This is a genomic window from Ensifer meliloti (assembly GCF_030064585.1).
In the GTDB taxonomy this organism is placed as follows: Bacteria; Pseudomonadota; Alphaproteobacteria; order Rhizobiales; family Rhizobiaceae; genus Sinorhizobium; species Sinorhizobium meliloti.
In genome coordinates this window covers 346029-403699 of record NZ_CP120364.1, presented here as the reverse complement: position 1 = coordinate 403699, position 57671 = coordinate 346029, and the positions used below count along the sequence as shown (strand labels likewise).

The following is a 57671-nucleotide window of genomic DNA, read 5'->3' as shown; positions in this document are numbered from 1 at the left end:
CAGTCTCGGCGGGCGGCTACCTCACAGCGTTTGAGAAACGACTTTTACAACGGAGGAGAACAATATGAAAAAATTGATGATTGCACTGGCGGTTGCGGTTCTGGCCTCGGGCGGGGCCTTGGCCGCCGATCTCGGCGGGAAGCTGCTGAAGGTCGGCTCGGACACGACCTCGCCGCCGATGGAGAGCGTCGATCCTGCGACCGGCCAGATCGTCGGTTTCGATATCGATGTGGTGAATGCGATCTGCGCCAAGATCAATTGTCAGGCGGAATTCGTGACCACCGGTTGGGACGGCATCTTCGCAGCGCTCGACCAGGGCAACTTCGATCTCGTTGCCTCGGGCGTGTCGATTACCGAGGAACGCAAGAAGGCCATGGACTTCTCGGATCCCTACATCGTCAACAGCCAGGCGGTACTGATGCGGGTCGAGGACCATGGCGTGTCGCTGGAGGACTTCAAGTCGAAGGGCAAGAAGCTCTCCGCCCAGGCCAACACCACGGATGCGCAGGTCGCCGAGGGGGTGGTCGGCAAAGAAAACGTCGTCGCCTATGACAGCTTCAGCGCCGCGATCATCGCGCTCAAGAACAAAGATGTCGATGGCGTCGTCATCAACGGGGCCAATGCTGCCGCTTACGAACGCGAGTTCGTCGGCGAACTCGTGGTGGCGATCCGGGATCTCGAATCCGATCCGCTCGGCCTCGTCTTCCGCAAGGGCGATGCCAATGTCGCCGCCTTCAACGAAGGTCTGAAGATGATCCGCGACGACGGCACGCTGGATCAGCTCGTCAACAAATACTGGGGCGTGAAGTAACCTCATCCGAGCACCCCCGGAGCGGTCTGCGCTCCGGGGCCGAATTTCTGCGCAGGATCCCCGGGAGGGATGAATGTCGTTCCTGAGAAGCGTGCGGCCCAGCAATCTGATCATTCTGACAGCGCTGCCGTTCATCATCTATCTTTTCGCCTCCTCCGGAGACTACCAACGTTCGCTGAGAGCCATTCTCGGAGTCGAGAACGGCTCGTCCGCCTTCGTACCGGGTTTCCTTGCTCTGCTCGTCGCCTTTGGCTCGGGTGTCGCCGTTCTCGTCTTTTCCCGAGCCAAGGCGCCGCGGCCGCGGCTGGCGCTCGCTGCCGCCGTACTCAATCTCGCTGCGGCGGCCACCGTGCTTCTGAGCGACGCCGTTCACCCCTACCTTGCGTCGGTCGTCGCCAATGCCGTCGATTCCTTCACGTCCGATCTCGTTGTGAAGGGGCTTAGCCCTCGGCAACTCACGGACGCCGCGGACATGACCCTGCGCGGCATCGAGGCCGTGCTTTTTCCGGCCTATTTCGCGCTGACACTGCTCGGCTTCATGCTTTTCTTCGGTGCCGGCAAGGCATCCACGCCGGAAAGCATCATGCGCCGCGTGGGAGCGTTAAGCATCGGCCTCGTCAACGGTGCGGGGCTCCTGTTCATCCTCTTCATTGCGCATATCGCCTTTGCCGCCGGCGTGGCGACGACGGTTCGCGCCGCCATTGCCGCCTATCTTCTCGCCGCGATCATCGGCCTCATCTGGGTCGGATTGCTTCAGTTGCATTATACGGCGCGCACCAGCATCATCTTCGCGCTCGCGACCCTCGGCCTGACGCTCGTCGCCGCCTGGTTCCTGTTGCAGCCTCGCACGGCCTATGTGCTTGCGGGGCGGCTCGACGGCACGGTCGCGATCGTCAGCAACACGCCGTCCGGCCTCAAAGGCGCGGTGCGCTTCGGCCAATATCCGGGCGCGCCCGGTGAAGAGGCGGCGGTGCGAACCTTCCTTGGCCCGGCGGAGGCAGTCGCGGCGATGGAAAAGAACGAGGTGACGGCGGCGCTTCTGCCGTCGGCAGCCGTACCCGGGGGCTTGCCGCTCCTTTGGGAAACGGCGGCTTTGAACGATCGCGACCGGGCCGCAGGCATCACTTTCGCCGTCCTGGCAATTATCCTCGGTCTGCTCACCTTCGGCGGCTATCTGCACCGCCGTCATCCCCTGGCGATCGGCTCGGAGTTCGTCGTCGACACGATTCGCGGCATTCCGATGCTGGTGATCGTGCTCTATGTCGGCCTGCCCTTAAGCGGAGCGCTGAAGGATGCGACACAAGGCGTGCTCGATCCGCCGAACCTGATGCGCGGCATCGTCGCCATGGCGCTCGCCTATTCCGCCTATCTGGCGGAAATCTTCCGCTCCGGCATCAATGCGATCCCGATCGGCCAGATCGAAGCGGCGCGCAGCATCGGGCTCAACCGGTGGCAGACGGCGCGGCTGGTGGTCCTGCCGCAGGCGTTCCGGATCATCATTCCACCGCTCGGCAACGAGCTGATCGCGATCCTCAAGGACACGTCGCTCCTGTCGATTCTGTCGATCCGCGACATCACCCAGCGCATGCGCGAGTTCCAGTCGGCGAGTTTCCTGCCCTTTGCGCCCTATAACTCGGCAGCCATCTTCTACATCTTCCTGACGCTCGCGGCGGCGAGCCTCATCAACATGATCGAGCGGAAATATGACATCAAGCATCGATAGGAGAGGGGAAGAGGGTGCGCGCACGGTGCTGATCACCGGCGCATCGCGGGGCCTTGGTCAGGAACTTGGACGGCAATATGCAGCCGCCGGCTGGCGGGTGATCGCCTGCGGCCGCCAACCTTCGGCGGGGAATGGGGAAACCGGCATCGAACGTCGGATACTCGACGTCACGGACGCCAGCTCGATGGCGGCGCTTGCCGAAAGCCTCGGCGAGCGGCCGATCGATGTCCTCATCAACAATGCCGCAATCCGCGGCGACACAGGCGGACTGTCGACCGTGGAGCCCGAGGATTTCCTGGAGGTGATGCGCGTCAATGCCCTGGCGCCGATCCTGATCGTGCGGGCGCTGCTCCGCAATCTCCTGGCTGGCGGCGATCGCATCGTCGCCAATATCAGCAGCCGCGCAGGATCGCTTGCCGAGGGCACGCTCGACGACGACGAAGGAGACTATGCCTATCGTTGTTCGAAAGCGGCGCTGAACATGGCAACGGTCAAGCTCGCCCAGGATCTGCGCCCGCACGGTGTCACCGTGCTGTCGCTCCACCCCGGCTGGGTCAGAACCGATATGGGCGGCCCTCAGGCGAGTGTGCCGGTTGCGGAGAGTGCCGCGGGCCTGAAGGCGATCGTAGACAGGACCGGGCTCGCCGAGAGCGGCAGCTTCCGGGCCTTCGACGGCAGAACGGTATCGTGGTGAAGCGAGTGGAACGATGACGACGAGCGAGATCAAGAACGTGCAGGGAATAGCAGCGATCGAGGCCCTGCTTGCCGCCGAACACGGCATCGCGGGAAAAATCCTGGCGCTGCCCGGCGAGCACGATCTCAATTTCCGCATTCAGGCGAGCGACGGTCGCGCGTTCCTGCTGAAGCTTCATGCCCTCGGCGCGCCCGAGGAGCTCGACATGCAGATCGCGGTTCTCGACCATCTCGCGCGCGAGGCGACGGAGCTGCCTGTCGCGAAGGCCCTGCCGAGCCGCTCCGGCGCCTCGTTCACCCGCGTCGAATTCAATGGAGCGCGCGTCGCACGTCTTCTGACGTGGCTGCCCGGGGAAACCTGGGCACGAGCCGCCGACCGCTCGAGCAACAGCGTCGAGACCCTTGGGGCGCTGCTCGGCAAGCTCGACCGCAGCCTCGCCGGTTTCTCTCATCCCGGGGCCAGGAGAGAGTACGCCTGGGATATAGCCCGGGCGGAGATGCACCTCGCCAATGTCGATCTGATCGAGGGTATGGAGAAGCGGCGAGCGGTTCGCGCGATCCTCGAGCACTTCGTCTCCACGGTGCTGCCGCGCCTTAAGGCTTGTCCCCGGCAGGTCATCCATAATGATGCCAATGACTATAACGTCCTCGTCGACGCCGACGGCTGCGTCAGCGGACTGCTCGACTTCGGCGATATGGTCGAGAGCAATCGCGTGGTGGAAGTGGCCGTCGCTTCCGCCTATGCGCTGATCGGTTCGCCGGATCCGATCGGCGCCATCTCGCGGCTGGCTGGCGGCTATCACGGCGTCAATCCGCTCGGCGAAACGGAGGCCGAGCTAATCTTCGATCTCGTGCGCACCCGCTATGCCGTCAGCATGTGCATGGCGGCGAGGCAGATCCGCGACAACCCCGAAAACACCTATCTGCTCGTCAGCCAGGAGGACGTCTGGCGGGAACTGAGACGCCTCGAGCAAGAGAACCGGCCCTTTGCCATCGCCCGCCTTCGCGACGCCTGCGGTTTTGCACCGATTCCGAAGGCAGCGCGGGTGGTGCGGTGGCTGGAGAGCAATGCTCATGATTTTTTGGGCGTCATCAAGCCGGGCATCGCAAGACCGAAACCAGCCGTCTTCGATTTTTCCGCGAACAGCTCCGAGACCTGGGCAGGTCTCGACAAGGACGTGGCGCAAGCGCGCATCGAAGCACATATTCATGCGGAGGGGGCGGATTTCGGCCTTGGCCTCTACGGAGAGGACAGAGCGGTCTACAAGGGTGACGCTTACCAGGCGACTGCAAGCCTGCGCCGCACGATTCACCTTGGTATCGATCTCTTCGCTCCCGCCAACGAGCCGGTGCATGCACCCTTCGCCGGCAAGGTCGCATTTTACCATGACGACGCGGTCCCTTACGGTTTCGGACCGACCATTCTGCTCGAACATAGGACGGGCGAGGGCGACACGTTCTGGACGCTCTACGGACATCTCTCCCGTGAAAGCGCCTCACGGCTGTCGATCGGCCAGCCGGTCGCCAGGGGCGAAGCTTTCGGGGCCATGGGGAATCGCGCCGAAAACGGCGGGTGGGTTCCGCATCTGCATTTCCAGATCGTCACCGATCATCTCGGCCTCGAGGGCCGCATGCACGGCGTCGGCGTCAAAGAGCAGTGGCAGGTCTGGCGAGAGATCAGCCCCGATCCGAGCGTCGTGCTCGGCCTTTCCGTTCCGGCGTCCGTGATCGTCGAGCGCGACAAGGCGTTCCTGGTGCGCGAACGCCAGCACCGCATCGGTCGCTCCCTAAGCATCGCCTACGGCTCGGCGCCTCTCAAGATCGTTGCCGGCGAGGGCGCCTACCTGATCGATGACGAGGGCACGCGCTGGCTCGACATGGTCAACAATGTCTGCCACGTCGGCCATTGCCATCCGCGCGTCGTCAAGGCGGCGCAGATGCAGATAGCGCGGCTCAATACCAATTCGCGCTATCTGCATGACAGTCTGGTGGAATATTCGCGCCGGCTTGCGGCGCTCTTCCCTGATCCGCTGAACGTCTGCTTCTTCGTCAATTCCGGCAGCGAGGCCAACGATCTCGCGATCCGGCTGGCGCGCGCCTATACCGGCAACCGCGACGTCATTACCGTCGATCACGCCTATCACGGCCATCTGACAAGCCTGATCGATGTCAGTCCCTATAAATTCGCGGGCAAGGGCGGGGAAGGGCGGCCGGCCCATGTGCGGGTCGCCGAAATGCCGGACCTCTATCGTGGACGCTATCGCTATGGCGATACAGACGCGGGGCGCAAATATGCCGAGGACGTGAAGCGTCAGATCGATGCTCTGGCGGCGGAAGGGCGCAAACCCGCGCTCTTCTTCAGCGAGGGCATCCTCGGCACGGGCGGTCAACTGGTGCTCCCGGAAGGTTATCTCAGAGGGGCCTATGCGCATGTACGTGCGGCCGGTGGGTTGTGCCTCGCTGACGAGGTCCAGGTGGGGTTCGGCCGTGTCGGCAGTCATATGTGGGCGCATGAAACGCAAGGAGTCGTGCCCGACATAGTCACCATGGGCAAGCCGATCGGCAACGGCCACCCGATGGCGGCGGTGGTGACCACCGAGGCGATTGCCGCGGCCTTTGCAAATGGAATGGAATATTTCAACACGTTCGGCGGAAACCCGGTATCGGCCGGGATCGGCCTCGCTGTGCTCGACATCATCCGCGATGAGCGCCTCATGCACCATTGTGCGGTCGTCGGAAACCGTCTGATGGATGGAGCGCGCGAACTCGCCAGCCGCCATACCATCATCGGCGACGTGCGCGGTTACGGTCTCTTCAACGGAATCGAGCTCGTGCGTGATCGCGACACCCTTGAGCCGGCCGCAGCGGAGCTCGACTTCGTCATTGCCGAAATGAAGGAGAGGCACCGCATCCTGCTGTCGAGCGAGGGACCGCAGCACAACGTGCTGAAAATCAAGCCGCCTGCGCCCTTCAGCGCAGACGATTGCGACCGTTTCCTCGAGGCCCTCGACGCGGTGCTGGCGCAGGTAAAGGCCGCCTGATGGAAATTTTCCTCTTTACAACGAAGTTAAACGTTTTTATTGGTGATATAAACGTTTAACAAGCTGATGAGCAAGCGGTTGATCAGCCGCCTGCCGGGAGGGGAGCTTGGCCACAATCCGCATCGACAATCTTCGCAAGTCCTTCGGCACCAATGAAATTTTGAAGGGCATCGATCTCGAGATCGCCGACGGCGAGTTCGTCTGCTTTCTGGGGCCGTCCGGCTGCGGCAAGAGCACGCTCCTGCGCTCGATCGCCGGACTTGAAAATCTCGACGGGGGATCGATCCGACTCGGCGACCGCGACATCACCGATCTGCCGTCCGCCAGGCGCGACATCGCCATGGTCTTCCAGAACTACGCGCTCTATCCGCATATGAACGTGCGCAAGAACCTTTCCTTCGGCCTTGCGCTGAACGGCATGAAGCGAAACGAGATCGACCGGCGTGTCAACAATGCGGCCGAAATTCTGAGGATCACGGAGCTCCTGGACCGCAAGCCCCGCCAGCTTTCCGGCGGCCAGCGTCAGCGTGTGGCGATCGGCAGGGCGATCGTGCGCGAGCCGAAGCTCTTCCTGCTAGACGAGCCGCTCTCCAATCTCGATGCCGGTTTAAGAGTGACGATGCGCGTCGAACTGGCGGCGCTGCACGAACGCCTCGGCGTGACGATGATCTATGTGACGCATGATCAGGTGGAGGCCATGACCCTCTCCGATCGGGTCGTGGTGCTCGACAAGGGACGCGTCAGCCAGTTCGGCACGCCGCTCGAACTGTTCTATCGTCCGGCAAATCTCTTCGTCGCCGGCTTCATCGGTTCACCGCGGATGAACTTCCTGCCGGCGGGTGTCGCGGAGCAGGTTGCGACCCGCGTGACGCTTGCCGGAGGCGGCTTATCGCGGCCGGTGACGCTCGATACCTGTTCGTCCGAGCCGCTCAACCGGGATCGTCCGGTCACCCTCGGAATTCGCCCCGACAAGCTCGAATTGACTCCGCCGGAGGAGGCGCATCTCGCCGGCACGGTGAGGCTCGTCGAGCGGCTCGGCGCGGAAAGTCACGTTCATATCCGTGTCGAGGGCGGTGGTGATCTGACCGCCGTGGTGCGCGGCACCCATCCGGTCGCGAGCCGAGATCAAGTTCATCTCCGCCTGCCCCCCGAGCACTGCCATCTGTTCGATGCCGAAGGCACGGCGATCGCGAGGCGGCTCGATCCGGAGACGAAGGCACTTATCGATAACGAGAAGGCAAGGGGCGCGCGTGCGCCGGTTTTGGAGGAGAGACATGCCTGATATGAAAACGACGATCATCGGAGCGCTTTTGGCCCTGTCGGTTGCCGGCGCGGCGACTGCGCGCGCAGAGGAGGTCTTGCGTTTCGCGACCTGGGACACGGGCGAGAGCCTTGCCATCCAGCAGGCGATCGCCAAAAAATTCGAAGAGAAGCACCCCGGCGTGAAGGTTCAGGTCGAACCCTATGCCGAGGGTTACGACCAGAAGCTCGTCGCCGCCTTCGGAGCGGGCAATCCGCCCGATGTCATGTATATGTGGAGCTTCCCGCAATACTACACGTCGCTGATGCCGCTCGATGAGCTGATCGCGCGCGATTCGGCCGAGATCAAGCCGGACGATTTTCCGGAAGGCCTGATGAACACGACGCGTATCGAGGGCAAGACCTACGGCATGCCCTCGGGATTCACCACCCAGGTGGTCTTCTACAACAAAGAAATGTTCGCAAAGGCGGGTGTCGAAGAGCCGAAGGAGGGCTGGACCTGGGACGATCTGCGCGCAAAGGCAGCCAAGTTCCGCGACGAGGCCGGCAAGGTCTACGGGTTCGCCGTCGACGCCAAGCCGGACCCCTATGATTTCGAGCAGTTCCTGTGGTCGAACGGCACGAAATACATCTCCGACGACGGCAAGGAGATCGATGGCTACATGAATAGCGACGCGGCCGCCGCCGTGCTCGGCATGTTCGCCGACATGGCCAGGAAAGAGGAAGCCGTGACGCTGCACCTCGGGGACGAAACGGGGGGTGACACGCTGTTCCAGGGCGGCAAGATCGCCATGTTCCAGAGCGCCATGTGGGACAAGGCAGATATCGATGCCGCCGGCTTCAGCTATGGCGTCGCGCCGCTGCCGACATTCGGCGACCGTCCCGCCCATTCGGCACTCGGCGTTTCGGCGATCTCCATCGCCAAGGACGCCGCCCATCCCGACCTCGCCTGGGAATTCGTGAAGTTCTTCTCCTCGCCCGACTCGGTCGCGATGCGCGTCAACGACCTGCCGGTGCGCAAGAGCGTGGCCGAGGCGAAAGGGATGACGAAGGACCCTGTGTACAAGCCCTTCTTCGATATTCTCGCCACCTCCAACACCGAAAGGCACGCCTATCTGAAGAACGCCAACTGGGGCAAGATTCAGGACAATCTGGCACGCGCCATCGAGGCGACGATGATCGACCAGGGCAATGCCAAGGCCCATCTCGACGATGCGGTCAAGCGCTCCAAGCGCCTGCTGAAGTAAGGAGTGCGGGGGATGGACATGGCTGCCCATACGGGACCGAAGGCGGAGTTCGTTCGGCGCAGACGAGCAAATGCCGGGCGGCATCTTGCGCCCTTCCTGTTCATCTCCCCATGGATACTGGGGTTCCTCTTCTTCACCCTCGGCCCACTCTGCTTCTCGCTGACGATGAGCTTTTTCGACTGGCCCGTCGTCGGCGAGCGCACCTTCGTCGGACTCGACAACTACCGCTCGATGTTCATGGAGGACCCGCAATTCCGGGAAAGCCTCTGGATCACGGTGAAGTTCGCGGCGATCTACGTGCCGTTCAACATCGTCATGTCGTTCCTGCTGGCGCTGTTGCTGCACCATGCGACTTTCGCCAGCGGCTTCTTTCGCACGGTGTTCTATTTGCCGAGCGTGATCTCGGGCGTTGCGCTTGTGACGATCTGGAGCTGGATCTACAGCAGGGAATACGGACTGTTGAACTTCATGCTCTCGCTCGTCGGCATCGATGGACCGAACTGGCTCGGCGATCCCAGCCTGGCGCTGGTCGCCATCATCGTCGCAAGCCTCTGGGGCCTCGGCGGTACGATGCTGATCCTTCTCACCGGTCTCAAGGCCATTCCGAAAGAGCTCTACGAGGCCGCGACCGTCTCGGGGGTTCCGGGTTGGGCGCAGATGGTGTTCATCACGCTGCCGATGCTCGGGCCGATGCTGATCTTCACCTTCATCACCTCGATCATCTCCGCATTCCAGCAGCTGACGATAGCGCTTCTGCTGACGAAGGGCGGCCCTCTCGGCTCCACCTATTTCTTTGCCATGTACATCTACGACAACGCCTTCAAATATTTCGACATGGGGTACGCCGCCGCCGGCTCCTGGGTGATGTTCGTCATCGTGTTGACGCTCAGCCTCGTCGTCATGCGCTGGTCCGCCGCGTGGGTCTATTACGAGGGCGAGGTCCGGCCGGCCGATGGAGACCGCGATGCGTAAGACCGTCCTCTATGCGACGCTGATCCTGCTGTCGGCCCTGTTCATCGCGCCGTTCTACTGGACTTTCATGACGGCGGTCAAAAGCACGGCGGAGCTATATCGGTTCCCACCGGTCCTTTGGCCGTCCGAGTGGCACTGGGAGAATTTTGCAGCCGCCTGGAACAAGCAGCCCTTCGGCACCTATCTCTCGAACTCGCTGATCGTCGTCGTCCTTTCGACGGTCGGCCAGCTTCTTTCGAGTTCGCTCGTCGCCTTCGGCTTCGCCCGCTTCCGGTTTCCCGGACGCGACGCCCTGTTCGTGCTGCTGCTCGCGACCATGATGATACCCTGGGACGTGAAGATGATTCCGCTCTACATGGAGTTCAACATGCTGGGCTGGATCAACACGCTCAAACCCCTGATCGTGCCCGCCTACTTCGCCGACGCCTTCTTCGTTTTCCTGCTTCGCCAATACATCATGACGATACCGATGGAGATCGACGAAGCAGCCCGCATGGACGGAGCGAACAGCTTCGACATCTACTGGCGCATCCATCTGCCTCTGATGCTGCCGGCCCTGGTGCTGGTCGGCACCTTCCATTTCATGAATGCGTGGAACGACTATCTGGGGCCGTTGATCTTCCTCAACGATCAGTCGAAGTACACGCTCACCCTCGGGCTTTCGATGTTCAAGGGCCTGCATGAGATCGACGTCACCTCGATCGCAGCGATCACCGTCATCCTCTGCCTGCCGCCGCTCGCCCTCTTCTTCCTGGCGCAGCGCTATATCATGGATGGAGCCGTCGGCTCTTCGGTGAAGGGATAGGCAATGCTGTTCGATATCGACCATGTTCCCTTCAGCCGAAAGGGGCGCTTCCTGACGCTGTCGACGATGCGTGTTCCCGGTCTTGACGGCGAGCGTGCGCTTTACCTCAGACGCGTCAGCGGCGGCGACGAGCGTCCTTCGCTCGGAAGGCTGTGTCGTGTCGAGTTCCTGGACGGGGAAGGCCGGCCGGCGGCGACGCGCTTCCAACTGTCGCCGGATCAGCTTGTGGCGCGGACCGGCGAAGGCATCGTCCGCTTCGTCATCGGAGACGGCGAGCGGTTGCACATTCGCGGAGAAAATGCCGGCGTGCGTTTCCATGTCGAAGGATCGCGCTACGACTATGTCTACCGCACGCCCGGCGGCGAATGGTGCCTCGTTGCAGCGGGTGAGAACGTGAAATTCATTCCGCGGGGCCGTCTTGGTGAACTCGCCGTTTCCGGCAAGTGGGACAGGGACCGGTCCACCGATGTTTCCTTTACGCTCTCGGGCGAGGGGACATTCGAGGGCAATGTCGATTTCTTTCGCGCCCTCCCGCCGCCAGAAGGACCCGGCAGCTTCGAGGAGGCACATGCAGCCGTTACAGCCGAGTTCGGCGCGTGGTGTCGATCGATCCCGGCGGGTGTCCCCGGACAGGAGGAAGCGCAACGGCTCGCGGCGTATCTCCTTTGGGCGAACACCGTGCCGGCCGAAGGCGTGCTGACGCGGCCGGCGATCTACATGTCGAAAAACGGCATGATCAACATCTGGAGCTGGGACAATGCCTTCTCGGCCCTCGGCGTTGCCGCCTTCGACGAAGAGCTCGCCTTCGGCCAGTTCGCAGCGATCTTCGACCATCAGGACGCTTCCGGCCTGCTGCCGGACTACGTCAACGACCGCGAAGCGCTCTTCGCCTTCACCAAGCCCCCCGTTCACGGCTGGGCCGTCTCCTGCATGGCGCGCGATAATCCCGCCTTCCTGACGCCGGAACGCCGAGCCTATCTGCGCGATGCGATCGGCAGGCAGGTCTCCTACTGGCTGACCCACGGCCGCGCCGGCAACAATGTGTTGCCGAGCTACTTCCACGGCAATGACAGCGGCTGGGATAATGCGAGCTTCTTTGCCGAAGGCGGCCCGGTTCTGTCACCCGACCTTCCGGTCTTCCTCATCCTGGCCTGCGAGGCGCTTGCCAACCTGCTGGAGGATGATCCGGGAAAAGCAGCCCGATGGTTGCGTATCGCCGACGAACTTCAAGCGCTCCTCGTCGGCACGCTCTGGACCGGCGAAACTTTTGCCGCGCGTCTTGCCGCCGATCCCGAACGAATTCTTCCGGGCGAGAGCCTGATCCAGTTCATGCCGCTGCTGCTGGGCTCCCGCTTGCCGGCAGCAATGTGCCGCCAGCTCGTCGCCCGGCTGGTCGAAGGCGCGTTCATCACCGATTGGGGCCCGGCGACGGAGAGCCCCCGGAGTCCCTTTTACGAGGACGATGGTTACTGGCGCGGACCCATCTGGGCGCCGACGACCTATCTCCTGTGGGATGGAGTGCGCCGCCAGGGCGGGGGTGCATTGGCGCGGGAAATCGCGCAGAAGTTCTGTGCACTTGCCAACGCACACGGTATGGCCGAAAACTTCGACGCGCGCTCGGGCAGGGGCCTTCGGGACCGGGCATTCGCCTGGACGTCCGCAGTCTATCTGCTGCTGGCGCAATCCCTCCGCGACGAAAAACCGGTGAAGAGTTGAAGCCGTCATGCAGCGACCGACCATAAAGACGATAGCGCGGGAAACGGGACTGTCGATTGCGACGGTCTCCAAGGCCCTGAAGCATTCTCCGCAGGTTCGCCCGGAGACCAGGGCCGTCGTGCTCGATGCGGCCGAACGCGTGGGCTACGAGCTCAATCTTCACGGCGTGCAGCTGCGCACCGGCAAGACCTATCAGGTTGCCGCCATCATGACGGCGCCGGGCCCGAAGGAAAACGAATGGGAGGGCGTGGAATATGCGCAACTCCTCAGCGGTATTTCCTGGGCGCTGGAAGAAAGCCCCTATCGCGTCTCGCTCTATGCCGTGCGCGACTTCCAGGAAAGTCAGGAAACGATCAGGCAGATCGTTTCGATGAAGAAGGCGGACGGTATCATCATCTCGGGCACGCGCGCCGACGATCCGCGGATCCGCTTGATGCAGGAAGCGGAGTTCCCCTTCGTGACCTACGGGATGAGCATCCACAATGCGCCGCATGCCTATGTCGATGCCGACAACGAGCAGATGATCCGCCTGTCCATGGCGCGGTTGATCGAGCGCGGCCACAGGCGGATCGCGCTGCTCAATCCGAAAGAGCAGTTCGCCTATGGCGTCGTCCGTCTGGAAAGCTACCGCAAAGCGCTCGAAAAGGCGGGCCTGCCCTACGATCCCGCCCTCGTCGCTCATGGTCGGCTGACGCCGGCATTCGGCCGGGAGAATGTGGTGACCATGTCTGCGCTTGCCGATCCGCCCACCGCCTATATCTGTGCCAACGAAGCCACCGCGCTCGGGGCCTTTTCCGGCTTCCACGCGCGCGGGCTGGTGCATGGGCGTGACGCGGTCATCAATGCGACCGACGACTTGAACGTCAGCCAGTATTTCGCACCGCCGATCACGAGCTACTACCTGCCGATCGGCGAGCCGAGCGCGCTGCTCGGCAAGTTCATCCTGCGGCGGATGGAGGGAGAACCGCCCGAGGCCCTGCAGACGCTCCTGATGCCGGATCTCATCGAGCGCTCGGACGACCGGCTGAGGCCGGAACGATGACCGGCCAAGATGCCGCAACGCTCCGGCGCGCAATATAAACGTTTACATTAGCCAGACCGGATCGCAATTGTCGCGACGGTTTCTCCGCCGACAATCGAAATACGACAAAGGACTTTACCTTGCACATGCCGCTGACTAGCCCCAATCACTTCAACTCCGACGCACGGACGCCTGACAGGCTTGAGCTCGGCGTGTGCTACTACCCGGAACAATGGCCGCGCGGGAAATGGGCGGAGGACGCCCGGCGAATGGCCGAGCTCGGCCTCTCCTGGGTTCGCATCGGTGAGTTCGCCTGGGCGAAAATAGAGCCGCGGTCGGGCGAATTTCATTGGGAATGGCTGGACGAGGCGATCGATGTTCTGGGCAAGGCCGGCCTCAAGGTCATCCTCGGCACGCCGACGGCGGCCCCGCCGAAATGGCTCGTGAACCGCTATCCCGAGATTCTGCCGGTGGACGCGACCGGAGCGGTGCGCAAATTCGGCGCGCGACGCCACTATTGCTTCTCGAGCCGGCGTTACCGCTCCGAGGCGGCGCGCATCACCGAGGCGATGGCGCGCCGCTATGGCGAACACATCTATGTCCATGCCTGGCAGACGGACAATGAATATGGCGACCACGACACGATCTACAGCTATTCCGCCGAGGCGGTCGGGGCGTTCCGCTTGTGGCTGGCCGAACGCTACGGCTCGATCGATGAGCTGAACCGCGCCTGGGGCACCTCATTTTGGTCGATGCGCTACGATAGCTTCGAGGAAATCGACCTGCCGAACAATCTCGTGGAGGAGCCGAGCCCCACCCACGGGGTGGATTTCATCCGCTTCTCTTCCGATCAGGTGAAGAGCTTCAACAAGGCGCAGGTCGACATCATCCGGGCGCATTCGCCCGGGCGACCGGTGACGCACAACTTCATGTCGCAGAACACCGATTTCGATCATTACAGGGTGGGCGAGGACATCGACATCGCCTCCTGGGACGTCTATCCGATGGGCGGCCTGCTCAACGGACGCCTCGCAGCGAAGGACAAGGAGCATTATCTCCGGGTCGGGGATCCCGACCAGCCGGCCTTCAACCACGATCTCTACCGCGTCGTCGGCCGCGGCCGCGTCTGGGTCATGGAGCAGCAGCCGGGGCCGGTGAACTGGGCGGCGCACAACCAGTCCCCCGCCGACGGCATGGTGCGGCTCTGGACGTGGCTCGCCTATGCCCATGGGGTCGACATGGTCTCCTATTTCCGCTGGCGGCAGGCGCCTTTCGCGCAGGAACAGTTTCACGCGGGCCTCCTTCTTCCAAACAGCGAGGCGGATCAGGGCTATCTTGAAGTCGCCGAAGTCGTCGCTGAAATGAAGCGCCTGCCCGAGGGAGAGGTGCGTGGCAAGGCGCAGGTCGCGATTCTTCTCGACTATGAATCTCGCTGGGCGACACGCGTCCTGCCGCAGGGGCGGAGCTATTCCGCTTCGGCGGTTGCGCTCGACTGGTATTCGACGGCGGCCCGCCTCGGCGTCGATGTGGATTTCATCGGCCAGCACTCGGACCTCGACGGATACAAGCTGATCCTCGCGCCGGATCTCGTCATTGCCGAGGAGGCTTTCGTGGAGCGGCTCGCGCGAGCGGATGCCAAGGTGGTCTTCGGTGCGCGCAGCGGCAGCAAGACGAGGGACATGCACATCCCCGAGGGACTACCACCAGGACCGCTGGCGAAGCTCATCGATGTCAGCGTCTCGCGGGTCGAGTCGCTGCCGGAGTTTCACAGCGAAACCGTTCTCTATGGCAACGAGGCCTACGAGGCGGGCGGTTGGCGCGAGACCGTCAGGACGAACGAGACCGTTCTCGCAAGCTTCGACGGGGAGTATCGTAACGGCACGCCGGCGCTCGTCGGCAACGACAAGGCACGCTACCTGGCGGTTGCGGCCAACGGCGCATTGCTCGACAAGGTGATCGGCGACGCGCTCGGCTGGGCTGGGTTGGAAAGCCTGCCCGACCTCGGCGATCTTCGCGTGACGCGCCGTGGCAATCTCCGTTTCGCCTTCAATTTCGGCCGGATCCCCGCGGAGGTGCCCGCGGGCGCCTCGGCCGAGTTCTACGTGGGAGGCCGCACGCTAAAACCCGTCGATGTTGCGATCTGGAGGGAATGAACCCCGGAGCATCGATGTAGCCGACCTTTCGGCGAGGTCACATCGTCGTGAGCTTGGATTGCACTTGATGACTTGTCGTGCCGTTCGCCCTAGGTCGAACGCATGACTATGCTCGTTATTACGCTCCTTGCACTCCTCGGTTTCCACTCGGCGGCAGCCGCGCAGGATCAGTCCGTCACCACCTTGCTGACGAGCCTGGAGACCAGGGACGAGTTGAAACCGCTGAAGACTGTGGTCGTTGCCAGGGACGGTGAGACGGTCTCCGAGAAGGGTTATCGCGGCCACACGCCCTCGGAGTCGACCAACATCAAGTCTGCGTCGAAATCGATCGTGTCCGCACTTGTGGGCATCGCGATCGACAAGGGTCTGCTCGACGGCCCGGAGCAGAGATCGCCCCGCTCCTGAAGGAAGACCTCCCGTCGCAGGCCGACCCCCGGATCAACGACATCACCATCGGCAACCTGCTTTCGATGCAGGCGGGATTGGGGCGGATGTCCGGACCGAACTACGGCCGCTGGGTGTCTAGCCGTAATTGGGTTCGTTTCGCACTGGCACAGCCATTCGACGACGAGCCCGGAGGGCGGATGCTTTATTCGACCGCCTCGACCCATCTGCTCTCGGCAATACTGACCAAGGTCGGCGGCAAGCCGACACTGGCGCTTGCGCGCGAATGGCTCGATCCGGTCGAGGGTTTCCGGATCGGTGCCTGGGAGCGGGATCCCCAGGGCATCTATCTCGGCGGCAACCAGATGGCGATGAGCGCGCGGTCGCTGCTTGCCTTCGGCGAGCTCTATCGCAATCGCGGCCGCACCGCGGACGGACGGCAGGTCGTCCCGGCCGATTGGGTCGATCTTTCCTGGCAGCCGCGCACCGCCTCCCGTTTTACCGGCGACGGCTATGGATATGGCTGGTTCACGCGCCGGATCGGCGACGAGGATGTGTATTACGCTTGGGGCTATGGCGGCCAGATGCTCTACATAGTGCCGTCCCTGAACCTGACGGTGGTCATGACGTCGGATGAAAGCGGCCCCTCGGCACGCAACGGCTATCGCGACGCCCTGCACGGGGTTCTGGCGGAGATCATCTCCACCGCCAAAGCGGATTGAGGCAGGATGGTTCTGCCCTGTGGGTATTAAACAAGAATGTTAGGAAGAAGCGGTAAGGGTGCGTCAACCCTTGATGAATTGACGCGCCCTTACGACTGACTGTTGGCCAGCGGGTTTTGCTATGCCGTTGGCTGCTTCGTCTTCCGGAGATAGGGAAGCACGGTGTCGAAAGAGCCGAAACGCTGCACGGCGTCCTCGTTGGAGACGGCGGCCGTGATGATGACGTCCTCGCCCTGCTGCCAGTTGGCGGGCGTTGCCACCTGATGCTTGGCAGTGAGCTGGATCGAGTCGATGGCGCGCAGTATCTCGTTGAAGTTGCGGCCGGTGGTCATAGGATAGGTGAGGATCAGCTTGATCTTCTTGTCGGGGCCGATGACGTAGACCGAGCGCACCGTGGCATTGTCAGCCGGGGTGCGGCCTTCGGACGTCTCTCCGGCGCCGGCCGGCAGCATGTCGTAAAGCTTTGCCACCTTCAGATCGCGGTCGCCGATCAGCGGGTAGTCGACCTCGAAGCCGGTCGCGACCTTGATGTCGTTCTTCCACTTGGAGTGGCTCTCGACCGGATCGACCGAGATGCCGATGATCTTGACCCCGCGTTTGCGGAACTCCGGCTCGATCCCCGCCATGGCGCCGAGTTCCGTCGTGCAGACGGGGGTGAAGTTCTTCGGATGGGAGAAGAGGACAGCCCAGCCGTCGCCGATCCATTCATGGAAATTGATCGTGCCCTGCGTTGTCTCGGCGGTGAAATCAGGGGCGGTATCGTTGATGCGCAGACTCATGGCGTGTTCCCTCCTGTACGACGAAATTTCGCTAAGAATAACGCAATCTCCGCCGTTTTCGAGGAGGAAACGAGCGATTGACGGCGGCAGAAGGAATGACTGCATCATAGCTTGCCAATCTGCGGGTATATTTTTGCCGGCTGGCCTAAAAGATAGGTCTTACAAGCCTTTGCGCGGGCGCGTTGACATCGGTCTGCTACAGCCGCATAGATAGCGCATTCCGAGGGGAGCACTAGACGGTGCTGAGATGGCGTTGAGCCGGACCCTTGAACCTGATCCGGGTCATGCCGGCGTAGGAACGGAAAGAAGGCCGCCAGCGGCAAGTTCGCCTTTTCATCGCCTTTTCCTGGATCTCCGTGATGTTCCGTCTGGAGATCGATCGATGACGTCCATTGCCGTACCACTCGCAAGCATCATCTGCCCTCGTGCGAAGGAGGACTGCGCATGACGGCGATCGCGCTCAGCATCGCCGGCTCGGACTCGGGCGGCGGCGCCGGCATTCAAGCGGACCTCAAGACGTTTTCAGCGCTCGGCGTTTACGGCGCCAGCGTCATCACTGCGATCACGGCCCAGAACACCAGGGGTGTGACGGCCGTCGAGGATGTTTCCGCTGAAATCGTGTCGGCGCAGATGGACGCCGTCTTCTCCGACCTCGACGTGAAGGCCGTCAAGATCGGCATGGTCTCGCGTCGGGAAACGATCGCCGCCATTGCTGATGGATTGCGCCGGTTCGGGAAACTGGCCGTCGTGGATCCCGTCATGGTGGCTACCTCCGGCGATGCGCTGCTTCGTCCGGATGCCGTTGCCGCGCTCATCGAAGAACTGTTGCCGCTGGCGCTCGTCGTCACGCCCAATCTTGCCGAGGCCGCGCTCATGACCGGGCGCGCAATCGCCGGGGACAAGGCGGAGATGGCGCGCCAGGCGGAAGCGATCATGCGGACGGGCGCACATGCGGTTCTGGTCAAGGGCGGGCACCTGAAGGGCCAGGAGGCCACAGACCTCTTCTTCGACGGCGACACTCTTGTCCGCCTTCCCGCCGGGCGGATCGAGACGCGCAACGACCACGGCACCGGCTGCACGCTTTCGGCAGCCATTGCCGCCGGCCTTGCGAAAGGCGTGCCGCTGATCGAAGCGGCGAGCGCAGCCAAGGCGTATCTGCATGCCGCAATCTCAGCAGCCGACAGCCTGGAGATAGGTCAGGGGCGCGGTCCGGTTCATCACTTCCACCGATGGTGGAAAGATTGACTGCCGGGTGACGGCTCGGGGCGCTGAAGTGCCTCGCTATCGCCACGGTTGTTCAGCAGCATGACCGCTCCATGGCTTCGATTGGCAATCGGTTTTCGCGATATGCACTTTCTTACCCGCCGGCTGGAGGCTTTCAACCGTGACGACCTGCCGGATTGGCGGCGGTCGCCAAGCAGGGCGCGGCGTGCTCTTTCGATCCTGCCGTCGCTGGTCGAATATTCGCTCTTCTACGCGCTGGCACTGATTGCCCTTACGGCGGTCATTGCGTTAATGGCAGCCGCTTGGATCGTCGATCGCCGCAGGGTCTGACGGCGAAAGGCCGCGCACACAAGTGGCGCGGCCGCGGTCGCCTCAAGCGGCGGTGTTTTCCGTGATCGTATTCTCGACGTAATATTTGCCGTAGCGATGGCGATATTTCTCCGCCCCGTCGAAGTCGCTGTATTTGCCGAGCTCGTTCATGTCCGTCTTGTTGAGGATGACGCCCAGCACCTTCGAGTTGATCAACGGTTCCGAGTGGAGCAGATCGCGTACGAGCCGCGAAGGCGTCCTTCCCCATTCGACCACGAAGAGAATGCCGTCGGCCAGCGGCGCGAAGGCCTTGGCGTCGACGACAGGGGCGAGTGCGGCAAGATCGACGACGACATAATCGAAGGCGTTGCGGGCGTTCTCGATAAGGTTCGCCATGGCCGGCGAGGCGAGCAGTTCGTTGCTCTGATGCCGCTGATGCGAAGCGCCGCCGGCCGGAAGGATTGCCAGCTTGGTGCGCTGGTCCACCTTGATTCCGGCGGGCCAGGTGGCTTCTCCGGTCAGCGTTTCGACGAGCCCGGTGCGCGGGGCGGGCGTGATCATCTGGGTCAGTCCCGGCTTGCGTATATCGGCATCGATGAGCAGGGTGCGCTTGCCGCTCGCCGCCAGTAGTGCGGCGAAGTTCGCAGCAATGATCGATTTTCCCTCGTCCGGAAGGGCCGATGCAATGGCGATCACGCGGCTTTCGCTGCCGGCCAGCATCTGGTCGCAGGCAAGCTTGGCGTTGCGGAAGGTCTCCGCGAAGGTCGAACGCGGCGCGTCGACGACGATACGTGAAAGTCGTTGGAACGGCATCGTATCGTCCACCGCTTCGTCGTGTCTTTTCACTGAGCCGAAATGCGCATGGACCAGTTGCGCCTTCTTCTTCATGCGCGTTCCGAGCAGCGGAACGTAGCCGAGCGAGCGATGGCCGAGGATCGAGCGTATGTCGCCCTCCAGGCGGAAAGTCCGTTCGCGGAATTCGAGGAAGGCCGCGTAAGCGCCGCCGACCATCATGCCGAGCACGGCCGAGAGCGCGAGAGTCATGGTTTTCTTGGGGCTCGACGGCGACACGGGCACGCCGGCCTCGGAGATGACGCGAGCCTTCGCGATCGGGAAGGATTGCTGCTGCGTCGCCTGTTCGTAGCGCCCGAGATAGGACTCGTAGAGCGTCTTCAGAGCCGCGGCCTTCTGTTCGAGCTCTCTTAATTGCACGAGTTGCTCGCTGGCGTCGGAGGTCTTGCCGGCAATGCCCTGGATGCTCTTCCTGAGCGATTCCTCGCGCGACTGGGCGACCTCGTATTCGTTCTTGTAGCTTGCAGTGAGTTGCTGCAGTTCCTGGTAGATCTGCCGCGCGACATCCTCCTGCTCGACACGGAGCGATACCGCCTGCGGGTGGTCGGCGCCGAAATTGTCCGAAACTTCCCGCTCGCGCTTGCCGACGGTGAGATAGCGCGTCCTCAGGTCACGGATCACCGAATTGTCACCCTCCTTGGAGGAAATGGTCGCGTTCTTGACCGCGTTCTCCGGTCCCTGGTCGACGATTGATTTGTATTGGTTGTAGCGGGCCGACGCACTTGCCGTATCGGCCTGGGCGACGATGAGCTGGCTGTTGAGGTCGGCCATCTGCTGCTCGGACATCAACTCGCCCCGCGCAGCCGTCAGACCGTTCTCGGCCCTGAAATGCGCGACTTCAAGCGCGGCGGCCTGCGAGCGCTGCTGGAGGTCCGTAAGCCGTTCCTGGAGCCAGACGGATGCGCGCTCGGTCGCCTCGAAATTGGCGTTCAACTGATCGGTCAGATAGGCACTTGCGTAGCCGCGCGCGATCGTCGCCGCGAGCAAGGGGTCGCTCGAGCGAAAGGCCACGGCCACGACCGAGCTGCGCGAGACACGCTCGACCGCGAGCGATTGCTGTATGATCGCGGCCGCCTTCTGCCGCCGTCCGTTGCGCGCTGCCTCCTCGGTGACATCCGGCTCGCCCGAAAACAGCCCGGTTGCCGTCTTCAGCCATTCCTTGACCATGTCGACCGGGGAGCGCGGCGGATTGAGGATGGTATCGTTTTCCGAAAGCTTGAGCTTGTCTACGACGCGCAGCGCAAGTTCGCCGGACTTCAGGATCTCGACCGCACTCGCAATCTGGGTGTCGAGCATCTGGCTGTTTACCGGGGCAGGCTCCTCCTCGGCGTATTTGGACAGGTTTTCGTCGAGAAGGATCTGCGTCATCGACGTGTAATAGGGCGTGGCAAACAGGAGATAAGCGGCCCCCAGCGCAATGAAGAGCACGACGAATGCGGCCACAAGCCGGGCACGACGAAAGACTGCGGCGACAAGCCGGTCGAGGTCGATAAAGCCGTCTGACTGTTCTTCGCTGGGCGTGATGCTGCTCAATGGAACGCTTCTTTGTTTCATGGGGGCCGTTCTGTTCATCTTCTTCTCCGGTCCTCGCTCCGGCAGTCCCGCAGGACTGCCGGAAGCGGTCGCTTATGCCGCCCGGATGCGGCTTTCGTGAGACAGAACCATGTCGCGGACGGATTCGAAAACGATATCGCCGATGTCCGCACGAGCAAGGGCGAAGGCGACATTGGCTTCGATGAAGCCCTGCTTCGAACCGCAGTCGAAGGTGCGGCCTTCATAAGGATGCGCGTGGAAGGACTGGGATTGCGAAAGCGTCAGCATGCCATCGGTCAACTGTATCTCATTGCCGGCGCCGCGCGTCTGGTGGGCCAGAATCGAGAAGATTTCCGGCTGAAGGATGTAGCGGCCGTTGAGATAGTAGTTGGACGGCGCCTTTCCGGCGGCGGGTTTTTCGACCATCTCGGTCACGGAGAAACCGTGCCGGACCGTCTCGCCCTTGCCGACGATGCCGTATTTCGATGCTTCCTCGGGGGCGCATTGCTCGACGCCGACGACGTTGCCGCCAACCTCGTGATAGAGGTCCATGAGGCCGGCCATGCAACCGCGCGCGCCGAAGGAGACCATGTCCGGCAGCAGAAGCGCGAAGGGCTCGTCGCCGATCAAGTCACGCGCACACCATACCGCGTGCCCGAGGCCGAGGGGGGCCTGCTGACGTGTAAAACTGACCGAGCCGGCTGCCGGCAACATGGCCTCGAGTTCGGAAATCTGCGCGCTTTTGCCGGAGCGCGAAAGCGACGAGATGAGCTCCGGCGCGTCGTCGAAATGGTCCTCGATCACCTGCTTGTTCCGGCTGGTGACGAAGACGATATGCTCGATTCCGGCCTGGCGGGCCTCGTCCACGGCATACTGCACGACTGGCCGGTCGACGATCGTCAACATCTCCTTGGGCACTGCCTTCGTCGCCGGAAGGAACCTCGTTCCGTTTCCGGCAACTGGGATTACTGCTTTTCTGACGGTCCTGACACGGTCCATTTTATCATCCTTTGCTTATGTGGGGGTCGTTGCCCAGCGGGGATCGTTCAGCCGCCGCCGTCACGGGGGCGGCACGGGGGGCCGAATGGGAGGAGGGATGCACGAATCGCGCGGCAAGGCGGCGCAATCGGGCAGCGATCGGCATGCTGAGATGCCGGAGCGCAAGCGGGTCGGCCAGCGCGGTCTTGAGCGCGCCGGCCAACGATCTCTTTTTCAACTGATCGACGAGGACCAGGAACGAGCGAGCTTCGCGGAAGCCGCGCATGCGCCTGTGCTGCATTTTCTGCGCAAGGCCGTCGAGCGCGTAGCGGCGCAGGAACGCCTCGTCGGCGGCGATCATCGCGTCTATGTGATCGAGCCTCAACACACGCGAGATGGAACCCTCGCGGATATGATAGATGTAGCCGGCGGACGGCTCGACCGCGCAGCGCCCGCCACAGGCAAGGGCCGATGCCAGCAGGATGTAGTCCTCGCCGATGCGCAGCGTCTCGTCGAAGCGAAGCTGCTGGTTTTCCAGGAAGCGGCGCTCGAAGATCGGTTTCATGTAGCCGAAATTGTGCTCGGATCGAAAGAGCACATTGGACTCGATGAAGGCGGGAAGCGTGAGCTGCGGCAGCCGGGCGAGTTCGGCTTCGGAGAACATCCTGAGACTGCGTCCGTCCAGCGAGACGACGTCGAGATTGTCGACGGCGATCTGCGCCCCGGCCGCGTCCGCTCGCTCGATCATCCGCCTGAGCCGGTCCGCCCGGACCGTGTCGTCCGAATCGAGAACGGCGATCCACCGGCCGCACGCCGCTCCGATGCCGGCATTGCGTGCGCCGCCCGGACCGCGGTTGCGATCAAGGGCGATCAGGCGGACCCGGGGATCCGGGATCGCCGCCACGAGCGCGGGCGTCGCATCTGCCGAGCAATCGTCGACGACGACGACCTCGACGGTCACGCCTTCCTGCGCCAATGCGCTTTCGATCGCGCGCACGATCGTATCCGCGGAATTATAGGCGGCCACGACGAATGTGACGTCGGGGACCTTGTCGATCGCCGGAGGGTTCATGCCGAGGTCACCTCGCGGGCTCCGTATTGTTCGATTTCCTTCAGCCCCAGCAGGCCGCTGATGACGCCGGCATGCAGTACGGCACGTAGCGCAAAGCGGTTCCGCCTTGCGGCCGAAGGAAAGCAGAGGACCGCGGCAGTTGCGCAAAAGCCGGACTTTGCCCCGGCAAGGGAGACATTCCAGGCCTGGCGCAAGCCATTGGCTTTCTCGGCGAGAAGGCGTCCATGGGTCTGTCCGGAGCGGAAACGACGCTTCGCAAGCCAGGCAAGAGAGGCCCTGTTTTCCGGTACCGGCTCATGCACCCAGGCTTCCGGCGAAAAGGCGATCATTCCGCCGGCGCAGTGCATCCCAGTGAAAAAATCCGTGTCCTCGCCGCCGCTCTTGCCGAGTGAAAGCTTGAAGCGCCGGCCAAGGAGCGAAGCCGCATCGCGCCTGAGCAGCGCATTGCAGGTGTATCCGGTCCGGATTTCTCCCTTTACCCAGACCGGCAGCGTCGAGTGGAAATCGCCGCTGCGCATCCAGCCGGGAGCCGTAGGCCCGTAGTGCGCCCTGACGGGACCGAGCACGGCGGCGGCTCCCGTGATGCGCGCAGTTTCCAGAAGGCGGACCAGCCAGTCGCCGGAAACGGTCTCGTCGTCATCGAGGAAGGCGAGGAAGTCGCCGGTGCTGTTGTCGAGGCAGCAATTGCGGGCGATCGAGATATTCGAGTGAGGGCAGTGAACGTAGAGAATATCGAACGGCATCTGCGGGCGAAGCCCTTCGACCAGAGCCCTGGCGCTCGGTTCCGCGTCGTTGTCGGCGACGATCACGCGCAGCCTGGCGCGCTCCGGCACGTTCATCGCAGCCAGCGAGCGAAGCGTTTCGGCAAGCTCCGGCCGGCGATACGTGCAGACGCCGATATCGATGTGAAGAGGCTCGTTCGGCATTAGGCCACCCTGCGGCGGAAGTCGAGGAGTTCCCGCCAGAACCCGGCGGACCAGGCAAGATGCATGACCATGGCCGCAACGGCGGCGAGCGGTCCGTAAGGATTACGCTGGCCGAGCGCCATCCAGACGCCATAGCCGAGGCATGCGGCAGCCCAAACCCCGACTGGCACCACGGCCATCCAGTTGACGATCGCGAGAAGCGCGCCGAAAGCGATGGGTGCCACCGCAAGCGGCAGCATCTGCCTGAGCCCCGGCATTGCGCGATGCTTGAGGAAGTTCTTTGCCCGGCCGCGGCCGTAGCCGAAATATTGCCAGAACAGCGGGACGAGCTTGGCACGCGGATAGTAGACCATGCTCGTCTTGTCGGTCATCCAGATCCGGTAGCCGGCCTTTCCGAGGCGATAGTCGAGTTCGGCGTCCTCGTTGTGGCTGAAGCTCTCGTCATAGCCCCCGACAGCCTTGAAGGCTTCGATGCGCATCAATGCATGGTGACCGTGCTCGGCCCAGTGACCGACGGCACCGGTGCGGTGCTTCGAACCGCCATTGCCGAGCTTGGAGTTCTGCGCGAAGGCCGTTGCCTTCTGGAACGTGCTGAAACCGACGGTCTGCATGGCGACCACGACCGAGTCCGCGCCGGTCGCCAAGGCATCCTCGACAAGCCGCTCGCAATAATCGTCCGGATAGGTGCCGTGGGCGTCGATGCGGATCAGGTAGTCGCTGCCGGCGCCGAGTTCGGCGACCGCACGATTGACCGCTGCGCTTTGTATGCGCTTCGGATTGTCGAGGAAGAGCACCCGTGGATCCTCAGTGGCAAGGCGCCGGGCGATCTCCCGCGTTCCGTCCGTGCTGCCGCCGTCGGCAATGACGACCCGCGCGTTCAACGGTGTGAGTGACGGGCGCAGCTTTTCGATCAGCGCCTCGATATGCGAGGCCTCGTTGAGACAGGGTATGACGATAAGGCTCGACGTGGACGTCAGTTCATCTGAGCTCATAGAAATCCACCTTCTTTGTGGCTAGAACCTGCCATCGCGACTACGGGAACGGTCTGCGGCGCCTGCAGCGTGAGCGTTGCCAGCTGCCGCACCAGAGCTTCGCAATCCGTCCGGTCGAACACCCAGGATCCCGGATTGCAGCGGCTGATACGCTCCGCGGCGTCGGCATAGCAATTTGGCGTCAGCGGACCGAGAACCGTGGCGAGGCTCTCAACGTCGGCTCCCTCGAGAACGAGGCCGATGCTCCGCACGGACAGGAAACGAGCGGTCTCCGTCCCCTTCATGGCGATCGGGATTCGGCCGTGGCGGCAGCCTTCGTAAAGCCTGTTCGGCAGCAGCCAGGCAGAATTCTGGCCCTCCTCGAAGAAGTCGATCGCCCAGGTGAAATGGACCTCGCCATAGATTTCCGCCAGGTCTTCGGGATTGCGATAGGCGCCTTCGAACCGCATGAAGGGCTCGTCGCGAACGAAGCCGTCGAAATCGTCGAACTCGGAATAGGCGGGCCTGCCGCGCATGACGATCTCGAAGCGGCCCTCCATCTTGCGCGAGAATTCGGCGAGAAGGGCGAGCGACCTGCGGCAGCGAAGCGCTCCGAACCAGCCGATCTTCCAGGGTGCGCCGGGCGGCGGGCTCTCGGCCGGTGAGGCCGTCCGCCGCTCGACCGTGCCGTCGATTTCGAGCACCTTGTTTTCCAGAAGCATCGGCGGAGCGCCGATGCCGGAAAGGGGCCGGAAATAATGCTCGATAAAGGCGGGGGAACTGGTGATCAACAGGCGCGCATCCTTGCCGAGTTGGCTTTCGGCCGCGCGCAGCATCCGCCCGACGATATCCTTGCGCAGCATGAGGCGATGGATATCGAGGCATTCGTAGACGATGGGAACCGTGCCGCCGAAGAACGCGACCGCTCTCCTCGCCACGGCAAGCATCTCCAGATTGCGTGCGATGATGACATCGGGCTTGCGGACATGGCCGAGCTGACGTTGCAGCGACAGACACGCGCGGGCGACGGCACCGATTCGCTGGGCGAAACGACCGTCGGCGGTGGTTCCGAGTTCGATCGGCTCGACGCCGTCGATGGCCGCCAGCGGATTGTCGCCGCGGCGGAAGCCGGCGAGCGTCACGCGTGCGCCGCCCGCGACGAGCGTCAGGGTTCTCCGGCGCACTGCTGGATCGGCAAGATCCTGTGCCAGATAGAGTATCTGCAGCATGAAAACGTCCGTTTTCCTGCCCAGCCCGGGGCCGAGCTTAGTTCAATTCTTTGTGCACTGCAACAAAATGGATAAATTACTCAGTTACCGGCCATTCACTCGGATTGCGCCCGCTCTAGCTGGCAGGCGACCGACTCGGCGAACTGGCATTCGTCGCCGGCAGCCGTGAAGGCGACACGATCGACCTGGAGCTTTGTCGGCTCCTTGTAGGAGAAGGTGCCCATCCAGTCGGTGAGCGTGTCCGTGCCCCAGAGGCTGAAGAAAATCTTCTGGGCGTTTACCGGGATCTTCGCCGGATCGGTCACTTCGTGAACCAGTTCGCCGTTGACGTAGTACCGGATGCGGTTCTTTTCCCAGACGAAGGCGTAATCGTTGAAACCCTGGTTGGCGCCGCCCGGAACGTCGGCAAGAAATTCGTTGCCGCCCGTTGCCGATACATACTGGTTGATCTGGACCTTCGCCGTGTTCTTTCCGAGAACCTCGAAATCGATCTCGTCATGCGGCTTCTTGTCGGTGGGTCCGATATAGGTGAAGAAGGCCGAGTTCAGGCCGGAACCGTCGGCCGCCTTTATCCGGGCCTCGTAGGTGCCGTAGCCGAAGCGCTTGCGCGTCTGGATTTCGCCGCAGGCGAAGTTGCGCTCCTTTACCTTCTTCTCCTCGAAGGTCAGCTCCAGAATGCCATCGACGGTCTTCACCTGCTTCTTCGACCAGGTGCAATTCTGATGCCCGCCATTGTTCCATCCGTCCGAGACGAACCAGACGCGGGTGTCGAGGGTGTCGAAATCGTCCTTGAAGGACTTGCCGTTGGCGCCTTCCTGCGCGGCCGCCGCGGGCGCGAGGCCGGCGAGAGGGAGCGTTGCGATGAAGGCGAGACGGGCAAAGCGTCTGTAGCGATCGATTGTCATTGTCGTTACCTTTGCTGGGGCGAATAGCCTGCCCGCGCGCCTTGCGGCGGCTGCGTGGCCATTCGTTTCGCACCTGTTCGGCTGCCGGTAAGCACTGCGAGCAGGTCCGGCGCCAAGCGCCGTACGAGATTGTGGGACGCGACGAGGATCGCAATGGCGATGAACGGCGCGGTGAAATAGAAGAGCGGATAATAGCTGAGCCCGGTGCGGTTCCAGATCATCCAGAACAACACGAGCAGCGGATAGTGGCCGCAGAAGATCCAGAAACTCAGTCCACTCCCGTGACCCAATTTTTCACCGAGGCGCGTGCGCACGAGCAGCTCCGAGATCGCCCAGGAGCCGATGATGCCCGCAATCGACGTCAGGCGAAGTGCCATGTCGAGCCAAAGCGGGAAATCCGGGCCGGTGTAATAGAGGCCGACGGCGATCACGACTGCGATCGCCAGGAACCCGGCCGCGATCGGTGCCGCGAAGCGATCGAGCATTTTGATGTTCACGCCATGCAGGCTCGCATAGATTCCAGCCGAGAAGCCGAACAGGATCGACTTCTTGAGAAAGATTCCGTTTGGCAGCGGCAGGATCGCATAGGCGAGCAGTGCGAGGAGCGTCACGCGCGGATAACGGCTCACCAGCAATGCCAGAAGCGGCGACAGCAGGATACAGAGCATGAGGTCGCGCAGGAAATACAGTGGCAGGTTGACGGGTGTTGCCTCGATCGCGAAGGCCATGCTCAGCCACTGGCGCGGGGTCGCATTGATCGTGTCGGGCAGATAGCCGAAGCCGAGGCCCTGGCGCTGAATGGCGTAAACGACCACAAAGAAGGAGCCGCTCCAGATAAGGAACGGCAGGAGAACGGTCCGCGCCTTGGTCTTCAGCGTCTTCCAATAGTCGAAATCGGCAAGGCCTCTCCGAAAGAGAAGATAGCCGGAGATCGCGCTGAGGCAGGGCACACCGATGCGGAACAGGCTTTCGCCGAGAAAGACGCGAAGCCAGTCCAACATGCCGTAGTTGCCCAGAAAGGGACTCCACTGCGGATTGTACGGGACGTGCACGAATACGATGCCGGAGATCAGCAGAATACGCATCAGGTTGATGCGCGCCGAGACATTCGCGTCCATACTCACGATATCAGTCACTCCCTATCGGGCAGCGCCTCGCGGCAGCCGTTTCAACAGAGCAGACCTCAGCCCGCAGGAAGAGAAACTAGGGCACTCCCGAAGAAAAAATATGGCGTTGCAGCAGAAAAGCGAACCGAATCATGCTGCAGTGCACCTAAACCGCGAGCTCCCGCAAAAACAGACGGCCGCGGGAAGGGGTCCGCTTTCCTGAAAAATCCCGGTTTCGCGGCATGTTGCAGAAATTGCGCCCCGCAATATTATGGGGCAATCTCCGGTTGAACGACGCAACTGTGAATTTTCAAAGTTGGGCGCGTTTTCTTGGAGGATGGACCGCAATTGAGGCAAGCTCCGGGCGAAATGCGGCAAGGATGGGGCGCATATTGAGGGCTGAGGCCCGTTGAGATTCGGGATACCCTCCGGCTTGTTTGATTTCCTCATCCCTGTGCTCGTCACAGGGATCCAGTCAGACCAAGTCCTTGGGCTGAGAGAACTCTTCCCGCGCCGCAGACGCGGCGCTACTCTCATCTCTATGACAAGCACAGAGATGAAGGGCGGAGGAGAGATTGCAGTCCTCCGATAGCGACCTAAAATTATCGCGGTTCAGCGATCCTTTGGCTTTGCGGAGACGATCTTGGTGTCGCCTTCGCGAAGCGGCTTCGCCAGCTCGTCGATCTCGCTCTGGCGTTTCGCCGCCACCGAGGGGTCCCTCGATTTGAGCGAAGGCACGAAGATTGCCGCCAGAATACCGATCGGCCCGAGAAGACAGCCGATCAGCAGCCAGAGCAGACTATGACCGCCTCTGACCGCCGCGACTACGGCGGTAACAATGGCGCACAGGATCCAGAATTCTAAGATCATTGGCTCTCGTTTGCAGCCTTCAACAACTCGGCTTTCGATTTACCCGGCCGACGCGCGCCGCACAGGCATGCTCGGGCTGCGCGCGCCAGATTCCAGCACCGTTTGATTTGGCAGTTTGCTGCGCGGATGCATAGAGGCCTTTGCTGTCCGTGTCGCGATCGACTGCATTGCCGGACTCGATCAGCCAGCGGTTCACGTCCTTGCCATCGGCCCGGAAACACGTTCCGACGACGCGACCATAACGATCCCTTCCGGGAACTCGCAGCGAGTCGGACGGGATGCCGACAAGAATGAATCCAGGGCCGAGGCCGATTCCTTGCCGCACCGATAATCTGCTCCTCTTTCATCGAGGCAGACCTGCCACTCTTCCGGCGCGTCCACACTGTTAAGTTGGACGCGTTCGCCCGCGATTTCAATAGTGTCGCCGTCGATCACCGAGGCTTGACCAATGATCGGATCTGCAGCCTCGGCGTTATGGGCCATGAGAAGCGTCGCCAGAGCGGCGCCGAGCGCCCGCGCGCTGGCGGAGACCAGTCGTGCCGAGTGCGGCGCGCGCCTGCCAACGGCAGCTACAGCGCTTTTGGTGCCGGTCATGCCCCATCCCTGTTCAGCCGAATACCCGAACAGGCTAACCCAGGTGGGTGCCATTCACATCCTTCAAAACTATGGGTGAATGCCACCGCGGCGTGCATATCGGCGTGACTGAGCGCGTGTATTCGCGCGACTTTTGCTCGTCAGGCGGAATGATTCGCGACACCGCGGGGTCAGAAGACGAACATATAGAGCAGGATAATGACGATGAGGGGAACGCCCATCAACCAAAGGATAATGCCTTTCATCTCGAACATCCATGTTGTTGCCGTCGAACTGTAACGCGGCGTGCCGCAAACCGTTCCCGCGACCGCGCCCCGGCGGCAACAAAAGGGCGGATTGCCCCGTCCTTTTTCTTCCATGGTCGGGCTCGTCTGACTATTCGGCGGCCCCCGCGGGAGCGGCCCTCGGCTTTCGTGCCCGCGCCATGTCCAGGAGCCTCCGCAACAGCGATCGTTCCGTCAGAAGGATCAGAACCGTGTAGATCACGCTGCCGATGGCCGTTCCGGCGATCAATTGCAAGACGGCGTTCGGCACATGTGCGCCGAAATGGTCGAGCAGGAAACGGACGACGAGCGCCATCAGCAGCGCCGCGATCATCGGCCGGCTGGATATGAACAAACCCTTGAGGAAGGGCGTGCTGTCGGCACGGAACACCACCCAGGAGTATCCGACAAGCGTTACGGCATTGACGATGCATAGCCAGATCATCGCCTCGACCAGCGAGCCGTCGATGGCACCGTAGGCGACCGCGCCTGTTGTCGCAACCGCGCGAATCAGCGCCCACCAGAACAGGACGGCTCCCTGGCCGACCCCCTTGAGATAGGGGATGAATGTGCTGCAGGGGGTGAGAATGCCTTTCGATAGTGCGAGAAGTCCGAGGACCGGCCAGGCATAGGCCCACTGGCTCCCGAAAAGGACGAGCATCGCCGGCTCGGCAAGTGCCCAGAGGCCGAACATCATCGGCGCCAGCAGGACGGTGGTCACCTGAGTGCTGAGCATCAGCGCCTGTGAACGCCGCTCACGATCATGCATCATCTGGCCGAAGGTGGGGAATAGCACCCCCATGACGGCAGAGAGGACGACCTGGTTCGGGATGCTCGCGAACCGGTTCGCCGCCGAATAGGCGCCTGCGTCGGACAGCCCGAGATAGCGGGATATGACGACCATCGGAGATTGGAAGGTGATGAAGTTCGCGATCTCGGAGCCCATCATGCCGAAACTGAAGCGGCTGAGCGCCAGAACGCGTTGCAGCGAGAATACGAAGCGCGGTGCGTAACGGGAAACGGCATAAAGCCCGGACAGACGCACCAGCGCGGAGACGAAAAGCTGAGCGAGCAGCGACCATATGCCGAAACCAAGCAGCGCCAGAAGGACGGCAATAACGGCACCGAGCGATTCGGAGATCATGCTCCAGACGGCGTCCTTGCGGAAATTCATCCTCCGGACAAGCAGCGAATAAGCAACGTCGCCGGCGAGCTGCAGCGGGATCAGCAGACTCATGATCCTTAGCAGGTAGGCAGCCTCCGGCGCGCCGAGCAGCGTGGCCAGGGGCTCGGCAAAAACGAACAGTCCGAGCGCCATCATGAGCGCGATGGCGAGGTTTGCCCAGAAAACCGAGTGCACGGTTTCCATCTCCTCATCCTGCTGGATGACGAGTGCGGAGGTGAGGCCGGCGCCGCCGATCATGGCGAGGAACTGCACCACGGTGAGCGCAACAGCGACGGCGCCGAATTCCTCGGGAGACAGAATGCGGGCCAGAATCGGCACCGTGACAAATTTAAGCCCGAATGTCCCTGTCTTGGAAAGAACGCTCCAGCCGACGTTGCGCGTTACGGTTTTTGCGTTAACGGTTGGGGTCATTGGCGAGGATTCCGTGAAAGTCCTTTGAAGGAGGAATGCAAAGGACAAGCTCTAGATATACGGCCGCGACCCGGTGGGAGGAGACCACGCAGACTCTTTTTAGAGAAACCGCAGGGGCGAAAAGATGGCGAAGCTCACAGTTGTCATTCCGTACTACCAGAAGGAACCCGGAATTCTCCGGCGCGCGCTGGCATCCGTTTTTGCTCAGACGCTCGAGGATTTCCATGTTCTCGTGATCGACGACGAATCCCCCTATCCGATAGCGGACGAGCTTGCCGGGCTCGCCCAGGAAGAAAGGGAGCGCATCACCGTAATCCGCCAGCCTAACGGCGGGCCGGGTGGCGCGCGCAATACCGGTCTCGATAATGTTCCCGCCGACAGCGACTTCGTCGCTTTCCTCGATTCCGACGACGTCTGGACGCCGGATCATCTCCTGAACGCCTATCAAAGCATGACGCGTTTCGACGCCGACTGCTATTGGGCCTCGATCACGGGCGGCGACGCCTTCTACTATCATTTCGGGGTCGCGGATCTCGAAAAGAGCGAGACGGTCACGCGCCTCTCGGAAAGCCCGCTCGTCGTCGAGCTCCCCGAACTTCAGGACGTGATGCTGAAGAACTGGAGCTTTCTCCACATGTCCTGCATGGTGATCGGGCGCAAGCTCTTCGAAAAGGTGCGTTTCGAGGCCACGCTCAAGCTTGCGGCCGAGGATGTGCTCTTCTTCTGCGACTGCGTGCTCGCATCCAAGCGCGTGGTGCTTTGCGATGCAGCGGGCGCGGTGCGTGGCGAAGGGCTCAACATCTTTCATTCGATCGATAACGACTCGCCTCAGTTCCTGAAGCAGCAGTTCAATACCTGGGTTGCACTCGACACGCTCGAAGGCCGATATCGTAACCGGCCGAAGGCGATGGAGGCGATCCGATCCTACAAGCATACCGCGCGGCGGCAGGCGCTATGGAGCCAGGCACGCCGGATAAAGCGCAGGAAACTGCCGCAGTTCGATCTTCTTGCCCGCTGGCTCTGGCGAGACCCGCGATTGATCGGCAGCGCCGCCGAGTTGGCGGTTGGAAAACTATCCCGCTAACCTCCTTCGGCCCGATCGGGTACGCGCTGCTTGCCCTGACAACACCCGAAATCAACGACGACATTCGCCACCGCGCGTGTCACGTCGCCTCACAATTGCAAACGGAGACGGTCATGAAGCCGTATTATTGGGAATCCCAGCACGGAAATTTCGGTGACGACCTCAACCTGTGGCTTTGGGATTTCCTGCTGCCCGGTTTTCGCGAGGTCCACCCCGAGACGCTGCTCGTGGGGGTTGGAACGGTCTTGAACCGCGCTCTGCTGCCCAAGGCTACGCATAAGCTCGTCATCGGCAGCGGTTTCGGCTACGGCACGCTTCCCGACATGAGCGACCCTAAGGAATGGGATATCCGCTCGGTCCGCGGTCCGCTGACGGCTGCGAAGCTCGGCGTGGCTCCCGAACTTGGTATCATCGATCCTGCGGTGATGGTCGCCGACCTTCCGGAGTTTCAGGGCCTTCGAAAGATATATAAGCGGAGCTTCGTACCACACTGGGAATCGGCGATCGCCGGATTGTGGCCGGCGATCTGCGACGCGGTCGGGCTCAACTATATCGACCCGCGTGGCGAGGCCAAGGACGTCATCCGAAAGATCGGCCAGTCGGAGCTTATCGTCGCCGAATCCATGCACGGCGCCATCCTGGCCGACGCGTTCCGCGTTCCCTGGACCGCGGTCAGCACGTCGCACAGCATCAACAGCTTCAAGTGGAACGACTGGGCCCAGACCCTCGGCGTCACCTACCGCCCCCGGCGGGTGCCGGTGTCGACGCGGGCGGAGGCCATGATCAAGGGTGCCCGTTTCTGGGGCATGGATTTCCAGGCGAAGGAACCGCAGCCGGAGGACCCGAACCGCCGGCAGATCGACGGAGACCTGGCGGTCGCCGAGCGTGAACCACGCCAGACTTCATTGCGCGCTGCCGCCAAGCGAGCGCTCGCCGCGCCGGCGACGCTGGCGCTGTGGCAGGCAAGCCGGGCGGCGCCGCAATTGAGCAAGGACAGTGCGCTGGCAGAGCGCAAGGAGCGTTTCCGCACGGTACTCGACGGCATACGCCGGGACTATTTTTGAGGCTGATCCACGGCAAGAGTCTCGAGCAGATAGCGCACGTCGCCCTTGCCACCGAGGGCGAGGGGCGCCGGCGAACCGGACGGACGAAAACGTTCGGTCTTGTCCGCAAGGATTCCGCCGATGATCGCCGGCAGTGCCGCCGGGTGGGTCAGGGCGTAGCCGAATGCACGACCCACGCCCTGCTGGTTCTTGAGATCGAGAAAATGCCGTAGTTCGTAGCGGTCGCGAATGTGGCGCTCGTGCCGGCGGACCGCCGCTTCGGCGTCGCTGCTCAGCCGGCTCCCTGCAAGAATTGCACGATCTGCCTCATAGAGACGCTTGAGGTCGATCGTCCGGTGACTGCCGCTCAGCGAGTTGCCGCGGACGACGGCGGCATAGCCGCAACTGTGGATGATCTTGTAGCGTGCGCCATTGGCGAGCGCGCGAGCGTAGAGATCGTAATCTTCGCCAAGGCGCAGCGTCTCGTTGTAGCGCAGGCCATGCTGGTCGAGGAAGGCGCGTCGCATCAGCGGCTTCAGAAAGCCTATTTCGCCGCGCCGCACGCCGCGTCGCGAGATGTTTCCTTCGACGAAGCCGACGAGATCGATGAGCCGGGGGGTAGGGGCGAATCGGTCGATCCTGCCATGCGCGGTTGCCGCCTGCGCGGCATCGATGAACGCGATGTTGTCCGCAATGAAGTCCCAGCCGTCCTGCGAAAGCAATTGGCCCAGGCGTCCCGGAAAGAAGAAATCATCCGCGTCGAGCACGCCGATAAGCGGAGAATGCGAGATTGCGATCGCATGATTGCGCGCGGCCGCGGGGCCGCGGTTTTCTTCGAAGCGAACGACATTCAGCCGCCCCGTTCCGTCATCCGCAGCGCGTGCCACCGAAGCGCTCTCATCGGTCGAGCCGTCATCGATGACGACGACTTCTGCCGCCTCCGGTTCGGCAAGCGCCGAAGCGACCGCGCGCGCTATGGTGTCGGCGGCATTCTTCGCGGCGATGATGATGCAGACGTCCGTCGGCGCGGCTGCGGTCATGTGAGGCCTCCAGCGAGTTATCGGCTGTCGCGCCTCAAGGGCGCGAAGTTGCCGGAACCATGCCGTGCGATCATGTCGCAAACGCGTCAGGCGAAAAATTTTTTGCAAGTGCGAAGGAGAGCGGCGCCAGCCGCTCAGGAATTGAGATGATGAGGCCGGTTCAGTCTGCGCAGCGAGACCTTTCCCGGCTGCTTCTCATCGTTGGCTGCCTCGGCCGTCACGAACTGCTTTTGCGAAGAAAGCCTGCGGCGCTCGCGCGCCTCTTTCCATACGAGGAACAGAACGGCGACGAAGTAGCCGACTTGAATGAGGACCGCGCAGATCAGGGTCTGGATCGCCGTCGAGGCGAGCGATCCATTGAGGTAATAAGTTGCAACGGCAAAAGCCGCCAAAGCGCCGATCATGCTCAGAAAAACACGCGGTGCGAACATGGCGCTAACCTACCCTCGGGTCTGCGATTGGGAACCTCATAAGAGCTGTTGCCCTCTCCTCCTGCCTGGCCACTATATTAGCGCCCGCTTTTCTCTTCAACCGGGAAACGCTACTTTGTTGCAGTCGAGCATACATCGGAAATCTTTCCGCCGCCTTTAAGCATTGGCTCCATTTCCACAATTCAAACGGGTGTGATCGCGGATAAGTTCCCCATCTCCGGGGCAGTTTGCCGCGTGAAATGGATGCGCGCGGAACGCGGCCGTATTTCCCCTAAAATTGCCCGGCCTTTCGGAAAGCTGCCTTGGGTGCTGCCTCTTGGGGCGTGTGGCCGGCCTTTTTTCCCGATCAACTTTTGTTACACGTGTTTGAGCGGCTAGCCTCAGCAACTGTGCGCCGCAATAAAATGTTGCGGTGCAAAAAAAGTGAGGGAAAGTTGCCGCGCGTCAATTTCGTGCACCAGCGGGTCCGCTGTTCGTCAGTGCAGAATGATGCGTCTATTAACAATACTTTATAATCCGAAATAACTAGCCCGCGACGATGTTTTCGGTTTGCGATGCGGCGGGGAACTATCCTAACCCCTGATTTGCGCTCTCCGAAATTAACTCTTCGTAATATTTCGCGACTTTCGCCACCTTGAACCGTCTGCGGGACGGGCGGCGCAGAGCTGCCATCATTCCGCCTTCAAAAAACAAATTCTGACCATACACTCACGTTAGATGAGCCCGCGTCCCACGGGACCGACAATCGCCAACGTAAATGGAGTCACCTCTATGAAGTCCGCGACTCGCTCGGCCAGTTCGCCGTTTTTTATCCCCGAAGAAACCGGGGCAGTCCGACCGATCGGAGGTATGGCAAAACGCAGTTTCGACATTCTTGCCGCCTCCGTGGCCCTCCTTCTCTTCAGCCCGCTCTTTTTGCTCATCATGGCCCTCGTCAAGTTCTCGGACGGCGGCAGTGTCTTTTATGGGCATCGCCGAATCGGTCACAATGGCCAATCCTTCAAGTGCCTGAAATTCCGTACGATGATGGAAAAGGGCGACGAGGTCCTCGAAGAGTTTTTCAGGATCAACCCCGACGCCTATGAAGAATGGCGTACGACCCGCAAGCTTCAGAACGATCCGCGCGTGACCGTTGTCGGGGCAGTCCTGCGTAAGCTCAGCCTCGACGAGTTGCCGCAGCTCCTCAACATCATTCGCGGTGAAATGAGCGTCGTCGGCCCCCGTCCGGTGGTCGAAGACGAACTCGAACTCTATGATTCGGCAGCCGTCTTTTATCTGCGATCGCGTCCCGGCCTGACGGGGCTCTGGCAGATCAGCGGCCGCAACGACGTCTCCTACGCCACGCGCGTCGCTTTCGACACGCAATATGTCCAGAACTGGTCGCTTTTCGCCGACCTTGTCATTGTTTTCAAGACGATCCCTGCCGTCTGCCTCTCCCGCGGCAGCTACTGAAATCTTGGCGCCGGCCCGGCATGGGCAACGTCGAGCAACGGAAATATCCAAAAATGCAATCGAATAGACGATCAGGGAAATCCGCTGGTTCCCGTATGGCTTCCTGTTTTACCCGCCTGGCGCTCCTTGCTGCACTCGCAGCTTCAGGGGCGTCGCTGGCGCGGGCCGATGAGTACCGGCTCGGCGTCATGGACAAGCTCCGGGTTCGCGTGGCCGAGTGGCAAACCGCCGAAGGCGCGGTCCGCGACTGGTCGGCCGTCAGCGGCGACTATACGGTGGGTCCATCCGGCAATCTTTCCCTGCCCTTCGTCGGCGATCTGCCTGCCTCCGGCAAGACGACGTCGGAGGTCGCGGAAGAGATCGGCGTCAAGATGCAGAAGCTTTTCGGCCTCAGGGATCGCCCCTCCGCGTCGGTGGAGATGGCGCAATATCGTCCGGTCTATCTCTCCGGCGAGGTGCAGACGCCCGGAGAATACCCCTATGCTCCCAATTTGACGGTATTGAAGGCCGTCAGTCTCGGGGGAGGGCTGCGGCGGGCGGATAACGGCCAGCGATTCGCGCGCGACTACATCAATGCCAGCGGGGAATCCGCGGTGCAGGTTGCGGAACGCAGCCGTCTGCTCATTCGCCGCGCGCGACTGCTTGCCGAAATCGGCAAGCGCGACACAATCCCTATGCCCGAGGAGCTCAAGAACGTTCCGGACGCCGAAAAGCTGCTCGCCAGCGAGACTGCGCTTATGGAATCGCGTGACAAGCGCCAGAAGCGTCAGCTCGATGCGCTCGCCGATCTGAGATCTCTTCTCCAGAGCGAGATTGAAGCACTCGCAAAGAAAGCTGAAACGCAGGCCCGCCAGCTCGAGCTTGCCACGGAGGATCGCGACAAGGTCGACAGCCTTGCCGAAAAAGGGCTGGCGCTCAGCCAGCGCAAACTGTCCCTCGAGCAGCGGGTCGCGGACGTTCAGGCGTCGCTGCTGGACATCGACACCGCATCCCTCAAGGCAAAGCAGGATGCAAGCAAGGCGGCGCAGGACGAAACGAACCTCCGCAACGACTGGGATGCTCAGCTTGCTCAGGAACTGCAGAACACCGAAGCCGAGCTGGACACGCTGACGTTGAAGCTCGGCACCAGTCGGGATCTCATGACCGAGGCGCTGCTGCAGTCGGCGGATGCGGCCCAGCTCGAAGAGCAGGCCGCCGAGATTACCTATTCGATTATTCGCGACAAGGACGGCAAGCCGACCGAGATCGCCGCCGACGAGAACACACCCGTGCTGCCCGGCGATGTCATCAAGGTGAATACTGCACTGGCAATGCGGTGAGGCAGGCATGAGGATATCCAAGGCGAGCCTTGTCAGACCTGGAGCGAATGAAGTCTACGGCATCTTCGCCCTGGCCTTGTCGCTCTTCGTCTTTGCCTATTCGGCGCGTTTCGGACAGGTTTCCATCCTCGCCTATTATGGCCTGTGGCTGCCGCTCGTCCTCGTCGACTACCGCAAGGTTCTCGGCAACTACGCCAGCTATCTCTGGATATTCGCCTTCACCATCTTCGCCTGCATTACGATCTTCTGGTCGGCGGCCCCGTCCTTGTCGCTGCGCACCGGAATACAGTATCTGAGCCATGTCGTCTGTGCGCTCATCGCAATGCGCACGATCGACATCCGCACGCTGACGCGCGGCATGATTGCGGGCGCCGCAATCGTGCTCCTCTATTCGCTGCTCTTCGGTACCTATCATTACGATCCGCTGGACGGCACCTACAGCTTCGTTGGAGCATTCGCGTCGAAGAACCAGTTGGGCTTCTACGCCTCGCTCGGCATCTATTTCGCCTTCGCGGCCGTGTTTGTGCTCGGGGAGAAGGGGCTGTGGATGGGCGCGGCAGGGTGTGCCGGATTGATTGCCGCCTATTGCCTGCTGACGTCGCAATCGGCGACCTCCGTGTTGACGACTGCGGCCGTCATCGGTCTTTGCCTCGGGATGCGGGCGATCACGGCCTTGCGTCCCGCGAGCAGGAAGCTCCTCTTCATTGCCTCATCGGTGTTCGGCGGCGTTGCCGCCGTCGCGATGATCTATGCCGGTGGCGTCGATCTGATCCTCGGCGCCTTCGGCAAGGATTCGACGCTCACCGGGCGCACCTATCTCTGGCAGCAGGGCATCGAGGCGGCGAAGGCGTCGCCACTCGTCGGCGTCGGCTATCAGGCCTATTGGGTGCAGGGTTTCTCCGAAGCCGAGCGGCTATGGGAGGAGTTCTATATCGGTTCGCGCGCCGGCTTCCATTTCCACAACACCTTCATCGAAGCGGTCGTCGAGACGGGCTTGATCGGCCTGATCCTGCTTACCATGGTGCTGGTCACAGCGTTCTTCGGACAGTTGAAGCGCCTGCTTTCGGAGGATCGCGATCCGGAGTCGATGGTACTCTTCGGTGTCGGCGCGCTGCTCTTCGTGCGTGCCTTCGTCGAAATCGATATTCTCACCCCCTACCACGTCGGGTCCTTCCTCCTGTACTTCACGGCCGGCAAACTGACGATCCCGCGCCGCCGGCGGGCAGCGACGCTGCTCTGGCCGGCAGGGCTCGATCCGGCGCCCTACGGGCGGTCTTTCGGCCCGATGATGCCGCGGCCGGGAGACAGCCGTTGAAGACGATCCACGGCATTCAATATCTTCGCGCGGCGGCGGCAATCGCCGTTGTGCTCTTCCACGCGGCGGAAAAGACCGGCCATCATTTCACGATCGGAGCCGCCGGCGTCGATGTCTTTTTCGTCATCAGCGGCTTCATCATGTGGGTCATCAGCGATCGCAGGTCCGTGACACCCGTGGAATTCATCGCCGATCGTGCCCGCCGCATCGTGCCGGTCTATTGGCTCGCGACTGCGGTGATGGTCGCGGGGGCACTGGCGGGTCTGTTCCCCAATCTGGTGCTGACACTGGAACATGTTCTGGCGTCGCTGTTCTTCGTGCCCGCGCGCTCGCCGAGCAGTGGAGAGATTTGGCCTGTGCTCGTGCAGGGCTGGACGCTCAATTTCGAGATGCTCTTCTACGCGGTCTTCGCCGGCTCGCTGTTCATGCCGCGCAACTGGCGGCTCCCCGTCGTCTCGGGGTTGTTCCTTGCGTTGGTGATCGCCGGCCGCGTAGCCGCCTTCGACGATGCGGTTATGCTGACCTATACGCGGCCGGTCATTCTGGAATTCGTCGCCGGCATGATCATCGGCGAGTTCTGGTTGAAGGGCAGGGTGCCGCCACTCGCCGTCGGTTCCGCGCTGTTCGCCTGCTCGCTCGGCGGCTTCGCTCTCATCGGTGTGCTCGGTCTCCCATTCGACGAACTGACGACCGGGCCGCTGGCGGTGCTGCTCGTCATTGGCGTGCTCTCTCTGGAGGCGAACGGCTGCGTGCGGGCGCTGTCGCTGCCGGGGCTACTCGGCGACGCCTCCTATTCGATTTATCTCTGGCACACTTTTGCGATTTCGGTCGTGGCGAAGGCAGGACTTGCCATCGGTCTCGGCGCGCCCGCAACGATGTTCGCAGCGGTTTTTTCGGGAACGCTCATAGGCATCGCCGCTTACATGATGCTCGAGCGCCCGCTGCTGCGGCGCGGCGGCGCCCGGCGAGTCACGGCAGGCCTGGCAGGCCGAGCGGCCGAATAGAGCGCCTCCACGAAAAGTCTGAACGGTTTGGAAAGAAGACCGGGCTGCCCATCGTTCCGGCAGCCACGGTCGCTGGTCGGGAAAGTCAGCCGCCTTGATTTCTGCGCGAGTGCCAGTTCCATGCCGATTCGGTAATCGCTGCGAGATCGTATTGCGGCTCCCAGCCTAGAACCTGACGCGCCTTGTCATTGTTGGCGACAAGCGTGGTCGAATCGCCTTCGCGCCGCTCGGCGTAACCGATGTTGAACGGTCGCTTGGCCACTTTTTCGATCGCGTCCAGCAGTTCCTTCACCGTCGTACCGGTGCCGGTCCCGAGATTGAGCGCGACGCTCTCGCCGCCCTCCAGGAGATAGTCGACCGCACGCACATGGGCATCCGCCAGATCGAGGACGTGGATATAGTCCCGCACGCACGTTCCGTCGCGCGTGTCGTAGTCGGTCCCGAAGACCTTGAAGCCCTCGCGCCGCCCAAGTGCCGCATCGATCGCGAGCGGGATCGCATGGGTTTCCGGCTCATGCCATTCGCCGATGCGGCCCTCGAAGTCGGCACCCGCGGCATTGAAGTAGCGCAGGATGACCGAGCGCAGGCCCTTGTAGAGACCGTAGTCCTTCAGCGCCTGCTCGCAGATCCACTTGGTGCGGCCATAGGGATTGATCGGCGCCTGCTTATGGCTCTCGTCCATCGGTACGCTGTCGGGCAGTCCGTAGGTCGCGCACGTCGATGAGAAGACGAAGGCGTCGATGCCCGCGGCAAGCGCCGCAGACAAAAGGGTCAGCGTGCCGATGACGTTGTTGTCATAGAAGGCGGCCGGGTCCTTGACCGACTCGCCCACCTCGATCATCGCCGCGAAGTGCAGGATCGCCCGCGGCTTGTGCCGCGCAAGAACCTCGTCAAGACGCTGCCTGTCACGAATATCGCCCTTTTCGAGAACGCCCCACTTGACGAATTCCTCGTGGCCGTTGGAGAGGTTGTCGTAGACGACGGGTTGGTAACCCTTTGCCGCAAGCTGAAGGCAGGTATGCGAGCCGATATAGCCGGCGCCGCCGACCACGAGAATGTTGTTGTTCTGCACGGGCAACCTCTGAGGGTGATTTCTGAAATTCGACAGAGCAGGCTTCGCAATGAATAGCGGCGAAATTTCCAACAGAATATGAAAGTTCTGCAAAATCGCGGCATATTCAACAGCTTCGCGGCGGGGAAGCGCGGACTGCACCGACGTTCAATCCTGGATGCCGCATGGCATCTGCGCATTAAGCGGAATGTTAGGCAAACTGTTGCAAACTTGCAGCACGCCGGCTCTGCTTGCGGGAAAATACAATATTGACGCTTGGCGTCCGTGGGGACCTCAACTATAAGCGGTCCTTCGGCAATCAGATCAGGGAGGTTACGATGCAGGCATTTTCTTCTCCCTACGGGGCGGATCCACGATCCTGACCCTGTGACGCAAGCGTTCGCGCTTCTTCGCAGCAGGCAGGAATTGTCATCGCCCCACCGCTTCTTCTTAGAAGCCGGCGATCCGCTGATGCCGTTCTGACCCTTTCCTCAACGGCATTTTCATGCTTTCGAAATATTGAGGCCGGTGCGCTCGTCACCGGGCAGCACCTATGGCATTTACTCGTTTCACGGCGCGCAACCGCGCCTTCCGTAGCGTTTTTCGATTCTCCTGGGCCCATTGGAAGAAGCAGCCGGTGCGGCTCGCGGCTCTTCTGTTGACCGTGCTGCTTTCGACGCTCGCCGATGTGCTTACGCCGCTCTACTCCGGCCGGCTGGTCGACGCGGTGATTTCAGGTGCGGCGAGCGACGAGGTCGCCTGGAATGCAGCGATGGCGGCCTTCTTGATGCTGATGGCCCTGTCGTTCGGTGCCATCATCCTCAGGCATGTGACCTTCATGGGTATCGTCAGCCTCACGCTGAAGATGATGTCGGATATCGCCGCGGCCGCCTTTCATCACATCCAGCGGTTCTCCAGTGACTGGCACGCCAACAGCTTCGCCGGTTCGACGGTCCGCAAGGTGACGCGCGGCATGTGGGCGCTCGATCTCTTGAACGATACGCTCCTCGTCGCGCTTTTCCCTTCTATCGTCATGCTGGTCGGCTCCACGGCGCTGATGGCCTGGTACTGGCCGATGATGGGGGTGATCATCGGGCTCGGCTCGATCGCCTTCATCGCCGTCACCGTTTCCCTTTCGCTCGGCTACGTGGCGCCGATGGCGAGCCTTGCCAACAGCTGGGACACGCGGCTTGGCGGGGCGCTCGCCGATGCGGTCAGCTGCAATACCGTCGTCAAGGCCTTCGGTGCGGAAGGGCGCGAGGACGCGCGTCTCGCCAAGGTTCTCCGTAAATGGGAAAACCGGACGCGGCGCACCTGGTCGCGCGGCACGCTCAACGGTACGGCGCAGGGCGCAATGCTGCTCGTCCTGCGCGCGGCCGTGATCGGCTTTGCCCTCCTGCTGTGGGCGAGAGGGCAGGCGACCGCAGGCGACATAACCTTCGTGCTCACCTCGTTCTTCATCCTGCAGGGCTATCTGCGGGAGGTGGGCATGCATATCCGCAACCTGCAGCGGTCGATCAACGACATGGAGGAGCTCGTCGCCATTCACGGCCAGCCGCTCGGCGTCGAGGACCGGCCGGGCGCAAAGCCCATCCGCATCACCGAGGGCGAGATCGAGTTCCGCGATGTGACCTTCCATTACGGGGCGCATCGCGCGCCTCTCTACGAGGGCTTCTCGGTCAATATCGCGGCCGGCGAGCGTGTCGGTCTCGTCGGGCATTCCGGTTCGGGCAAGACGACGTTCATCAAGCTGATACAGCGTCTCCATGATTTGAATGCCGGTGAGATCCGCATCGACGGGCAGAATATCGCCGACTTCACCCAGGCGTCGCTGCGCCAGCAGATCGCCATCGTGCAGCAGGAGCCGATCCTGTTTCACCGCTCGCTTGCCGAGAATATCGCCTACGCACGGCCGGGAGCGACGCAACGCGACATCGAGGAGGCGGCAAGGCTTGCGAGCGCGCATGACTTCATCGCCGCGCTGCCAAAGGGCTATGGGACGCTGGTCGGCGAACGTGGCGTGAAGCTTTCGGGCGGCGAGCGCCAGCGGGTGGCGATTGCCCGCGCCTTTCTGGCGGATGCACCCATCCTCATCCTGGACGAGGCGACGTCGAGCCTCGATTCGGAGTCCGAGGTGCTGATCCAGCAGGCGATGGAACGGCTGATGACGGGGCGCACCACGCTCGTGGTCGCACACCGGCTTTCCACCGTGCGTGCGCTGGACCGCCTTCTGGTCTTCGATCGCGGCCGCATTGCGGAAGAAGGCGACCACGGGGCGCTCATCCGCGTCAAGGGCGGCATCTATCGCAGTCTCTTCGAAAGACAGGCGCTGGAACTGACGAAGGGTCTCATCCTCAGCGAGGGATGAGGCCACAAACCGGGGCCAAGGGCCCGGTCGACCGCTGCGAGCAAAGATGCGGCGATCGACCGGCCGATGTAGAAAGGCACACGGTTGGCGGGTTAGGCCGCGGCAATTTTCAATGCGTTACAAGGTCTTGCGCCAACTCGAAACGCCCCAAACGTCAGGCCAAAATGACCGCGCCCGTGAGTAAAAGGTTTCCCTTGGCGGCCTGCCTTAAGACCTTTACCATAGTCACTCTTGCTGCGGCAACGGAATCAATGTTTTCGTCTTGCTCTTGACGGGCTTTTCGCCCGGAACATGGGACATGGACTTCGTCCGGCTCTGCAATCCGTCGTCCGTAACCTTGGTCTTGGTCTGTGACTTGCTGAATGTTCCTTTGTCCATGGCCTGAGCCTTTGATCGTCCCTGCAATTGGGAGGGATTGTCGTTTATCTTCGTCTGGCTCTTCGCCTTTCCTTCCGAGGTTGCTGCGCTTCCGCCTGCGCCAATCGATGACGTCGTTCCGTCATCGGTTCTGCATGTGCCCGCCGTTCCGATCGTGCTGGCTGAGGTGCCACCGGCCGTAGCACTTCCGCCAGATCCGACGGTTCCGGCCGCATCGCACTCCTGAGCGTCTGCTGGCACGAAGGCGGCCGTTGCCGACGCGACGACGAAAAATGCAAAAATCGTTCTTCGAAGCATCACGGCTCCTTTCATTTCTTCGGCTTGATGATTGCGCAGGTTCCATCCGACCGGCGCGTGATGGTCGTGCCGTCGGGGCGGGTCACGCTAGCGGTAGCAAAGCTCTCTCCACCGGAGGACCCCGCTCGTCACCGAGGATGAGGAACTGCTCGTGGCAGACCCACCGCTCGCGGTGGCGCCGCCGCCAACCGTCGACCTGGAGGGGGTCAATCGCCGCTTCTGCAGTGCACGGCGGCGCCGATTTCCAGCGTGTCGCCGTCGTATGAATTGCAGGGCCGCGGTCGTCTTGCCCGACCCCGGTGCGCCCTGGACGATGTAGAAATTTGATGCTGGCAAGCCGCCGCGGAGGATTTCGTCCAGCCCGGAGATACCAGAGCTCACTACTGTATGCTTCTTGCGCTCTGCCACGTTCACCTCTCGATGATGTTCAACATTGAAGACGAGAATGAAAGTTGGGCCGTCGAGTATGATTTCGAGTTCGAACTGAGAACAAGCTGAGGCAAACCGTTCTGCCGGAGTTTGCGGCCACACGCCCCTCGGCAGCCTGCCGCCTCCATAGGGCGGCACAATGTGGTGCTTGATGAGCCTCGAGCCGGCGTGATCGCTGATGTCGGGAAGCGTCGGCGGCGCCCCAGTCCGGAACTTCGCCGGCGGCACCGTTCATACCCGGTTGGGGCTCAGTTTGCCGAAGCCCAGGGCGCCAGCCACCGTTCGAGGGCACGCGCTGCGATTTCAAGGAGTATGGCGATCAACGCGATAACGGCGATGCCCGCGATCACCACATCGGTGACGAGGAACTGCGCCGCCGACTGGATCATGAAACCGAGCCCTCGGGTGGCGGCCACGAGTTCCGCAGCAACGAGCGTCGACCACCCCGCGCCGAGAGCGATTTTCGTACCTGTCAGGATCGAGGGCAGGGCGGAGGGCAGGATCACATGAAGCGTTACCTGCCGCTTGGTGGCTCCGAAGGCACGGGCCGCGTTAATGTGGTCCTTTGGTACGCAGCGGACACCGGATGCCGTCGAGATAATTATCGATGGCAGCATCGATAGGGCGATGACGGTCACTTTGGAGGCCTCGCCGATGCCGACCCAGATGATGATCAAGGGCAGATAGGCCAGAGGCGGCAGCGGCCGCAGAAATTCGACGATCGGGTCAAGGATGCCCCGGCCGACGCGACTTGTGCCGATCGCAAGCCCGGCAGGCACGCCGATCACAACAGAAACGGCGAGGCCGCCGAGCACGCGTCCGAGGCTTGCCAGTACATGCTCCAGCAAGGTCGAATCGACAAAGCCCACCGAAACAAGGTTCCAAAGGGATACGGCGACGACGGCCGGAGAGGGCAAGAACACGGGCGAGACGAGCTCGGCCGAGGTCGCCGCCGCCCAGCTCCCCACGAGGCCGACCACCGTCAGAAGTGAAATCAGGAAAATCGGCACCGGCCTTGTTCGAATGGGCGCCCGGCCCGGCTCGGTTGCATTTGCATCGGGATTGTAGCGGCAGGACTCTTCCTGATCGGTCGTGAGCGTCATGCGGCAAGCTCCTCTTCCCGGGTAACGGAGTTGATGAAGCCGGTCACATCATCATGCAGGCGCTTGAAGGCGGGCGACGAGCGCACCACGTTCGCCGGGGTCCCGGCGAGAATATCGGCGGTAAAGCTGCTGGTGATATCGGCCGCAAGCCGGCCGGGATTCGGTGAGAGCACAACAATACGCGTGGCGAGGAGAAGTGCCTCGTCGATACTATGGGTGATCAGCAGCGCGCCGGACCGGCTCTTCGCCCAGACATCCAGAAGGAAGGTCTGCATCCTGCTGCGCGTCAGCGCATCGAGCGCGCCGAGCGGCTCGTCCAGCAGGAGGAAACGGGGTTCGGCGGCAAGCGCACGCGCGATTCCGACGCGCTGACGCATACCACCCGAAAGTTCCCACACCCGGCGTTTTCCCGCGGCTGAGAGGCCCACGAGCTCGAGAAGCTCGTCGGCTCGCGCGCGGCGCTCCCGCTCGCCTACGCCCTTGAGCCTCAAGGGAAAAGCGACGTTATCGCGGGCGTCCAGCCAGGGATAGAGCGCGTCGTCCTGAAAAACCACGGCGCGTTCGGCGCCAGGTCCCTCGACGGTTTTCCCGTCGAGCTTCACAGTCCCGCCAGTTGGCTCCAGAAAACCGGCAGCGAGGTTGAGAAGGCTGGTCTTGCCGGAGCCGGACCGTCCGATAACCACGACAAATTCGCCCGTCGTGAGGGAGACAGTGACCCGGTCCAGCACCAGTTGCGATGCGGCGTGGCGATCGCGGGGCGGATAGACGAGGCTCACCTCGTTGAATGATAGCTGGCTCATGGCGTGCTCCTCGAAATACGAGGACGCGGTCCAGGGAGACCGCGTCGCTTCGCTCGGCGCGGGGTCTCAGAAGGAAAGCTTGGCGGCTTCCTTCACCCACCGGGGCGAGACATAGGCGCTGTAATTCGCAAGGACCTCCGGAATCTTGCCCTGCTCCTTGAGGAAGGCTGCGGTTGCTTCGACGGCTTTCAACGTGCCGCCGCCCAGGAGGCCGGCGCTGGCCTGTTCTTCGAGGGTCGGAAAGGTGTAGCCCTTGAGAAGTGCCGGGACCTCTTCCTGCTTGGCGCCGGTCAGCCGCGCGATCTTCTCGGCTTCCGGGGACGTGGCGTTCCAAGCCTCGGGATTGGCGCGGTAGGAAGCCGTTGCATCTCCCGTTATCTTGGCGAATGCCGCGACCACGTCCGGGTGCGAGTCCGCGAATTTCTTGCTGACGATCCACGCGTCGAAGGTCGGGCCGCCCCAGTTGCCGACGTCGGCGGATGTCGCCAGGACGGTGCCGTCTTTCTTTATCTCGGCGAGAACCGGATCCCAGACATAGGCGCCGTCGATATCACCGCGCGACCAGGCGGCCGCGATTTCCGGCGGGCGCAGATTGAGGATCTCGACGGATTTCGGATCGATGTTCCAATGTTTCAAGGCGGTCAGCAGGCTATAATGGGCTGTCGAGACAAACGGGGTCGCGATCTTCTTGCCGGCGAGTCCGTCGGGCTTGTCGATGCCGCGCACGGCAAGGGCTTCAGCCTCGCTGATCAGGCCGACAATCGCGACGGTTTCGATCGGCAGTTCGCGGCTGGCGGCGGCCGCCAAGGGCGAGGAGCCGACATAACCGATATCGAGCGAGCCCGAAGCGATCGCCGCAATGACATCCGCGCCGCCGTCGAACTTCTGCCAGTTGATCTTGGCGCCGGTGGCCTTCTCATAGGTGCCGTCCGCCTGGGGAACGCGCGACGGTTCCACGATCGGCTGGTATCCGATATTAAGCGTCACGTCTGCCGAGAAGGCGGTGGAAACGGGTACCGCGATTGCCAGAACGGCGCCGGCGGTCAAGGTCGCGAGGGTTCTGCGATGGATGTTCATTCTTGCTCTCCTGCGTGTCATTCAGCGGCAATCGCCACCTTTATACAAGATGCTCTAATCCATAGATTTAGTAGAGATAAGCGAATCTCAATTTTCGGACCAGCAGGTGAGAACTTTCTTTCAAACCTGTCGCGGGCAGCGCCCGGATTGCGTCCAGGCGCTGATGCGTGGGAAGGCGAGGTCGATAAGAGTCCCCGCACCTATTCTGCGCCGCGAGGGCCCAGCCCGAAATTGACTTTATCTGTAGATATGATCTTCTAAGCACATGGTGAGGCCATCGGCGATGGACGAAGACGGATCAAGGAGGCGCCATTGCGTTATGATGTCGCTGTTGTCGGTTCGGGATTTTCAGCGATCGCGGTGACGATCCATCTTCTCCGCATGCTTCCGGCATCTGCCTCGATAGCAATCGTCGGCGATGACCCGGGCTTCGGAAGAGGTACCGCCTACCGGACGGAGTTCTATATTCACAGACTGAACGTCGCTGCCGGCGGCATGAGCGTTTATCCCGACGCGCCCGACGACTTCGTCGAATGGCTTGAACAAAACGGGCGCCAGACCTCGCCGGACGGCTTCGGCACGCGTGGCGACTACGGTCTCTACCTGCGCGACCGGCTCGCAACGCTCTTACGCGACCGAGACCGGCGTGCAGGAGTTGATTTCCTCAGGGCGAAGGCGGCGAGCTGCGTCCATTGCGGGGAGGCGGGTCTTGTCTTCCATCTCGACAATGGCGCCAAGCTGAGCGCGCGAAATGTCGTGCTTTGTCTCGGCATCGGCAATGCCGACCTGCCGGTCGAACGGGGGAAGGTCGACCCCAGCGTGGAACGCTGTATTGTGCGCAACCCTTGGCGGCTGAACTGGCTCTCAAAGGTTGGCCAGGGCGATAAGATCTGCATCCTGGGGTCAGGCCTGACAATGCTAGACCAGGTGCTCGCATTACGCGTCCACGGCCATCGGGGACCCATTCGTGTGCTTTCGCGCCGCGGTCTGCTCCCGCATATGCATGCTCGAGCCGGCGAGCGGGCGCCGGAAGTCCGGCCCGAGTTCCCCCCGTCACGCGAGATCAGCGCCTTGCTTGCGGGATTCCGCCGTCAGGTTCGCGCCGGCGCAGACTGGCGTGGCCTGATGGACGGCCTCAGACCGATGACACAAAGGCTCTGGCAGGAACTGTCGAAGGGCCAAAGAGCCCGGTTTCTGCGTCACGGCCTGCCATGGTGGAACATTCATCGCCATCGGATTGCTCCGGAGGTATTTTCGAAGGTCAATTCCCTGAGAAAGGATGGCGTCGTGACGGTCCATGCCGGCTTCCTCCAAGCGATCGGGGAAGGCGCGCACGGGGCATCGGTCACCTATATCGAGAGGCGAAGCCGGCGCCATATCACTTTCCAAACAGATTGGATGGTCAACTGCACCGGCATGGAGCGCGCCGGTGTGGCGCACTCGCCCCTGCTTCGCAAAATGCAGCGTCAGGGGTTGATTACGGAGGACGAGCTCGGGCTTGGCCTTTCGGTCGACAGGAATGCACGCGTCCTTGATTTGAATGAAGTGCCGCGGCGGGGACTCTACGCCGTCGGTGCTTTGACGGCCGGCCAGTTCTGGGAAATCACCGCGGTACCGGATATCCGGGTACAGGCGAGAGCTGTTGCCGGCGACATAGCGTCCAGAATGCAGTGAGGATGAAGCTCAATCGGGCCCGCAGGGCCGAGTGCGCTATTTCTTCGCTTACTTCGTCAGAATGTTGCGTAAACCATTCGGAGTGTATGTTCATTGACGAGGATGGAGTCTGAAAAATGGGAGCGAGCAGGCGTACCGGAGTCGTGAAGATCCTGCTGCTGGCGGGAATCTTGCAGTTAGGCGCTATCGGATTCACTGCAGCCGACGTCACTATCCTGAACGTTTCCTATGATGCTACGCGGAAATTGTACAAAGACTTCAATACGGCTTTCGCGGAGAAATGGAGAGCCGATACCGGCGAGACGGTGACCATCCATATGTCTCATGGTGGTTCCGGAAGGCAGGCGCGATTGGTGATAGAGGGCCTCGACGCAGATGTGGTCACGCTCGCCCTGGAAGCCGACATCGACGCGATAGTCGAAGCAACCGGCAAGATACCCGCTGACTGGAAAAGCCGCCTCGCAAACAACAGTGCCCCCTACACCTCGACAATCGTCTTTCTCGTTCGAAAGGGCAATCCAAAGGGCATAAAGGACTGGAACGACCTCGTGAAGGACGACGTCCAGGTGATTACGCCCAATCCGAAGACCTCAGGCGGCGCTCGCTGGAACTTCCTCGCCGCTTGGGCTTGGGCGCGGGCTGCCAATGGCGGCGACGACGCCAAGGCGCAGGAATACGTGGCACAGCTCTTTCAGGAGCATGCGCACTTTCTCAATACCGGCGCATGGGAGGCGCTGACTACCTTCGTGCAGCGTGGTTTCGGCGACGTGCTGCTCGCCTGGGAAAACGAAGCCTACCTTTCGCTGGAGGAACTCGGCCCGGACCATTTCGAGATTGTCACCCCTTCGATTTCGATAAAGGCCGAGCCGCCTGTAGCGCTGATCGACGGCAATGCCGGGGCCAAGGGCACGCGCAAGGTGGCGGAAGCCTATCTCCAATATCTCTACGGCGACGTCGGTCAGCGGCTTGCGGCCAAGCACTACTACCGCCCCTACAAGCCCGAGCTGGCCGACCCTGCGGACGTCGCCCGCTTAGGTCAGGTGAAACTGGTGACCATCGACGACTTCGGCGGCTGGAAGGAAGCGCAGCCGAAGTTCTTCGCCGACCACGGGATTTTCGACCAGATCTACAAGCCGGGACGATAGGCACGCGCAAGGTGGCGGAAGCCTATCTCGACCATCTCTAAGGCGATGTTTGCCACAAGATTGCCGTTTGAACCTTTGCGCGTCTGATCAGACGCGCGGCGCTGTAGGAAACCTATCGGAGGACTGCAGTTCTCCTCATTCCTCACATGAGGAGATCAAACAGGCCCCGGCGGATATCCCGACTCTCAACAGGCCCTGGCCCAAGCTTACCTATCGCAGGGATCACCCACGCTTCGCCGGTCTCGAGCTGGACACGATTGACGAATTCGGCGGTTCGAAGGAAGCTCAGGCGAGATTTTTCGCCGATGGGGGAATCTTGCGGCCAGATCTATACACGGCGTCGAGTGGATTCATGTCTCTGTCGCGCGTTAAGCTTCTCGTTGCAACTCGATCGCTGCGGGCCGCAGGCACTGAAAGGTCCAGACCTCCATGGAAGTCCGCGTCCAGAACATACGCAAGGAATTCGGCCGCTTTCCCGCACTCGAAGACGTTTCCCTCGACATCCGGTCGGGTGAACTGATCGCGCTCCTCGGCCCCTCCGGCTCCGGCAAGACCACGCTGCTGAGGCTGGTCGCCGGGCTCGAAAGCCCGACCGAAGGCACGATTTTCTTCGGCGACGAGGATGCGTCGAAAAAGACCGTGCAGGAGCGCAACATCGGCTTCGTTTTCCAGCATTACGCGCTTTTCCGCCACATGACGGTGCTCGACAACGTCGCCTTCGGTCTGAAGGTGCGGCCCGCCAAACGGCGCCCGGCGGCTGCCGACATCCGCCGCAGGGCCCTCGACCTGCTGGAACTGGTGCAGCTCTCCGGGCTGGAGAAACGCTACCCGGCCCAGCTTTCCGGCGGGCAGCGCCAACGCGTCGCGCTCGCCCGCGCCATGGCCGTCGAACCCAACGTTCTGCTCCTCGACGAGCCTTTCGGCGCGCTCGATGCGCAGGTGCGCAAGGAGCTGAGGCGGTGGCTACGCGAAATCCACGACCGCACCGGCCACACCACGATCTTCGTCACCCACGACCAGGAGGAAGCACTCGAGCTTGCCGACCGCGTCGTCGTGATGAGCAAGGGCGCGATCGAGCAGGTCGGCACGCCCGACGAGATCTATGACCATCCGGTCTCGCCCTTCGTCTACGGCTTCATCGGCCAGTCGAACTGCCTCGACGTCACCCTCGCCAATGGCGAAATCTGGCACGAGGACCGCCCGATCGGCCTTCGTGCCGGGAACGAACCGGACGGCCCCGCAACCCTCTATTTCCGCCCGCACGACGTGGAGCTCATCGACGGTTTCGATAACTCTCTCGCCGGCCGCGTCACGGCCAGCCGGCGCGTGGCGGGCACGCGCCACCTCGAATTAGAGATAGCCAGCGGGCTGCCTTCGATCGAGATTGAGTTGCCGCCCGAGCGTGCGTTTTCTGCCGACCGCACCCGCATCGGGTTCCGGCCCTTCAGGTGGACGCTGTTTCGCGAGGGCGTGCCTGCGGGCGATTTCCTGTCGAGCATGCATGATCGGAGACTGCGTTCGGAACGGCAAGCAATCCCCAATTGACCATGCCTTTGTCGCGGCCAATCGCGCGCGAACTCCGCCTCTGCCCGACGAATTGAAATGACTTCGTCGCTAACGCCGTCATTTGCACCGGCCTTTTCCAGGAACAGAGACGGACGTGGATGGTGCGTCCGGACGAGGTCGGTCTTCTCAAGGTTGATGCCGAAGGAAGACGGAGTCATTAGGCCAATCTGTTCACCGCCGGAAACGACTGAAATCGCCGAAATCAGATTCTCCAATTTTTTCGCGAACCGATGGGTCGCAGGCTCGAATCTGCCGGGGAAAGCTGCCCTTAAGTCGCTGGGCTAGTGGAGCGAGCTAGATTGGAGGCTCTCAGGCCAACTCAAACTGAGAGTCTTTCGCCCCTTGCGCGCCCAACGGCGCCGGAGCCAACCTTTGCAGGTGGGAAGCGTTAAGTCGACGCGCCACGATATCGTGGTTGAGCCACTGGATGGGGCCGGAGGGATCAGAGGACGCGCCAAAAATCAGCTGCCCGGTCGCCTCCACCACGAGAGCACTCAGGAGGTCGCTGATCATTGCCTTGCTGTCCCGATGCATCTGCGTGATCTCGTTGGACGTGCTGATGGTCAGATCGGCCTGCGCTTGGCTGTTCGCCATCGGCCACGCCGAGAAGTCGTAAAACGGGCGCATGACTTCGTTGGCCTGCATATCGGCTATTTTTTGGAACACATCATTCATCGTGAAGCCGTCTGCCAGAAGCTCCTGACATGCCTGCCATTGGTCCTCTGCCCATTGGCCACCGTTCTCTTTCCGCAAGGCGAGCAGCAGCGGTATTAGCGGAAGTTCGATACCCGTGAATACGTCGGAGGAATTGGTCCGGATTTCGGGACAGTTATAGACGGTTGCCTTGACACCCGATGCCCAGGCTTCTTGCGCGATGCGTTCGAGCCGCATCTTAGCGTAGCCTTGCGTGTAGTTGGTGTAGGTCTGCCAACGATAGCTCCCGTCAATCAGGATTGCCGTTCCATGGTAACCGTAGGCGGTGTACCGGACCTGAGCGCCAGATGCCTCTACGCGCTCACGGATCGCCGCGCTGACGTCGATAAGATGTCGAAAGGTGATTGCGGAGACTTCGTCGAAGTTCTGCAGGATGAGCTTGCCCATGTCGCTGTCGAGCAGCGCTTGCGACGACATGTGGCGGGGACCGCGCCCCTTGTAGATTCGATTGGCAACAGCCAGGAATACCTTCGCTTTCGGGATGCCGCCGGCCATTGTATGGGCGAAGAAGACATTGCGGCCGTCGGCAATCATGCCGTCGAGAACGGCCATGACCTGCGAGAGCGAATTCGTGAACCGTGCGGTGGCGATGTCCCGGCACTGTTTGATGTAGTCCCAGTCGAGCCTGTCATGTTCCCAGCTCTCCAGGGTCATTGTTGCGAGGAGATCCGTCGGAGTGGGGCCTCCTGTTGGAGCGTCGAGATCGAAGCCAGCCATCAGAGGTATGTTGATAATCCTGCCGCCCAGTCGGTCCTCGGCGGCAGAGAGTTCCTCGGCGTCCAGAGGCCGCAGTGCGTTGTTCTCGTCGCGCCGCCCGACAGTGATGCCCACGATCTCCATTCCAGCCCGCCGGGCTTCGTCGAGCAAGCCGGTCGCATATCCGCGACCGAATAGTTCGCCGAAGAGGACAAAAACATCACCTTTACGAAAGACGCTGTTTTCGGCGATGCGGTTCAATGCGACCGGGTTTTCCATGCAGTCAACTCTTTGGTCCCTTGATCGTCGAGCGGTGGCTCAGACGAGCTTCGATAATCACATGACCTCACTGACCCCTAATGGGAAGTCATTTTAAGTGACCGTTCATTTCAAAACGTGAAAGACTTCTCGGTGTTTGAAGCGGATGAAGCAGTCCGACGGTAGGCCCGGCCGGACAAACTTATGTCTTCCCGCACCGGTCGGCCATTCACAAGCCGTCCTCTTTGGCCTAAAAGGCGCGCAGTAGAACTCCGGTCGCAGCCTACCCGGTCAAAACAAGGACACCTGTCATGAAGACAATTGTAATCTGCTCCGGCGGATTGGATTCCGTTTCGCTTGCGCACAAGGTCGCGGCTGAACAGGAGCTTTTCGGCCTCCTGTCGTTCGATTACGGCCAACGGCACCGCAAGGAACTGGATTTCGCCGCCGCCTGCGCCAGGCACCTGGGCGTCCCGCACCAGATCATCGACATCCGCGAGATCGGCCGCCACCTCACCGGATCGGCGCTCACCGACGACGTGGACGTCCCGGACGGACACTATGCCGAAGAGACGATGAAGGCGACGGTGGTGCCGAACCGCAACGCCATCATGCTTGCCATCTCCTTCGGGGTCGCTGCAGCCCGCAAGGCGGATGCCGTCGCGACCGCCGTGCATGGGGGCGACCACTTCATCTATCCCGATTGCCGGCCGGGCTTCATCGATGCTTTCCAGGCGATGCAGAACCACGCGCTCGATAGCTATGCGGATGTCGCGCTTTATGCGCCCTTTGTGAACGTCTCGAAGGCGGACATCGTCGCGGACGGAGCAAGGCACGATACGCCCTTTGCCGAGACCTGGTCCTGCTATAAGGGCGGTGCCCGCCATTGCGGGCGCTGCGGCACCTGCGTCGAACGGCGTGAAGCCTTTCACCTCGCGGGCGTCCCTGATCCGACGGAGTATGACGATCCGGACTTCTGGGTCACGGCGACCGGCTCCTTCGTTGCCGAAGAGGTGAAATGATGTTTCGCATCACCAAGGAATTCCATTTCTCCGCCTCGCACCAGCTGAAGAGCCTGCCGGCCGAGCATCAATGCGCGCGGCTGCATGGGCACAACTACATCGTCGAGGTCGAGCTTTCCGGCGAAACGCTGAACGAGCATGGATTCGTGCGCGACTACCACGAGCTCGCGCCACTGAAGCAATATATCGACGAGTGCTTCGACCACCGCCATCTGAACGACGTGCTCGGACACGATCGGGTGACGGCGGAATGCCTGGCGCAGCATTTCTACGAATGGTGCCAGGCTCGGCTGCCCGAGACGACAGCCGTTCGCGTCAGCGAGACGGCGAAGACCTGGGCGGAATATCGGCCATGATCCACACCCGATCGAACGAAATCCGCGTCAGCGAGATATTCGGACCGACGATCCAGGGGGAGGGGGTGCTGATCGGCCTGCCGACGGTATTCGTCAGGAGCGGCGGCTGCGATTACCGCTGTTCCTGGTGCGACAGCCTCCATGCCGTCGACAGTAGCTACCGGCATGAATGGCAAACGATGTCGACCGAGGAGGTTTGGCAGGAAATCGTTCGGCTTTCGGGCGGTGAAGCCGTGATGGTTTCGCTATCGGGCGGCAACCCGGCAATACAGCCGTTCGGCGATCTGATCGGCCGCGGGCACGAAAAAGGCTATCGATTCGCCCTGGAAACGCAAGGTTCGGTCGCTCGCGACTGGTTCGCCGCTCTCGACGTGCTGGTGCTCAGTCCTAAGCCGCCCTCGAGCGGGATGGAGACTAACTGGGAAGCCTTGGACGACTGTCTCCGCAGTGCTGGAAACAAGCCGCAGACGGTATTGAAATTCGTGGTCTTCGATGAAGCGGACTATGTCTATGCAATGACAGCTGCCGCGCGCCATCCGCATCTTCCCGTCTATCTGCAGCCCGGCAACCATACTCCGCCGCCCGCGGAGGAGGCGGACGCGCCGATCGATATCGACGGCGTGATGGAGCGGATGCGTTGGTTGGTCGATAGGGTTGTTGCCGACAGGTGGTTCGAGGCGCGGATCCTGCCGCAACTGCATGTCCTCATTTGGGGCAACAGGCGCGGCGTTTGAAGCAGCAGTCGCGCGTCTTATCAGGCGGCAGCACTTCGATCCGGACTCAAGGCGCACCGCGTGCGGCCACCTCCAGGCCCGAAACACCTCCGCCGAGGCGAACCGGCTTCAGGGCCGGAGCGTCGGCGTCCTTGACGAGATGGATCACGCGGGAGAACTGCACTCCGTTTCGCGGCGTTCGGCCGATCTTGATCACCGCGGTCTCCCGCAGGTCGGCCTCGAAGATCGAAAGGGCCCGTTTCAGGGCATCGGCGTCCATGGTCTCCAGCGCTTCGTCGATTACCACCCAACGGGGTTTCTGCACGAGGAGCCGGGCAAAGGCCAGGAGGCGCTGCTCGTCGTCGCCGAGTTCGCGTTCCCAACGGGCCTCACGATCGAGCGACGTCGCGAGATGGTCGAGCCCGACCTTCGAAAGCGCAGTCACGAGCACCTTGTCGGGGAAACTGTCGGCGTGCGGATAGGCAAGGGCGTCGCGCAGTCGGCCGCGGGGGAAATAAGGCGCGCGAGGAATGAAGGCCACGGCTTCGCCGGCCGGCATTCCCACACGGCCGCTTCCCCAGGGCCAGAGCCCGGCGAGCGCCCGGAAGACCAGCGTCTTCCCGGCACGCGGATCGCCGATGATGTTGACCCGCTGGCCGGGGGCGATCTCGATACGAGACTCCGCCAGCCTGGTTCGCCCCGAGCGGGAGACCACCTCCAGGTTCTCGAACGTCATGGTGGCACTCTCGTTCTCGACGAATTCGATACGCTTTTCATCGCCGTGCAGCGTGTCTGCCGTGATCAGCGCGCGGCGAAAGGCGGCAACGCGCAGCAGCGTTGCACGCCAATCCGTGATCGCGCTGACATTGGCGACGAACCATTTCAACGACGAGTGCACCTGGTTGAACGCCCCCACCGCCATCATAAGGCCGCCGAAGCTGATGTTTCCCGCGAAATAAACTGGCGCTGCAACGAGAATGGGTGCGACGACCGTGACCCAGCCGTAGCCGTCCTGAACCCAGGCAAGATTGATCTCGGCTCGGAATATGTTGCGCGTGGCGTCGAGCACGGAGGAAAGGTCGAGTTGCAGGCGCCGTCGCTCCCCAGCCTCGCCGCCCGCAAGCGAGATGCCGTCGATATGCTCGTTGGCGTGCATCATCGAGAAGCGAAGATCGGCTTCGCGGGCGTAGCGCTCGCCGTTCAGAACGATCAGCCGGCGGCCGACGAGCCAACTCAGCCACGACGCGGAGCCGGCGTAGAGGATTGCAGCCCACACCATGTAGCCGGGAATTTCCAGCGAGCGTTCGCCGATCTGGAAGGCAAAGCCCGCTGAAAGGGACCAGAGGACGCCAACGAACGAAATGAGCAGTATCGACGATTGCAAAAGCCCGAATCCGAGGCTGGTCGTGAGATCGGCAAGGTGGCCGGCATCCTCCTGCATGCGCTGATCCGGGTTCACGCCGATCGTGCCGGCATTGGCCAGCCGGAAGGCACGTCGCGGCCGCATCCATTCGCCGATCAAGTCCAATGTCAATCCTTCGCGCAGCTTCAAGCGCACCATCTGGTTGAGCCACTGCTGA

General features: G+C 62.0%; 48 protein-coding genes, 4 pseudogenes and 1 riboswitch (2 of these 53 cut by a window edge). Of the genes and pseudogenes, 28 read left to right on the top strand and 24 right to left on the bottom strand.

Annotated features, from left to right (window positions below):
- From PZL22_RS01745 to PZL22_RS01685, 13 genes and pseudogenes are all read left to right on the top strand, one after another.
- Nucleotides 1–34: the end of a LacI family DNA-binding transcriptional regulator gene (locus tag PZL22_RS01745; protein WP_004434843.1), read on the top strand. The gene continues 1034 nt to the left of window position 1, outside the view; 34 of the gene's 1068 nt are visible here — the last part of the coding sequence; its start codon lies beyond the left edge, outside the window; its stop codon occupies nt 32–34.
- A 30-nt stretch (nt 35–64) separates the two neighbouring features.
- Nucleotides 65–811 carry a transporter substrate-binding domain-containing protein gene (locus tag PZL22_RS01740; protein ID WP_004434846.1) on the top strand — a complete coding sequence of 249 codons (747 nt, stop codon included), beginning with the start codon at nt 65–67 and terminating at the stop codon, nt 809–811.
- Nucleotides 812–884: 73 nt separating this feature from the next.
- Nucleotides 885–2534, top strand: coding sequence for an amino acid ABC transporter permease (locus tag PZL22_RS01735; protein WP_127598395.1), 1650 nt, complete (start codon nt 885–887; stop codon nt 2532–2534).
- A gap of 25 nt (nt 2535–2559) precedes the next feature.
- The gene (locus tag PZL22_RS01730; RefSeq protein WP_127598410.1) at nt 2560–3228 is read left to right on the top strand and encodes an SDR family oxidoreductase; all 669 of its coding nucleotides are present in this window, start codon (nt 2560–2562) and stop codon (nt 3226–3228) included.
- Between the two features lie 13 nt (nt 3229–3241).
- On the top strand, nt 3242–6268 hold the full coding sequence (locus tag PZL22_RS01725; RefSeq protein WP_284718426.1) for an aminotransferase class III-fold pyridoxal phosphate-dependent enzyme: 3027 nt from the start codon (nt 3242–3244) through the stop codon (nt 6266–6268).
- Nucleotides 6269–6374: 106 nt separating this feature from the next.
- Entirely contained in the window at nt 6375–7550 is a 1176-nt protein-coding gene (locus PZL22_RS01720) for an ABC transporter ATP-binding protein (RefSeq protein WP_284718425.1), read from the top strand.
- Complete coding sequence (locus tag PZL22_RS01715; protein WP_284718424.1) at nt 7543–8775, top strand: ABC transporter substrate-binding protein; 1233 nt, start codon at nt 7543–7545, stop codon at nt 8773–8775. The genes PZL22_RS01720 and PZL22_RS01715 overlap by 8 nt, the downstream gene beginning before the upstream one ends.
- 12 nt (nt 8776–8787) lie before the next feature.
- Nucleotides 8788–9747: a carbohydrate ABC transporter permease gene (locus PZL22_RS01710; protein ID WP_284718423.1), complete on the top strand. Its 960-nt coding sequence runs from the start codon at nt 8788–8790 to the stop codon at nt 9745–9747.
- On the top strand, nt 9740–10552 hold the full coding sequence (locus tag PZL22_RS01705) for a carbohydrate ABC transporter permease (RefSeq protein WP_033048574.1): 813 nt from the start codon (nt 9740–9742) through the stop codon (nt 10550–10552). The genes PZL22_RS01710 and PZL22_RS01705 overlap by 8 nt, the downstream gene beginning before the upstream one ends.
- A 3-nt stretch (nt 10553–10555) precedes the next feature.
- Entirely contained in the window at nt 10556–12268 is a 1713-nt protein-coding gene (locus tag PZL22_RS01700; RefSeq protein WP_284718422.1) for an amylo-alpha-1,6-glucosidase, read from the top strand.
- A 7-nt stretch (nt 12269–12275) separates the two neighbouring features.
- On the top strand, nt 12276–13310 hold the full coding sequence (locus tag PZL22_RS01695; protein ID WP_004434875.1) for a LacI family DNA-binding transcriptional regulator: 1035 nt from the start codon (nt 12276–12278) through the stop codon (nt 13308–13310).
- Nucleotides 13311–13429: 119 nt separating this feature from the next.
- A complete protein-coding gene (locus tag PZL22_RS01690; RefSeq protein WP_284718421.1) occupies nt 13430–15442 on the top strand; it encodes a beta-galactosidase in 2013 nt (670 codons plus the stop codon).
- A 102-nt stretch (nt 15443–15544) separates the two neighbouring features.
- A pseudogene (locus PZL22_RS01685) lies at nt 15545–16548 on the top strand (serine hydrolase domain-containing protein).
- A gap of 119 nt (nt 16549–16667) precedes the next feature.
- Here the strand turns inward: PZL22_RS01685 and PZL22_RS01680 are convergent.
- Nucleotides 16668–17327, bottom strand: a complete 660-nt coding sequence (locus PZL22_RS01680) for a peroxiredoxin (protein WP_004434881.1) — start codon at nt 17325–17327, stop codon at nt 16668–16670.
- 213 nt (nt 17328–17540) lie between these two features.
- Nucleotides 17541–17643, top strand: a riboswitch (TPP riboswitch).
- Nucleotides 17644–17771: 128 nt separating this feature from the next.
- Between PZL22_RS01680 and thiD the strand changes: the two genes are divergently transcribed.
- Nucleotides 17772–18572 carry a bifunctional hydroxymethylpyrimidine kinase/phosphomethylpyrimidine kinase gene (gene thiD, locus PZL22_RS01675; protein WP_004434882.1) on the top strand — a complete coding sequence of 267 codons (801 nt, stop codon included), beginning with the start codon at nt 17772–17774 and terminating at the stop codon, nt 18570–18572.
- Nucleotides 18573–18632: 60 nt separating this feature from the next.
- Nucleotides 18633–18881, top strand: a complete 249-nt coding sequence (locus PZL22_RS01670; protein ID WP_033048577.1) for a hypothetical protein — start codon at nt 18633–18635, stop codon at nt 18879–18881.
- A gap of 42 nt (nt 18882–18923) precedes the next feature.
- Here PZL22_RS01670 and exoP read toward each other — a convergent pair whose 3' ends face one another.
- The 12 genes and pseudogenes from exoP to exoT all read right to left on the bottom strand — a co-directional run bounded on the left by exoP (nt 18924) and on the right by exoT (nt 31756).
- Entirely contained in the window at nt 18924–21284 is a 2361-nt protein-coding gene (exoP, locus tag PZL22_RS01665) for a succinoglycan biosynthesis transport protein ExoP (RefSeq protein WP_033048578.1), read from the bottom strand.
- Between the two features lie 54 nt (nt 21285–21338).
- Nucleotides 21339–22244 carry a UTP--glucose-1-phosphate uridylyltransferase gene (locus PZL22_RS01660; protein ID WP_004434891.1) on the bottom strand — a complete coding sequence of 302 codons (906 nt, stop codon included), beginning with the start codon at nt 22242–22244 and terminating at the stop codon, nt 21339–21341.
- A gap of 4 nt (nt 22245–22248) precedes the next feature.
- Nucleotides 22249–23295, bottom strand: a complete 1047-nt coding sequence (gene exoO / locus PZL22_RS01655) for a succinoglycan biosynthesis glycosyltransferase ExoO (protein ID WP_004434894.1) — start codon at nt 23293–23295, stop codon at nt 22249–22251.
- Nucleotides 23292–24221 carry a succinoglycan biosynthesis glycosyltransferase ExoM gene (exoM, locus tag PZL22_RS01650; RefSeq protein ID WP_004434897.1) on the bottom strand — a complete coding sequence of 310 codons (930 nt, stop codon included), beginning with the start codon at nt 24219–24221 and terminating at the stop codon, nt 23292–23294. The genes exoO and exoM overlap by 4 nt, the downstream gene beginning before the upstream one ends.
- Nucleotides 24221–25213, bottom strand: coding sequence for a succinoglycan biosynthesis glycosyltransferase ExoA (gene exoA, locus PZL22_RS01645; RefSeq protein WP_004434899.1), 993 nt, complete (start codon nt 25211–25213; stop codon nt 24221–24223). The genes exoM and exoA overlap by 1 nt, the downstream gene beginning before the upstream one ends.
- The gene (gene exoL / locus PZL22_RS01640; protein WP_004434901.1) at nt 25210–26421 is read right to left on the bottom strand and encodes a succinoglycan biosynthesis glycosyltransferase ExoL; all 1212 of its coding nucleotides are present in this window, start codon (nt 26419–26421) and stop codon (nt 25210–25212) included. The genes exoA and exoL overlap by 4 nt, the downstream gene beginning before the upstream one ends.
- A gap of 95 nt (nt 26422–26516) precedes the next feature.
- Nucleotides 26517–27326: an endo-1,3-1,4-beta-glycanase ExoK gene (exoK, locus tag PZL22_RS01635; RefSeq protein WP_004434902.1), complete on the bottom strand. Its 810-nt coding sequence runs from the start codon at nt 27324–27326 to the stop codon at nt 26517–26519.
- A gap of 5 nt (nt 27327–27331) precedes the next feature.
- Nucleotides 27332–28444, bottom strand: coding sequence for a succinoglycan biosynthesis protein ExoH (gene exoH / locus PZL22_RS01630; RefSeq protein ID WP_127615417.1), 1113 nt, complete (start codon nt 28442–28444; stop codon nt 27332–27334).
- 600 nt (nt 28445–29044) lie between these two features.
- Nucleotides 29045–29302: a hypothetical protein gene (locus PZL22_RS01625; RefSeq protein WP_004434906.1), complete on the bottom strand. Its 258-nt coding sequence runs from the start codon at nt 29300–29302 to the stop codon at nt 29045–29047.
- Between the two features lie 19 nt (nt 29303–29321).
- Nucleotides 29322–29896: pseudogene (locus PZL22_RS01620) on the bottom strand (thermonuclease family protein).
- Nucleotides 29897–30066: 170 nt separating this feature from the next.
- On the bottom strand, nt 30067–30255 hold the full coding sequence (locus PZL22_RS01615; RefSeq protein WP_162098007.1) for a hypothetical protein: 189 nt from the start codon (nt 30253–30255) through the stop codon (nt 30067–30069).
- 16 nt (nt 30256–30271) lie between these two features.
- Entirely contained in the window at nt 30272–31756 is a 1485-nt protein-coding gene (gene exoT / locus PZL22_RS01610; protein WP_284718420.1) for a succinoglycan biosynthesis transport protein ExoT, read from the bottom strand.
- A gap of 124 nt (nt 31757–31880) precedes the next feature.
- Between exoT and exoW the strand changes: the two genes are divergently transcribed.
- Nucleotides 31881–32840, top strand: a complete 960-nt coding sequence (exoW, locus tag PZL22_RS01605) for a succinoglycan biosynthesis glycosyltransferase ExoW (RefSeq protein WP_004434930.1) — start codon at nt 31881–31883, stop codon at nt 32838–32840.
- 113 nt (nt 32841–32953) lie between these two features.
- The gene (gene exoV, locus PZL22_RS01600) at nt 32954–33904 is read left to right on the top strand and encodes a succinoglycan biosynthesis protein ExoV (RefSeq protein WP_004434933.1); all 951 of its coding nucleotides are present in this window, start codon (nt 32954–32956) and stop codon (nt 33902–33904) included.
- On the opposite strand, the gene exoU is transcribed toward exoV, so the two are convergent.
- Nucleotides 33895–34923, bottom strand: coding sequence for a succinoglycan biosynthesis glycosyltransferase ExoU (exoU, locus tag PZL22_RS01595; protein ID WP_127598541.1), 1029 nt, complete (start codon nt 34921–34923; stop codon nt 33895–33897). The genes exoV and exoU overlap by 10 nt on opposite strands.
- A 134-nt stretch (nt 34924–35057) precedes the next feature.
- A complete protein-coding gene (exoX, locus tag PZL22_RS01590; RefSeq protein ID WP_004434938.1) occupies nt 35058–35354 on the bottom strand; it encodes an exopolysaccharide production repressor ExoX in 297 nt (98 codons plus the stop codon).
- 771 nt (nt 35355–36125) lie between these two features.
- Here exoX and exoY point away from each other — a divergent pair.
- From exoY to exoZ, 4 genes are read left to right on the top strand one after another with little or no spacing between them, the layout of a single operon-like run.
- Entirely contained in the window at nt 36126–36806 is a 681-nt protein-coding gene (gene exoY / locus PZL22_RS01585; RefSeq protein ID WP_027988565.1) for an exopolysaccharide production protein ExoY, read from the top strand.
- Nucleotides 36807–36859: 53 nt separating this feature from the next.
- A complete protein-coding gene (gene exoF, locus PZL22_RS01580) occupies nt 36860–38125 on the top strand; it encodes an exopolysaccharide production protein ExoF (protein WP_033048582.1) in 1266 nt (421 codons plus the stop codon).
- A gap of 7 nt (nt 38126–38132) precedes the next feature.
- A complete protein-coding gene (locus PZL22_RS01575) occupies nt 38133–39440 on the top strand; it encodes an O-antigen ligase family protein (RefSeq protein WP_004434947.1) in 1308 nt (435 codons plus the stop codon).
- Nucleotides 39437–40444, top strand: a complete 1008-nt coding sequence (gene exoZ, locus PZL22_RS01570) for an exopolysaccharide production protein ExoZ (protein WP_004434950.1) — start codon at nt 39437–39439, stop codon at nt 40442–40444. Before PZL22_RS01575 ends, exoZ begins: the two co-directional genes overlap by 4 nt.
- Before the next feature lie 85 nt (nt 40445–40529).
- Here the strand turns inward: exoZ and galE are convergent, their stop codons facing one another.
- Nucleotides 40530–41516, bottom strand: a complete 987-nt coding sequence (galE, locus tag PZL22_RS01565; protein WP_010975903.1) for a UDP-glucose 4-epimerase GalE — start codon at nt 41514–41516, stop codon at nt 40530–40532.
- A gap of 532 nt (nt 41517–42048) precedes the next feature.
- Between galE and PZL22_RS01560 the strand changes: the two genes are divergently transcribed.
- On the top strand, nt 42049–43863 hold the full coding sequence (locus PZL22_RS01560) for an ABC transporter ATP-binding protein (RefSeq protein WP_004434956.1): 1815 nt from the start codon (nt 42049–42051) through the stop codon (nt 43861–43863).
- A gap of 225 nt (nt 43864–44088) precedes the next feature.
- Here PZL22_RS01560 and PZL22_RS01555 read toward each other — a convergent pair whose 3' ends face one another.
- The 6 genes and pseudogenes from PZL22_RS01555 to tauA form a co-directional block, all read right to left on the bottom strand.
- On the bottom strand, nt 44089–44538 hold the full coding sequence (locus tag PZL22_RS01555; RefSeq protein ID WP_004434958.1) for a hypothetical protein: 450 nt from the start codon (nt 44536–44538) through the stop codon (nt 44089–44091).
- Nucleotides 44539–44549: 11 nt separating this feature from the next.
- Nucleotides 44550–44739 (bottom strand): annotated as a pseudogene (locus tag PZL22_RS01550) (hypothetical protein); the annotation flags it as partial.
- Nucleotides 44740–44796: 57 nt separating this feature from the next.
- Nucleotides 44797–44946, bottom strand: a pseudogene (locus PZL22_RS01545) (ATPase domain-containing protein); the annotation flags it as partial.
- Nucleotides 44947–45215: 269 nt separating this feature from the next.
- Nucleotides 45216–46070, bottom strand: coding sequence for an ABC transporter permease subunit (locus tag PZL22_RS01540; RefSeq protein ID WP_004434962.1), 855 nt, complete (start codon nt 46068–46070; stop codon nt 45216–45218).
- Nucleotides 46067–46870 carry a taurine ABC transporter ATP-binding protein gene (locus PZL22_RS01535; protein ID WP_004434964.1) on the bottom strand — a complete coding sequence of 268 codons (804 nt, stop codon included), beginning with the start codon at nt 46868–46870 and terminating at the stop codon, nt 46067–46069. Before PZL22_RS01535 ends, PZL22_RS01540 begins: the two co-directional genes overlap by 4 nt.
- A 66-nt stretch (nt 46871–46936) precedes the next feature.
- A complete protein-coding gene (gene tauA, locus PZL22_RS01530; protein ID WP_004434966.1) occupies nt 46937–47947 on the bottom strand; it encodes a taurine ABC transporter substrate-binding protein in 1011 nt (336 codons plus the stop codon).
- Between the two features lie 312 nt (nt 47948–48259).
- On the opposite strand from tauA, the gene PZL22_RS01525 reads away from it, so the two are divergent.
- The 3 genes from PZL22_RS01525 (at nt 48260) to PZL22_RS01515 (ending at nt 52311) form a co-directional block, all read left to right on the top strand.
- Nucleotides 48260–49621, top strand: a complete 1362-nt coding sequence (locus PZL22_RS01525) for an FAD/NAD(P)-binding protein (RefSeq protein ID WP_284718419.1) — start codon at nt 48260–48262, stop codon at nt 49619–49621.
- 116 nt (nt 49622–49737) lie between these two features.
- On the top strand, nt 49738–50766 hold the full coding sequence (locus tag PZL22_RS01520) for a sulfate ABC transporter substrate-binding protein (RefSeq protein ID WP_004434969.1): 1029 nt from the start codon (nt 49738–49740) through the stop codon (nt 50764–50766).
- A gap of 429 nt (nt 50767–51195) precedes the next feature.
- Entirely contained in the window at nt 51196–52311 is a 1116-nt protein-coding gene (locus tag PZL22_RS01515; RefSeq protein ID WP_284718418.1) for a sulfate/molybdate ABC transporter ATP-binding protein, read from the top strand.
- 330 nt (nt 52312–52641) lie between these two features.
- Here PZL22_RS01515 and PZL22_RS01510 read toward each other — a convergent pair whose 3' ends face one another.
- Nucleotides 52642–54021, bottom strand: coding sequence for an enoyl ACP reductase FabMG family protein (locus PZL22_RS01510; protein WP_284718417.1), 1380 nt, complete (start codon nt 54019–54021; stop codon nt 52642–52644).
- A 290-nt stretch (nt 54022–54311) separates the two neighbouring features.
- On the opposite strand from PZL22_RS01510, the gene queC reads away from it, so the two are divergent.
- From queC to queE, 3 genes are read left to right on the top strand one after another with little or no spacing between them, the layout of a single operon-like run.
- The gene (gene queC, locus PZL22_RS01505) at nt 54312–55022 is read left to right on the top strand and encodes a 7-cyano-7-deazaguanine synthase QueC (protein ID WP_003528524.1); all 711 of its coding nucleotides are present in this window, start codon (nt 54312–54314) and stop codon (nt 55020–55022) included.
- Complete coding sequence (gene queD, locus PZL22_RS01500; RefSeq protein ID WP_003528526.1) at nt 55022–55378, top strand: 6-carboxytetrahydropterin synthase QueD; 357 nt, start codon at nt 55022–55024, stop codon at nt 55376–55378. Before queC ends, queD begins: the two co-directional genes overlap by 1 nt.
- A complete protein-coding gene (gene queE, locus PZL22_RS01495) occupies nt 55375–56112 on the top strand; it encodes a 7-carboxy-7-deazaguanine synthase QueE (RefSeq protein ID WP_003528527.1) in 738 nt (245 codons plus the stop codon). The genes queD and queE overlap by 4 nt, the downstream gene beginning before the upstream one ends.
- A gap of 46 nt (nt 56113–56158) precedes the next feature.
- Here queE and PZL22_RS01490 read toward each other — a convergent pair whose 3' ends face one another.
- Nucleotides 56159–57671 carry the 3' portion of an ABC transporter ATP-binding protein/permease gene (locus PZL22_RS01490; protein ID WP_127597508.1) on the bottom strand. It continues 308 nt past the right edge of the window, so the window shows 1513 of its 1821 coding nt (coding positions 309–1821); its start codon lies beyond the right edge, outside the window — the gene reads right to left on this strand; it ends in the stop codon at nt 56159–56161.

What these genes read in the sequence shown, in the direction of transcription:
- PZL22_RS01625 (WP_004434906.1), bottom strand. Translation starts at nt 29,302, where the DNA reads ATGATCTTAGAATTCTGGATCCTGTGCGCCATTGTTACCGCCGTAGTC.
- PZL22_RS01520 (WP_004434969.1), top strand. Translation starts at nt 49,738, where the DNA reads ATGGGAGCGAGCAGGCGTACCGGAGTCGTGAAGATCCTGCTGCTGGCG.
- exoX (WP_004434938.1), bottom strand. Translation starts at nt 35,354, where the DNA reads ATGTTCGCACCGCGTGTTTTTCTGAGCATGATCGGCGCTTTGGCGGCT.
- exoV (WP_004434933.1), top strand. Translation starts at nt 32,954, where the DNA reads ATGAAGCCGTATTATTGGGAATCCCAGCACGGAAATTTCGGTGACGAC.
- exoH (WP_127615417.1), bottom strand. Translation starts at nt 28,444, where the DNA reads ATGGACGCGAATGTCTCGGCGCGCATCAACCTGATGCGTATTCTGCTG.
- PZL22_RS01705 (WP_033048574.1), top strand. Translation starts at nt 9,740, where the DNA reads ATGCGTAAGACCGTCCTCTATGCGACGCTGATCCTGCTGTCGGCCCTG.
- PZL22_RS01560 (WP_004434956.1), top strand. Translation starts at nt 42,049, where the DNA reads ATGGCATTTACTCGTTTCACGGCGCGCAACCGCGCCTTCCGTAGCGTT.
- queC (WP_003528524.1), top strand. Translation starts at nt 54,312, where the DNA reads ATGAAGACAATTGTAATCTGCTCCGGCGGATTGGATTCCGTTTCGCTT.
- PZL22_RS01670 (WP_033048577.1), top strand. Translation starts at nt 18,633, where the DNA reads ATGACCGCTCCATGGCTTCGATTGGCAATCGGTTTTCGCGATATGCAC.
- exoW (WP_004434930.1), top strand. Translation starts at nt 31,881, where the DNA reads ATGGCGAAGCTCACAGTTGTCATTCCGTACTACCAGAAGGAACCCGGA.
- PZL22_RS01660 (WP_004434891.1), bottom strand. Translation starts at nt 22,244, where the DNA reads ATGGACCGTGTCAGGACCGTCAGAAAAGCAGTAATCCCAGTTGCCGGA.
- tauA (WP_004434966.1), bottom strand. Translation starts at nt 47,947, where the DNA reads ATGAACATCCATCGCAGAACCCTCGCGACCTTGACCGCCGGCGCCGTT.
- PZL22_RS01710 (WP_284718423.1), top strand. Translation starts at nt 8,788, where the DNA reads ATGGACATGGCTGCCCATACGGGACCGAAGGCGGAGTTCGTTCGGCGC.
- exoF (WP_033048582.1), top strand. Translation starts at nt 36,860, where the DNA reads ATGCAATCGAATAGACGATCAGGGAAATCCGCTGGTTCCCGTATGGCT.
- PZL22_RS01695 (WP_004434875.1), top strand. Translation starts at nt 12,276, where the DNA reads ATGCAGCGACCGACCATAAAGACGATAGCGCGGGAAACGGGACTGTCG.
- PZL22_RS01555 (WP_004434958.1), bottom strand. Translation starts at nt 44,538, where the DNA reads ATGCTTCGAAGAACGATTTTTGCATTTTTCGTCGTCGCGTCGGCAACG.
- PZL22_RS01540 (WP_004434962.1), bottom strand. Translation starts at nt 46,070, where the DNA reads ATGACGCTCACGACCGATCAGGAAGAGTCCTGCCGCTACAATCCCGAT.
- PZL22_RS01510 (WP_284718417.1), bottom strand. Translation starts at nt 54,021, where the DNA reads ATGGAAAACCCGGTCGCATTGAACCGCATCGCCGAAAACAGCGTCTTT.
- PZL22_RS01725 (WP_284718426.1), top strand. Translation starts at nt 3,242, where the DNA reads ATGACGACGAGCGAGATCAAGAACGTGCAGGGAATAGCAGCGATCGAG.
- queD (WP_003528526.1), top strand. Translation starts at nt 55,022, where the DNA reads ATGTTTCGCATCACCAAGGAATTCCATTTCTCCGCCTCGCACCAGCTG.
- exoM (WP_004434897.1), bottom strand. Translation starts at nt 24,221, where the DNA reads ATGCCGAACGAGCCTCTTCACATCGATATCGGCGTCTGCACGTATCGC.
- exoA (WP_004434899.1), bottom strand. Translation starts at nt 25,213, where the DNA reads ATGAGCTCAGATGAACTGACGTCCACGTCGAGCCTTATCGTCATACCC.
- exoL (WP_004434901.1), bottom strand. Translation starts at nt 26,421, where the DNA reads ATGCTGCAGATACTCTATCTGGCACAGGATCTTGCCGATCCAGCAGTG.
- exoP (WP_033048578.1), bottom strand. Translation starts at nt 21,284, where the DNA reads ATGAACAGAACGGCCCCCATGAAACAAAGAAGCGTTCCATTGAGCAGC.
- PZL22_RS01535 (WP_004434964.1), bottom strand. Translation starts at nt 46,870, where the DNA reads ATGAGCCAGCTATCATTCAACGAGGTGAGCCTCGTCTATCCGCCCCGC.
- PZL22_RS01680 (WP_004434881.1), bottom strand. Translation starts at nt 17,327, where the DNA reads ATGAGTCTGCGCATCAACGATACCGCCCCTGATTTCACCGCCGAGACA.
- PZL22_RS01615 (WP_162098007.1), bottom strand. Translation starts at nt 30,255, where the DNA reads ATGGAAGAAAAAGGACGGGGCAATCCGCCCTTTTGTTGCCGCCGGGGC.
- exoO (WP_004434894.1), bottom strand. Translation starts at nt 23,295, where the DNA reads ATGAACCCTCCGGCGATCGACAAGGTCCCCGACGTCACATTCGTCGTG.
- PZL22_RS01735 (WP_127598395.1), top strand. Translation starts at nt 885, where the DNA reads ATGTCGTTCCTGAGAAGCGTGCGGCCCAGCAATCTGATCATTCTGACA.
- PZL22_RS01740 (WP_004434846.1), top strand. Translation starts at nt 65, where the DNA reads ATGAAAAAATTGATGATTGCACTGGCGGTTGCGGTTCTGGCCTCGGGC.
- exoT (WP_284718420.1), bottom strand. Translation starts at nt 31,756, where the DNA reads ATGACCCCAACCGTTAACGCAAAAACCGTAACGCGCAACGTCGGCTGG.
- queE (WP_003528527.1), top strand. Translation starts at nt 55,375, where the DNA reads ATGATCCACACCCGATCGAACGAAATCCGCGTCAGCGAGATATTCGGA.
- exoY (WP_027988565.1), top strand. Translation starts at nt 36,126, where the DNA reads ATGAAGTCCGCGACTCGCTCGGCCAGTTCGCCGTTTTTTATCCCCGAA.
- PZL22_RS01515 (WP_284718418.1), top strand. Translation starts at nt 51,196, where the DNA reads ATGGAAGTCCGCGTCCAGAACATACGCAAGGAATTCGGCCGCTTTCCC.
- PZL22_RS01715 (WP_284718424.1), top strand. Translation starts at nt 7,543, where the DNA reads ATGCCTGATATGAAAACGACGATCATCGGAGCGCTTTTGGCCCTGTCG.
- exoK (WP_004434902.1), bottom strand. Translation starts at nt 27,326, where the DNA reads ATGACAATCGATCGCTACAGACGCTTTGCCCGTCTCGCCTTCATCGCA.
- thiD (WP_004434882.1), top strand. Translation starts at nt 17,772, where the DNA reads ATGACGGCGATCGCGCTCAGCATCGCCGGCTCGGACTCGGGCGGCGGC.
- exoU (WP_127598541.1), bottom strand. Translation starts at nt 34,923, where the DNA reads ATGACCGCAGCCGCGCCGACGGACGTCTGCATCATCATCGCCGCGAAG.
- PZL22_RS01575 (WP_004434947.1), top strand. Translation starts at nt 38,133, where the DNA reads ATGAGGATATCCAAGGCGAGCCTTGTCAGACCTGGAGCGAATGAAGTC.
- PZL22_RS01700 (WP_284718422.1), top strand. Translation starts at nt 10,556, where the DNA reads ATGCTGTTCGATATCGACCATGTTCCCTTCAGCCGAAAGGGGCGCTTC.